The organism is Pseudoalteromonas sp. H71 (assembly GCF_001468485.1).
Lineage (GTDB): Bacteria > Pseudomonadota > Gammaproteobacteria > Enterobacterales > Alteromonadaceae > Pseudoalteromonas.
The window spans coordinates 1-57,671 of the sequence record NZ_LODI01000012.1 but is presented as its reverse complement, the minus strand read 5'-3'; the positions used below and the strand labels follow the sequence as shown (position 1 = coordinate 57,671).

Sequence of the window (57,671 nt, the reverse complement as noted above, 5' to 3'; positions counted from 1 at the left end):
CCAAATATTATTTTTATCATCTCTAAAAATATCAGCAAACCAAATACTTTGATCTAACTGGCTAGGCTCTACCCATTGCCATTGACTCGCTTTATCTCTAAACAATAAACGCCCGTATGTAGAAATCCATAAGCCGCCATCGCTGTCACTCATAAATTTGTATACTGCAGAATTGTTCGCATTAGGTAATGGGAAAGGCCTTAGCTCATCGTCTAAATCTAAAAAATAAGCGCCAAGCTCTGAGGCTAAATATAAATTACCATTTAAAAAAGCAAGATCATGAACAATAGTTTGAGCTAAACGCTCGGGCAAAGAAATTTTTGCAGTCAGCTCTAAACGCAGCTTAGCAAAATCAGAGGAGTTTTTAGTTAAGCGTAATAAGTGACGATCATTAACAAGCCAAATGCCTTCCGGCGAAAGTGCCATTTGGCTTACTGAGCCGACTATTTGAGTTATAACGGTTGCATTTGCAGTAGACAAAGTCCCACTGTATTGACCACGTAAATTAACTTGGCCACGGTCAACATAATATAACCCATTGGCGGCAATCCACGTGCCCCCTTTAGAATCTTCTAAAATATCTCTAACAGGGCCTTTAATATTAAATGCTTGTGCTGAAAAAGTAGCTGGGTTTATTACAACTAACCCACTTTTGGTACCCACCCACAGCAATCCGTTCGAATCGATTAAAAGCTTATTAATGCCATTACTCGGTAAAAAAGAACTATTTTGGGTGTTGTAGTTTGTGAACGTATTACCATCGAAGCGGCTTAACCCAAACTGCGTTCCAAGCCATATGTAGCCTTGCTGATCTTGCACTACGCTTTTTAGCGATTGCGATGGCAAACCATCTTTAATATTCCATTGTTTAACGACATAATCCGTAATCGAAGCCCCACTTGGCATTGCACACAATATAAGTACACACACCAGTAAAAATCGCATCATACGCTGCCACCTAGTTAAACTAATAAAATATAAACATTAAAACGGTAGTAAACCTGCTTTTATTAATGCTTGCAAACAAATCAATGAAAAAATACCCGCTAGCACGTCATCTGCCATAATACCAAAACCACCATGCACGCGCTTATCAAGCATTCGAATCGGGCCCGGTTTTGCTATATCAAAAAAGCGGAACAGTAAAAAGCCAACTAATAAAGTTTGCCAATTCAATGCTGCACCTATCATGGTGATGTAGTAGCCAGCGACTTCATCCCATACAATAGCGGGATGATCATGCACACCCAAATCGTCGGCTGTTTTACCACATGCCCATATACCAAACACACTGATCACAACAGCAAACACTATTTGCAACCATATTGGATAATGCATGGTTATAAATATAAATGGCAACGCAGCAAACGTACCAAATGTGCCTGGTGCTTTAGGGGCAAGACCAGTACCAAACCCTAAACCAAAAAACTGGTGCGGGCGTTTTAAATTAAATAATCGGTTTTTATTCAAACCTGCTCCTTTGTAAAATGCTCAAAGCCATACTGCTCAAAGCTAAACATTTCACCATTGTGTAAAAGCTCAATCTTACCGTCTCCACTTTTTATCTGCCCAATGCAGGTAATATCAACACCATACTGGTTTAACTTTAAATCAAGCATACCTTTGTTGTTATCTGGAACAGTAAAAATTAATTCGTAGTCATCGCCGTAACCCAAAATAAACGGTAATTGCTTATTAAAATCTAGGCTTGCTTTCATTGCCTCTGAGGTAGGGATACTTTCAATATTTATTTCTGCATTAACTTGCGACATTTCAAGAATATGTGTTAAATCAGCAAGTAAGCCATCTGATACATCAATCGCAGATGTTGCAAGCCCTCTAAGCACTTGCCCAGCAGCCACTCGCGGTGTTGGGTAATCAAAACGCTTATTCAGGTACTCTAAATGTGTTGGGGTTATATTAAAGTCTTGCTTACGGGATTCAATAGCAAGCCCAGCATCCCCTAAAGGACCTGTAACATAAATCCAATCACCTACCTTTGCACCACTTCTTCGTAACGCCTTACCTTCAGGCACGGTACCTTTTGCACAAATAGTAATGGTAAGTGGTCCCTGCGTGGTATCACCCCCAATAATTTGTACATTAAAGTATTCTGCAATTTCATGCATGCCTTCAGTAAACTCTGCAATCCACTGTGAATCTATAGTTGGTAATGTTAATGCAACAGATACCCACGTAGGCTCAGCCCCCATTGCGGCTAAATCACTGAGGTTTACAGCGAGTGCCCTGTGCCCTAAAGCGCGAGGAGAAATATCTTCAAAAAAGTGCACGCCTTCTACTAACGTATCAGTTGTGACTGCAAGTTGGCAGTTTTGTGGAACAGTGACAAGCGCGCAATCATCACCTATGCCTAGGTTAACATCACGACGAGAAATACCGCGACCTTTAAAGTAGCGGTTAATTAATTCAAATTCCTTCATACACAAAAAAGCCGACCTATGCCGGCTCTCCTTTTAACGGTTATATAAAGTAATCTTCTGATTATTTAACCAGAGAAAGTACTACTACTTGCGTAAATGCTTTACCGCTTTATCAAGTACACCGTTTACAAATTTATGGCTGTCTTCTGCGCCAAATATTTTGGCCAGCTCAATACCTTCGTTGATAGCAACTTTATAAGGTACATCTTCACGAAACTTAAGTTCGTAGCTGCTTAAACGTAAAATTGCTCGCTCAACCATATCTAAGTCATCAAACGGACGTGTTAAATGAGGTGATACTGCTTCATCAAGTTGCTTATAATTAACAGCCACACCTGAGGCTAAATCTTTAAAGTATTCAACATCAATTTTAGTAACGTCGTTCTCGATCAACATTTGTTGTTCGATATCGGCAATTGCATTGCCGCTTAACTGCCAAGAATAAACGGCTTGAAGTGCTAAGATACGTGCTTTACGCCTTGCTGCTGGTTTCACAAAAATTCCTTAAACTTAAATTTTATCTAACACATTAACCATTTCAAGCGCACCTAAAGCAGCTTCGCCGCCTTTATTACCCATTTTGGTGCCTGCACGCTCAATAGCTTGCTCGATGCTTTCAGTAGTTAATACGCCAAATGCAACCGGTATATCATACTCTAGTGATACTTGCGCAAGACCTTTGTTTGATTCGCCAGCAACTAGGTCAAAGTGTGGTGTACCACCTCTGATCACTACGCCTAAAGCGATGATTGCATCATACTCTTTTTTTGCCGCAACGCGTTTTGCCGCTAAAGGTAATTCAACTGCACCCGGTACATAAATAACAGTAATATCGTCATCAGATACACCACCAGTACGTTTTAGCTCATCAACGGCGCCTTCAAGCAGGCTACTACCAATAAAGTCATTAAAACGAGAGATGACAATGGCAAATTTTTTGCCCGGAGCGTACTTATTACCTTCAATAATTTTCATTCGATAACCCTAAAAATAAGTTCAAGCGGTTGCGATTGCGCAAAAATTGCTGCGCATCATACCATAATAATAATGAAATAGCCTAGTTTAAGCGTTTGCCTATTATGGCTCAATGTAATCAACAACTTCTAAGTGAAACCCCGAAAGTGCATGGTATTTTTTTGGTCTGCTCATTAAGCGCATTTGCTCTATACCTAAGTCTGCAAGAATTTGTGAGCCTACACCAACGGTACGAGATGTTCCTTGAAATTTACGCGGTGTAACATTTTCACCCGCGTCTGCAGCTGCAAATGCTTTTACTGTTGCTTCAAGCTCTTCAGTACTTTCCTGCTTACCCAAAATAACGAGCACACCCTCGTTTTTAGCAATGTATGCCATTGCATCAGATAAGCCCCAGCTTCTATCCGCACTTCGATCAGAAAGTAAGATATCGTTAAACGTACTTTGCAAATGCACACGTACCAACGTTGGTTCTTGCGCTTTAATTTCACCTTTGAGTAGTACGTAATGTAACTGACCGTCGATCGTATCTTTATAAGTTACTAAATCAAACTCACCATGCTCTGTCGGTAACTTACACTTAGCTACTTTTTCAATTGTGGTTTCGTTTAAATTACGGTATTCAATTAAATCAGCAATAGTGCCTATTTTTATATCGTGCTCTTTGGCAAAAATTTCTAAATCAGGGCGACGCGCCATAGTGCCATCTGCATTTAAAATTTCAACAATAACAGAAGACGCTTCAAGGCCCGCTAATCGCGCTAAATCACACCCTGCTTCTGTATGACCTGCGCGTGTTAACACCCCGCCTGGCTGCGCCATAATTGGGAAAATATGACCCGGCTGTACTATATCGCCAGGGACAGCACCTTTAGCAATTGCAGCTTGTACTGTGCGTGCCCTATCTGCTGCAGATATACCTGTAGTTACGCCTTTTGACGCTTCTATCGACATTGTAAAGTTAGTTGAAAACGCAGCACCGTTATTTTTAACCATTAGAGGCAAATCAAGTTGTTCACAACGCTCTTGTGTCATCGTTAAACAAATTAAACCGCGGCCATGAGTGGCCATAAAATTAATTGCCTCTGCACTGATATGCTCGGCAGCAATAATTAAATCACCTTCATTCTCTCTGTCTTCGTCGTCCATTAAAATGACCATTTTACCGGCTTTAATGTCGTCTATAATTTCTTGTGCGCTGTGTAAATTCATAAATTCGCTCGTGTAAGTTGTCAGTTTCGTTATTTAATAAAGCCCGCTTTTGCGAGTAAGCTCATTGATATGTCTGCGCCGGTTGGCTGCTCAGCGCCTTTAATAAGACGCTCTAAATAACGTGCAATTTGATCGACCTCTAAATTAACTTGGGTGCCGACTTTAAAGTCGGCAATCGTTGTTTGACCACTGGTGTGCGGCACAATTGTTAATTTAAATTTATTACCCTCTACAGCGTTAACTGTCAGGCTTATACCATCAATACATACCGATCCTTTGTAAGGTATGTATTTCATTAAACTTTCATCGGTTGTAAGCCAATATTCAGTCGCTCTCGCATTTGGTGTAATTGCAGCAATGGTTGCAATACCATCAACATGACCAGACACTAAATGCCCACCTAAACGCGAAACCGGTTGCATGGCTTTTTCAAGGTTAACCGTTTGCCCTATTGAATAATGCGCAAAACCAGTTAAATGAATTGTTTCGTTAGATAAATCAGCACTAAAGCCATCAATATGTTTATCAACTACGGTTAAACATACACCATTTGTTGCAATACTATCGCCCAGCTTCACGTCACTCATATCAAGGTCGGCGCTTTGAATGCGAATGGCTAAGTCGCCTTGTTTTTTTTGTAATAAAGCAATTTTGCCTGTGGCTTCTATTATCCCAGTAAACATAGCGCTACTCTTCTTTGTTAAGTGATTTTAGTGAGTGCTTTTTTAACGCATTGATACGCAAATCGTCACCAACACGCACACACTCATTAAAGGATAAATCGATAGTATCTTGCATACTCGTCAATTCAGGGAAGTTTACTAAACTTTTAGCATCATAGCCCATCAGTTTTGGTGCGATATAAAAAACATACTCGTCAATTAAATCAAGCTCGGTCATTTTCCCCGCAAGGGTTGCCCCAGCCTCAAGCCATATATTATTAAATTGATGCTTAGCGAGTGTTTGTAATACATCGGTTAAATCAACCTTACCCTGTTGCTCACGCACCGCTATGTGCTTAACAAAATGCGGCCACAGAGTCGATTTATCAACCTCGGTGGTAAAAATTATTACTGGGTGCGCTATTTTAAATAGCGCAAGGTTGGGTGTTAACCTATTTTGCGAGTCTATTATAACACGCACTGGCTGGCGAAGCGGTAAGTTGGTCGGTAATGAATACGGTAATTCGCTTTGCCGAACATTGAGTTTTGCATCATCAACAAGAACCGTATCGGCCCCCGTTAAAATGGCACAGCTTTGAGCGCGGTATAGCTGCACATCTTTTCGTGCAGCAGGACCTGTGATCCACTTACTTTTTCCATTTTTTAGCGCTGTTTTACCGTCTATACTGGCTGCTAATTTGCAGGTTACGTAAGGAAGCCCTTGCTCCATTCGCTTAAAAAAACCAAGATTTAATGCGCGAGCCTGTTGTTCAAGCAATCCATAAGCGACTTCTATTCCAGCATCGCTCAGTATTTTAAGGCCTTTGCCTGCCACTTCTGGGTTGGTATCAACCATGGCAGCAATCACCTTTTTAATACCCGCAGCCTTGAGCCCTTCTGCACAGGGCGGCGTGCGCCCATAATGACTACAAGGTTCAAGTGTTACATAGGCGGTTGCACCCTTTGCTTTTTCACCGGCCACAGCAAGGGCATTTACCTCGGCATGCCCTTGCCCTGCTAATTGATGAAACCCTTCACCAATTATTTGATTATCTTTTACAAGTACACAGCCAACATTAGGATTAGGCGTTGTGGTAAATCGTCCTTTTTTAGCAAGCTCAATAGCACGCGCCATATATAGTTTATCATGCTCAGTAAATACGACTTGGCTGCTCACAATTATTCCCCTAAACGGGCAATTTCTTCGCCAAACTCGCGTATATCTTCGAACGAGCGATACACAGACGCAAACCTTACATAAGCTACTTTATCAAGTTTTTTAAGCGCCTCCATAATACATTCTCCCACCAAATGGCTCGAAATTTCTCGCTCACCCGTTGCACGTAATTGTGATTTAATTATATTTACCACTTCATCAACTTGCTCTGTGCTAACAGGGCGCTTTTCAAGTGCACGATTTAAGCCATTAAGTAACTTATCTTCATTAAAGGGTTCTCGGCTTCCGTCTTGTTTAACAACACGGGGCATAACCAGCTCAGCCCCTTCAAACGTCGTAAAACGTTCGTGGCAATCGTTACATTCTCGACGACGGCGAACTTGATGACCACCGCCAACAAGGCGCGAATCTATAACTTTGGTGTCTTTTGCTGTACAAAATGGGCAATGCATAAATCAAGGTATCCGTTTTAAAAACAAAAAAGCCGCTAAAAAGCGGCTTTTATAATAACATGTTTACTTATGTGATCTAAATTACCGTTTTACTTTGTTAAGCGTAAACAGGTAGTTTTGCACAAATAGCTTTCACTTTTTCTTTTACTTGTGCTTGTACAGATTCATCAGCAATATTGTCTAGTACATCACAGATCCAGCCAGCAAGCTCTTTAGATTCTGCCTCTTTAAAACCACGACGTGTGATTGCAGGAGAACCAATACGCAAGCCAGAGGTTACAAAAGGAGAACGCGGATCATTAGGTACTGAGTTTTTGTTAACCGTAATATTCGCATTGCCAAGCGCTGCATCAGCATCTTTACCAGTGATATCTTTATCGATTAAATCAAGTAAAAATAGGTGATTGTCTGTTTTACCAGAAACAACTTTATAGCCGCGCTCTTGTAGCACGCTAACCATTGCTTGCGCATTTTTAACAACTTGTGTTTGGTATTCTTTAAATTCTGGTTGAAGAGCTTCTTTAAATGCCACTGCTTTTGCAGCAATAACGTGACATAAAGGACCACCTTGGCCACCAGGGAATACTGCACTGTTAAGCTTTTTGTAGATTGCTTCGTCGCCACATGCAGAAATAATTAAACCACCACGAGGGCCCGCTAATGTTTTATGCGTTGTTGTAGTAACAACATGTGCATATGGTACAGGGCTTGGGTAAACACCCGCCGCAATTAAACCTGCAACATGCGCCATATCAACAAATAAATAAGCATCTACTTTGTCTGCAATTTCACGGAACTTAGCCCAATCAACAATGCCTGAATAAGCAGAAAAACCTGCAATAATCATTTTTGGTTTGTGCTCTAGTGCTAACGCTTCAACTTGTGCGTAATCAATTTCACCCGTTTCTTCATTTAGGCCGTACTGAATTGCATTGTACGTTTTACCTGAAAAGTTAACGTGTGAACCATGAGTTAGATGGCCACCATGCGCTAGGCTCATGCCTAAAACAGTGTCTAGCGGGCTTAATAATGCTTGAAAAACAGCTGCGTTTGCTTGCGAGCCAGCATGCGGCTGAACGTTTGCGTAATCAGTACCAAATAATTCGTTTGCACGGTCAATCGCTAATTGCTCGACCACGTCTACATGCTCACAGCCACCGTAGTAACGCTTGCCAGGATAACCTTCCGCATATTTGTTAGTAAGTTGAGAACCCTGTGCTTCAAGTACGCGTGGGCTACAGTAGTTTTCAGATGCAATTAACTCAATGTGCTCTTCTTGACGTGATGTTTCTTTACTCATCGCGTCAAATAACTCTGGATCAAAGTCCGAAATATTCATGCTACGTTCTAACATTGGGGGCTCCTGGGCAACGTGTATGGTATTTTTTAGAGGCTATATTGTACGCTTAAAACCGCGCTTTGCCTACGTTCTTAAGTTGAGGATATTTAATCAGGGATTGAAACTATTTCACAGTCCTTTTAAGATGATATTTTTAAATAACTTACATAACTATTTTAAATGTTTTTCATTTATTACATTTAATTAGTTAATTGACAACGCTGTTTCACGGTTTAAAACATACAAAAAAAGCGGCCTAAGCCGCTTTAACTTTTGCTTTTTATTTAACCTAACTTAGCCAGTATTTCTGTGCGTAACGCGTCATAATCGGCGTTTATATCGCTTGCTAGGCATGGTTTAGCCAATGCGTCACTTAGTGGTTTTGGCATATTAAGCTCGATATTTAATATATCTTCCACGCTTTCTTTAAATTTAGCCGGATGTGCAGTTGCTAAAAAGATACCCGCAGCACCTGGTGCTCGGTTATTAACTAAACCTTGGTATGCAATTGCTGTATGTGGCTCTGCAACATACCCTGTTTGATGAATATTTTTCATCACTGTTTGAGTGTTTTGTTCGTCAACACTAATTGAATAAAAGTTGTCGTAACTAAACCAGTTATTATCCAACATAGTTTGCACTCGTGGCCAGTTGTTAGGCTTACTTACGTCCATCGCATTTGAAAGCGATTCAAGCGTTGTATTTGGTGCCCAGTTTTTGTCTAGCATAAAACGTGGAACTGTATCATTCTGGTTAGTAGTTGCACTTAGCTTTCCTACTGGTAACCCTATTACAGCACCAATCATGGCGGCGCATACATTACCAAAGTTACCACTTGGTACAGAAATATGTGCTGTTGCACGCTTTTCTTTTGGCAGTTGCGCAATTGCTTCAAAGTAATAACACACTTGCGCTACTAATCGACTTATGTTGATTGAGTTAGCAGAATTAAGGCCAAGTGTTGATTTTACCTCGTCATCTAAAAACGATTTTTTAACAAGCTCTTGGCAATCATCGAAACTACCATCAACTGCGTAACAATGAATATTACCGCCTAAAGTAGTGAATAGCTTTTGTTGAGCCAGCGAAATTTTGCCTTTAGGATAAAGAATAACCACATCGATATTTGGCTTATTATAAAATGCATGCGCTACTGCTGCACCTGTATCACCTGATGTTGCGGTTAAAATTGTAACCTTCTCGCCTTGGTTAAACTGCGCTAAACATTCAGCCATAAAGCGCCCACCAAAATCTTTAAAGGCAAGCGTAGGGCCATGAAACAGCTCCAAACAATAGATATTTTCCTCTACCTCGACTAACTTAACTGGAAAGTTGAACGCATTTTTAACCATGGCGGCAACGGTGTCACTTGGCAACTCATCACCAATTAAATGCGATAATATTTTGCCGCTACGCGTAACAAAATCCATATCAAGCAGTGCATCAACATCAGTCAATGGCGCTAAAGATTCAGGAAAAAATACACCTTGGTTACGCCCGAGTCCTGTTTTTACTGCTTCAACAAACGACACTTTTTGTGAGTTATCTTTTAAATTATGTAATTGCATGACTTCTTTTCCTATAAAACATTTAATTGACGCGTGCCGTCGTTATCTAACTTACAAATATGGCAAAAGCCTTGCTCATTTATATAATTATCTTTTAGCCATTTGGCGCATTGCTCAGCCGCTTCCAGTGTTTTACATACAGTAAATAACGTAGGGCCTGCACCTGAAATACTCACTATTTCAGCACCCAGTGCGGGTAAACTTGCTTTGGCCTCACTAAAGCCAGTAATAAGTGGCGCTCGATATGGCTCTGCTATTTCATCTTTCATAATGCTTAATGCATCGTCAAAACGTGCTGTTAGTAACAAGCTACTAAAGGCCGATAAACGCTGCGCAAACTCAATGCTTGCATGCATACTAAGCTCTTTAGGTAATACAGAGCGCGCTTTTGCCGTATTAAGCGAAAAGCCTGGAAACGCCGCGACATAATACCAATTTTCATCAACCGGAAGTTCTATCGATTTATTAGGAATTAAATCGCCAGTTAGCTGCAAGCCGCCTAAATAACATGGTGTGATGTTGTCGTAATGGCGCCCGCCACTTACAACGGCTTCAAAATCTGCCATCAACTCAATTAACTCAACTTGGTTCAACTGTGTTTTTGCAAATTTATCAAGCGCTGCAAATGTAGCAACAACCGAACAAGCACTTGATCCTAACCCTGAGCCAATTGGCAGGTTTTTTTTAAGTTCAAGCTTTACTGAAGGCATATCTGGAGCAACGTGCGCTCTGAAATGCACTAAGCACTGATATGCTAAATTCTCTTTCGCATCAATCGGTAATTTATGAGCATACTCGCCAGAACAGACAAACTCATCATTAGTCGCGGCACTTACAACCGCTACGTCACCCAATAAACTGCCATCAATTGGCGAAAGCGCGGCACCCAATGCATCAAATCCAACTGCAAAATTACCAATAGACGCAGGTGCATATACTTCAATCATTTTTCACTCCTAGCGCGATAAGGTTTTTAAAACATCTGCAAATACACCTGCAGCAGTTACTTCAGAACCCGCACCGTAACCACGAATAACAAATGGGCGTGGTTGGTAGTATTGGCTTAAAATAGCCAGTGCATTTTCACCATCACGAATAACATTAAGCGCATGTGATGAATCTACTGCTTCAATACCTACTTTACAGTGCCCTTCTTTAATTGTTCCAACGTAACGCAATACTTTTCCTTCACTTGCTGCCTGCTCTATACGGGTATTAAAGTCAGCATCTAAGCTTGGCAGTTTTGCCATAAACTCATCAATACTGTCTCCTTCGGCAAATCCTTGTGGTAATACCGACTCAACTTCAATATCGCTTAGCTCTAGTTTCATACCTGCTTCTCGCGCAATAATGAGAAGTTTACGCGCAACATCCGTTCCTGATAAATCGTCTCGAGGGTCTGGCTCTGTGAAACCACTTTCTTTTGCTTTTATGGTTGCCTCTGACAATGACAAACCATCTTGAAGTGCACCAAACATGTAAGATAACGAACCAGATAAAATACCGCTAAATTCAAGTAGCTCATCACCCGCGCCAAATAACGACTGTAAATTGTCGATGACTGGGAGCCCCGCACCTACGTTGGTTTCATATAAAAATTTGCGATTGTTTTTTTGCGTTGCTGCTATTAAATCTTGATAGTAAGTGTACGAGCTAGTTGTTGCTTTTTTGTTGGCTGCGACAACATGAAAACCGGCATTTAAAAAGTCAACATATTGCGCCGCCAGTGCATCAGACGATGTGCAATCAACCAGCACAGGATTAACTAAGTGGTTTTGCTTAACAAATTGCTCAACGAGTTTTAAGTCAAACGCCTGCTCTGATGCAGCTAATTTTTGTTGCCAATCACTAAACGCAATCCCTTCACTATCAAGGTGTAGCTGACGCGAGTTTGCAACGCCATACAAGTTAAGCTTTATATTGCGCTTTTCAAGCCATGCTTGTTGGCGCTCTAATTGAGATATAAGCTCTTGCCCTACTAAACCACACCCAAGTAAAAACACATCGATTGATGGCACATGTGTGAAAAAGTTCTCATGGCATATTTTTACTGCGTCGTTACATAACTCTCCATCAATTACAGCTGAGATAGCGCTTTCGGTAGAATCTTGTGCAATTGCCACTATATTTACTTGTGCTTGGCAAAGCGATGCAAAAAACTTAGCCGCTAAACCGCGGTGCGCGCGCATGTTATCGCCTACAAGCGTTACTATGGCTAAATTACGCTGTACTTGTACAGGTTCAATCAAACCTGCTTGTGATTCAAGCTCAAACGCAGTTTGTAATGCTGTTAATGCAAGGGTTAAATCGCTTTCATGTACACAAAAGCTAATGCTAAATTCACACGACGATTGTGTGATTAACACAATCGACACGTTGTCATGAGCCAGCGCATTGAATACTTTTGAGGCCATGCCCACTTTGCCTTTCATGCCTGGGCCCGAGACCGTTAGCATAGCAAGATCTTGCAGACTTGAAATTGCTTTTACCGGTTCTTCTGACGAATAATCATTACCGATTAGTGACCCTTGCGCGTCAGGGTTGTGCGTATTTTTTATTTCACAAGGAACGCCGGCTTTAGCGCACGGCAAAATAGTTTTTGGATGAAGAACTTTGGCACCAAAGTAAGAAAGCTCCATTGCTTCTTTGTAAGACAAAAAATCGACTTTAGTGGCTTTTTTGATATAACGAGGGTCTGCACTGTAAACACCATCAACATCAGTCCAAATTTGGCAAACATCTGCCTCTAAACAAGCCGCAGCGATGGCTGCAGAGTAATCAGAGCCATTTCGGCCAAGGGTAGTCAGCTCGCCTTTATCATTGCTTGCTGTAAAACCTGGCATAATATAAATCGTGGCTGGGCTTTCTTTTAACACAGCTTGGAAACGCGCTTTGCTTGTTACTAAATCAACCTCTGCATCTATGTAGCCACCTGTTGATGCAACACAGCTAGTCGCTTCTAAATACACTGCTTGATATGAGCTTAATAATCGCTGCATAAGCGATACACTAACACGCTCGCCAAAACTAATAATATAAGCGCGCACCTGTTCAGGGCAGCACTTAATTAATGACACACCATTAAGCTTATTTTTTAGCGCGTCAAAATCTGGCCAACTTTCAATTGCGCCATACTTTTTTTCTACGGCTGATTTCAACTCATCACAACGTCCAGTTAACGCCTCCCATAAAGGGCCAAAGTCATGGCCTTGCTCTGCAGCACTTGCCAGTGAAACCAATGAATCAGTCATCCCACCGGGCGCAGATAAGACTAATAGCATTTCATCTTTTAATTGTGCTTTAACTAATTGAGCTACCTGCTCAAGACAAGCAAAGTCGGCAAGTGATGACCCACCAAATTTTAAAACGCGCATTGTTTATGTTCCTCATTCCATAAAACGAAAAAAGGCCTGTGTTCTAAGTGAACACAGGCCTTTAAATTTGTTGCACCGACCTATGCCACTATCCAGAAAGAATGGTGGTTGTAATAATAATGGTCAGTACGCGATTAAATGTTTTCATGGAGTAAGACTGCACTAACAAAGGCTATGCTGTCAAGCGCAAATTAAAAGATAAAACAGCCTTTTTTAACATAAAAAAACCTAGTGAATGCCAAATTTATGCAAAATACCATTCATTCGTGTTTTATCTATTGGTTTGTTTATAAAATCGATAGCGCCTAATTTAGCCACTCGCAACTTCATTTTCTCTTGTATATCAGCAGAAATAACAAGTACAAAACACTCAATCTTGTTTGTTTTTATGTATTCAAGAACGCCAACGCCGTCAACTTCAGGCATGGTTAAATCTAGGCATAACAAATCAAAACGGTTCGTTTTTAGTAGTTCAATCGCTTGTGCGCCATTTGTAGCTTGCTGAATATCGGCATTTATACACTGTTGCAAACATCTGATTACTTGTTTTCGTGCAACTGTTGAGTCATCACACACTAAAATAGAAAAATTCATATTATAAAACTACTAAATAAGCATAATTAATGTCGTTAAGGACAACGGTCGGTAGCAAGGTCGTATTTTTGTACAATGGTACCTATATTTACTACAAAATACCTGTGCTTTTTGTCCACATTTTGTAACAATCTATTATTGAATAAACTTAACAAGCTAAAAGGGATAGTTTACTATTGCGAAAATGCATAAAAAACAAACAACAATTAGTTTATCAATAATATACAAACACTCCGATATAGGTAGTGTGTAATAAACAAAAACAAAAATCAGCCTTTATTTGTCATAAAATAAATCATTTATTATTTGTTTTTAAGCATTTATTGACTAGATTTTAAATAGTAGTGCAAATACTTAATTAAAGTTCAAGGAATTATTGATACCCCATGCTACAAAAAAGCCTTTCTAAAAGATTACTGACCAGTGTGTTATCGGTCTATTTTTTGCTTACCTTTGTAGTGACATGCGGGCAGGTACTTGCCGAGTACATAAATACTAAAGATTACATTAAAGATGAACTTGCCACTTTGCAAAAAACTTTTAGCCGCAGTTTAACACGAGCAATTTGGGAGCTTAATACAAAGCAAACAATAACGACCGCAGAGGGCCTGCTAGCTATTCCTATGATTGAGGGAATTATTGTGCGTGATGATAGTGGCGAGGTTATTTCACAACTTGGCCGCTCTTTAGATATCCATAAGCTCTACAGCCAGCAACTTGTTCAAGAAGAAGCCATGTTGGAAGACTCAAAATCAGGGTTATTTGGCTATACCTTCCCACTCATTTTTGAATTTTCAGGACGGGCTACGCAAGTAGGTGATGTAACGTTATTCTCCAGCAGAGAAGTGGTACTGAGTAGAATAATGGTATCAATCTACTTTTTGATTGGTAATGCCATGATTAAAACAACATTTTTAATTATTTTATTCTTAATGGCGTTTAGAAAATTACTCACCGACCCACTTTATCAACTCACCGAACAAATCGAAAACCTACAACTCGATGAGCTAGAAGGGCAACACATCGAAATTGAGACCGAAGAGCACAATGAACTTAAAGTAATGGAGCAATCTTTTAATAACCTAATCGATAAGGTTGTTCAGTACAGAAAAGAGCTCGAGCGAACTCAAAGCAAATTAATTGTGAGCAACGAAAAATTAGACCAACATAATATTCAGCTAGAGCAAGATGTTGCCCGTAAAACGTCTAACTTAAGTCAAGCAATGATGGAATTACAACAGCAAAAATATGAATTAGAAAAACAAAAAATAGTCCTTACCGATGAAATAGACTTGCGCCGAAGCACCGAGCAAGAGTTGCTCACAAAACAAACAGAATCGCAACGTTACATTGACGAGCTAAAACTTGCTCAAGAACGACTTGTTGGTACAGAAAAAATGGCCGCTTTAGGAGGGTTAGTTGCGGGGATCACTCACGACATAAATACCCCCATCGGCATTGGTGTAACCGCGGTATCATTTTTAGAAGAGCGCTTAAATAAGCTTGAAAGTGCCTATGTTGAAAAAACACTTTCCCCTAAAGCATTAGAAGAATTCATTAACGAAGCTAAGCAAAGCACAAGCTTGCTTACAACAAATTTAGATAGAGCCTCAGACCTCATTGCAAGTTTTAAGCAAATTGCTGTAGACCAAGCCAGTGAGGCTGTGCGTACCATAAACTTTAAAGATTATGTAAATGAAGTAATACGCTCGCTTCACCCTAAATTGAAAAAAACATCGCACACTATCAATCTGCAATGCCCCGATGACCTAGTATTAAATTTACCAGCCGGCGCCATAAGCCAAATATTTACCAATCTCATAGTTAATTCACTTATTCATGGTTTTGAAGGTAAAACCAATGGTGTAATGGATATCACTATTACCAGTGACGAAAACAACTTAACCATAGACTACAAAGACAATGGTAATGGAGTACAACCAGATCAACTTGAAAAACTGTTTAACCCGTTTTTCACCACCAAACGCGATGAAGGTGGAAGTGGTTTGGGCACTCATATAATGTTTAATTTAGTTAAGCAAACTTTAAGCGGCTCAATTGAGGCAACAAGTGAACCTGGTGAAGGGTTGCATTACTTTATACAGTTTCCTAAAAATATGGCTAAACCACTTTCTATATTCAATTAAAGTTAATTTAAATAGTCGTTAATCAGTCATTTCGAGGAACGACTTTTATTGCTATGATTGAGCAAATTTTTCAGATGGATTATCTCCCCTATGTGGTTTAGTAACCTTATTTGTTACCGCTTTAAACAAGATGTTTCGTACACACAAGAAGACTTTGATAAAGCACTAGAACAAGACCTATTTCGCCCTTGTACAGGCCAAGAGCTCTCTACCTTTGGCTGGACTAAAGCATTTGGAAAGCATAGCGAAGCTCTTTCTCACTTCTCTCAAAAAAGTATATTAGTATGTGCTAAACGCGAAGAAAAAGTCTTACCGGCTTCTGTAATAAACGAATTAGTTGCCGAAAAAGTTGACCAAATCGAAGCTGAAGAAAATCGTCCAGTTAAAAAGAAAGAAAAAGACGAATTAAAAGAAAATATTCTTCATACCTTACTTCCTCAAGCATTTAAAAAGTCGAGCCTACAGTTTGCATTTATTGACCAAGAAAATGGGTGGGTTGTAGTAAATAGTGCAAGCTTTAATAAAGCTGAAGAGCTTTTAGCACTATTACGCAAATCATTAGGTACACTCCCTGTCGTGCCTGCATTTGCAAATTATGACCTTGATGTATTTTTAACTGATTGGCTAACTAACTTTACCACACCAGAAGGCTTTGCAATTGGCTCTGACGCTGAACTTGAAGAAGCTGATGACAGTGGCGCGCAAGTTAAATTAAAAGGCCATGATCTGTCGTGTGATGAAGTTAAATCACACCTTGAAAGTGGTAAGCGCGTTACTAAACTAGCCCTCGATTGGCAAGAGCGTGTTAAATTCATGTTGCAAAATGATGGTTCAATCAAACGTTTGAGTTATTCAGATACATTAAAAGAAGAAAACGCTGACATACCTAAAGAAGATATGGCAGTAAAACTTGATGCCGATTTTATTTTAGCATCTGAAGAAATTAAACAATTGCTAGAAGAGCTAACCCAAGGTTTAGGCGATGCTGACGATTTAGTTACCCCCTAAGCACGCGTTAAATAGCAATAAAAAAGCACGATATTTAATCGTGCTTTTTTATTGCGCTAAATTTAAGGCTTAATTAGCTAAACATGTCTTTTACGTCTACAAGCATTTCATTGTATTCATCGCTTGAGAACAACTGCATAGATGAAATAACACCTTTATCAATATAAGTTTGTAGAGCTGCTGATTTATCAGATACCTGTAAAGTCCCCTCTAAAATAGCCCCAATTCGAATAAAATCTACATAACTTATTTGTTCTGGTTTATAGCTTGGGTCAGCCCAACTTAATGCCACATTTGAAAACTCAACAGGGAATTCCCACGCATCCATGATTGATGACCCAATTTTGCCACTTAGCTTTTGAATAGCATGTGCTAAAAAGCTAGGATTTGCAAACACCTCAGGGTGGCGCTCAGCTTCAGTTAATATAGGTAATACACCAATGTTGTAAACTAAAGCCGCTAACGTAATTGAATCGCGATTTAACGACGTACGTTTATTATTTTGTAAGTAAAACTCCATTAACGTAATTGAATGACTCGCCACCGTTAATGTTTTTTGCCACGCTTTACCCATATAGCCTTTAATAAGATCGTTGTTAGAAACAAATAATTGTTCCATAGCCATTGCTGTCGCTATGTTTTTAATTTGACGCAACCCAATGCGGGTAACTGCTTGATGTAAGGTAGATACCTTAACCGCACGTCCCATAATTGCACTATTAGCTACTTTAATCATACGAGCAGATAACGAAGGATCTTGTGAAATAACCTCCGACATTTGCATTAAATTAACTTCAGGGTTGTCTGCAGCTTGGCGAACTTTAACCGCAACTTCAGGTAATGTAGGTAATACAAGTGTATCGTTATTTATTCTATCAACTAATATTGTTAATAATGCATTCTCTGTAGACATAAAGCAGTCATCCTTTTAGTTGTAATAGTACTACACGCTACAACAGTTAATTTTTATAATAATGAACTTACAATCAGTATTGCCTAACTTACCGTTAAAGTTAAGGAAATTATATAATTTTATTTTGCTCTCTTATTTTCAACAACACAATTACCATACACCGCCTAATACTTGCTATTTACTGTTTAGGTTTGCTTTAATGCTGTCACAATATAGTAGCGTGCCGCCAATGAGCCCCAAAACAAGCGTCTACCCATTATTAAATTAACTTTTAAATAGGCAAAATAATGATCTTAAATAAAATTAGCCAAGCCATTTTACTCTCTGGTGTTGTTTTTCTGAGTGCATGTTCAGAACAACCGTCATCATCTTCAGAGACCACATCGCAAACACCCGTAAAAGTAATGGGGCCTGAGCTTATTAATGTTGATAAACAACGCTTAGACATATACACCGACTTTAGCTTACAAAGCGATTTATCACACTTAAGTGACAATCAAAAGGCAATGGTTGCTATTCTGATAGACGCATCAAAAATAATGGATGCCTTATTTTGGAAACAAGCATTTGGTGAAGATAAAGATGCCTTTTTAGCAAAACTAACTGATCAACAAATTCGCAAATTTGCCGATATAAACTACGGCCCGTGGGACCGTTTAAATGGCGATGAAACGTTTCTTTCAGGCTATAAAGAAAAGCCATTGGGTGCACAGTTTTACCCTGCTGATATAACTAAAGAAGAGCTTAATAACACGGACGTAGAAGATAAAACAGGCCTCTACTCAATTATTAAACGCGACGAACAAGGTAAGCTTTACAGCGTGCCTTACTCAAAAGAGTACGCAACAGAACTGGCAAAAGCAGCTGACCTACTTCGCCAAGCCAGCAAACTTGCCGACAATAAAGAATTTGCAAATTACTTAAATCTCCGTGCTGACGCGCTTCAAAAAGATGACTTTCAGGTATCTGACTTTGCATGGATGGACATGAAAAATAACCCAATCGATGTGGTTATTGGGCCAATTGAAACCTACGAAGACCAATTATTTGGTTATCGTACTGCCTATGAATCTTATGTATTAATTAAAGATTTAAAATGGAGCGAGCGTCTTGCCAAGTTTGCAGCCTTTTTACCTGAGCTTCAAAAAGGTTTACCTGTTGATGACAAATATAAACATGAAGTCCCCGGATCAGATGCAGACTTAAACGCGTATGACGTTGTTTATTATGCTGGTCATTCAAATGCCGGCAGCAAAACCATTGCAATCAACTTACCAAACGATGAGCAAGTTCAGTTAGAAAAAGGCACGCGCCGCCTACAACTTAAAAATGCCATGCGCGCTAAATTTGATAAAATATTAGTGCCTATTTCAGAGCAGTTAATTGTGCCTGAGCAACGAAAGCACATTACCTTTGATGCTTTTTTTGCTAACACCATGTTTCATGAAGTAGCGCATGGTTTAGGTATTAAAAATACGATCACAGGTAAAGGAACGGTTCGCCAATCATTACAAGAGCACGCAAGCGCACTTGAAGAAGGTAAAGCCGACATTTTAGGTTTATACATGGTTGAGCAGTTATTAAATAAAGGCGAGATCAGCGAAGGAACTATTGAAGATTACTACATTACCTTTATGGCCGGCATTTTCCGCTCAGTGCGTTTTGGTGCGTCAAGTGCACACGGGAAAGCGAATATGATTCGCTTTAACTTTTTTGCACAAGAAGGCGCATTTTCTAAAAATGAAGAAGGCTTGTACCGCGTCAACATGGAAAAGATGAGTATTGCTATGGCTAAGCTTTCTCGTCTAATTTTAACTTTGCAAGGTGACGGCGATTACCAAAAAGTCGACCAGCTGATTGCAACCCATGGTGATATTAAAGAGTCACTCACCAAAGATTTAGAAAAACTAAGCCAAGCTAACATTCCAGTAGATGTCACATTTAAGCAAGGTAAAGACGTACTTGGTCTTAACTAAAACTAAAAAGGCGTTACAATTAACTGTGTAACGCCTTTAGTTTTATTTGCTTATAACATCTCGCACTTTAGATTCCAGGCTCTTCATTCCCCAGCGCCTTCCTTTTTCAAGCGCCTCTTCAATACTTAACCCGTCTTCATGGGCTGAAATAGCAACTAAAGCCCCAACTCGATTACTACTAGCACAATGAACCAAAACCGGCTCACCGTTTAGTTTTTTAAGTAAATTTGCTAAGTTGCGTGCATTCGCGACTGTAATATCTTGGGCACCAGAAATAGGCAATGCGTGATAATCCATACCAAGCGTTTGAACAAACTCACCTTCATCCCAATCTTGTTCATTTGTCCCACGTAAATTTATAACGTGCTTCACATCTGCTTTAGATAATTGCTTTAATTGCTCTTTGCTGGGCTGTGCAGCCGAATACACAAGGTTGCTATGAACAGCAAAGTTCTTAATATCAGCTTTTTTTACAACCTCGGTATTATTTACCTGCTCAGTAGCAGCAACATAACCGCCCGATAACGCAATAACAAATAAGCTCGTAGTCAGGGTTTTAAGTAATTTCATTTTAATCCTCACTTGTGTAAATGTTTTCGCTTTTAAAAACGTGCTTTTATTTTTTCTATTTGTTCTTCAGTGTAAGGGACTGCCGCAAACTTACCCCATATTGGCGCAGGCCACGCCTTATCAGTTTTAAATCGTGCAATATGATGAATGTGTAATTGCGGCACCATATTCCCTAAAGCGGCGACGTTTAATTTATCTGGGTTAAAAACCTCAATAAGTAACTTACTCAGTTTTGCAGACTCTTTTAAATACACCACTTGATCGTCTTCAGATAAGTCGATTATTTCTTTTAAACCAGCTTGCCTTGGTACTAATACAAACCAAGGATACAGGCTATCGTTTAATAAAAGCACCTTGCAAAGAGGCCAATCGGCTAACTCGATACAATCTCGTTGAAGTTCAACAGCCAGTTCAAATTGACTCTCAGTCATTGTGTTTATCCTTGTTAATCTTTAATAATTGCTACTTTATAGCATTTAGTTGCAGTTGCACACGCTTGGCTTTACCATTCAAAATAATATTTATACTGAGCTAAGGTAACCTTGTGCTAAAAAAAATAAAACACCTCTCACTTGCTGTACCACTTATTGTTGGTGCTATCAGTGTTCAAGCAAAACCTTTATCGCTAGAACGGATTTTTGATGACCCAAGCCTGTCAGGTAAATCTCCCGTTCAACTTAAATTTTCGCCAGATGGAAGTCGTGTAACCTATTTACAAGGTAAAACTGACGACTACAACCGTTACGATTTGTGGGAATATAACCTAGACGATAACACTAATCGCGTATTAGTCGATTCAGCCGAATTATTTTCTGGCCCTGAAAACCTATCTGATGAAGAAAAAGCACGCCGTGAACGCCAACGTATTTTTGGCAAAGGCATCCTAGAGTACACATGGTCAACCGATGGCAAAGCGCTTTTGTTTCCGCTTAATGGTGATCTGTATTACTACGACTTAGCCTCAGCTAAAAGTAAAAAGCTGACCAACACAGAAGCATTTGAAACCGACGCACGCTTTTCGCCAAAAGGTAACTACGTATCGTTTATACGAGAGCAAAATCTATATGCGTTAGAACTTCATTCAGGTAAAGAAATTCAATTAAGCCAAGATGGCGGCGGCGTTATTAAAAATGGCATGGCTGAGTTTGTAGCGCAAGAAGAAATGAGCCGCATGACAGGTTACTGGTGGTCTGGTGATGAAACTAAAATCGCTTACACCCGTGTTGATGAATCCCCTGTTAAAGAAGCTATTCGTAACGAAATATATGCCGACGAAGTAAAATTATTTAATCAGCGCTACCCTTTTACCGGTACCGACAACGTAAAAATTCAGTTAGGTGTCGTTAAATTAAACGATCAAAAAGTTGATTGGATTGACTTAGGTAAAAATCAAGACATATACATTGCCCGTGCTAAATGGTTAAAAGACAGCAAAACGCTTTCTTACCAATGGCAAAACCGCTCACAGCAAACTTTAGAACTACGTTTTTATGACTCGGAGTCTAAAAAGCAAAAAGTAGCCCTAACCGAAAACAGCGATACATGGATCAACCTGCATTTTGACCTCGTTTTTTTAAAAGACAAAAAACACTTTGTGTGGGCGTCTGAGCGTGATGGATTTAAGCACCTGTACCTTTACCGCACAAATGGACAGTTAGTTCGTCAAATTACATCGGGTGACTGGGCTGTTGATAGCTTAAAAGGCGTTGATGAGAAAAAAGGCATAGTGTACTTTGCAGGCAGAAAAGATACACCACTTGAAAGCCATTTATACAGCGCGCCTTTATTTAAAAAAGGCGACTCTAAACGAATCACTGAAAAAGGCCAGTACCACAACGTCGTACTTGCAAAAGATAGTAAAACGTTCATCGATACAAGTTCTTCAGTGAACAAACCAAACTCAGCGGCACTGCGCAAAGTTAACGGCGAATTTATTACATGGCTTGAAGAAAACAAGCTAGATAACAACCATCCACTTACTCCTTACCTTAGTAATTTAGCTAAACCTGAATACGGGACAATTAAAGCTGAAGATGGTCAAATAATGCATTACCGCCTATTCAAACCAACTAATATGAGCGCGGGTAAGAAACACCCTGTCATTGTAAATGTATACGGCGGTCCACATGCTCAGCGCGTTACAAATAGCTGGCGTAGCAAAAATTTATACTTTCAATATATGGCGCAACAAGGTTATGTGATTTTTCAACTTGATAACCGTGGTTCGTACAACCGTGGTAAAAAGTTTGAAGACGCTATATACAAAAACCTAGGTGACGTTGAAGTAGCAGACCAAATTAAAGGGGTCGAATTTTTACGTACACTTGACTACGTAGATGCTAAGCGCATTGGCATATATGGCCATAGTTACGGTGGTTACATGGCATTAATGACCATGTTTAAAGCTGGTGACTACTTTAATGCCGGTGTGTCAGGTGCGCCAGTAACAGATTGGGCATTATATGACACCCATTACACCGAGCGTTATTTGGGTCACCCTGATACGAATGCAAAAGGGTATGAAGCCAGCGCAGTATTTCCATACACCGATGGCCTTAAAGGGCCACTGATGATTTACCACGGTATGGCAGACGACAATGTATTATTTACCCATGCAACTAAACTATTCAAACAACTGCAAGACAGTGAAAAGCAGTTTGAAATGATGACCTACCCAGGTTCAAAGCATAGTTTACGCGGTAAACAGGTTCAAACTCATTTACATCAAACTATTACGAATTTCTTTAACCGTCATTTTGATGTTAAATAACAAACAGTAACTTACTTATGAAGGCTGATTTTTAATCAGCCTTTTTTATTTAAAGCCAATCTTAAACTCAGCCTTTGTTCAATGGTTCCTATAAAGATCGAAATTAACCCTCAAAAGATAAACATCCCCTAGATTAAATGCATATTTTTACTAAACTTATTTGATGCACTTTTTTGTGCAAATAAATAAAGGATACGCACATGCTTAATCTTCGACGTTTTAGTATTTTTCAGCGTTTTGCTATGTTGGTTGGCATTGTTATTTTTGGCTTAATTGTGTTGAGTGTTTCTAGCTTAAATAACCAATATAAAGCCCTTAAATACGAACAATACCTAAAAACACAAAATGTAGTGGAAACCGCTTATAGTATTATTGAACACTTTTACACACTCGAACAAAACAATACACTCACACAGCAGCAGGCACAAACGCAGGCAATAAGTGCAATACGTGCCCTTCGCTACGATAAAACTAATTATTTTTGGATAAACAACTACCAACCAGAAATGGTAATGCACCCAATAAAACCTGCCCTTGAGGGTAAAGATTTAACAAACAATAAAGACCCAGACGGTAAAGCGTTGTTTGTTGAAATGGTAAACATTACTAAAAAAGACGGCGAAGGCTTTATCCCTTACAAATGGCCAAAACCCGGCGAAGAGCAACCCGTTGATAAAATCGCCTTTGTAAAAGGGTTTAACCAATGGCAATGGATAATTGGCTCAGGTGTTTACTTAGACACCATTGATGCGGCCTTTTCCTCTCAACGTAATCTTATTATTTTAAATGCTGTGGTGATGATTGTAGCTGTTATTGCATTTAGCTACTTTATAGGGCGAAGTGTGTTACTACCGACGCGACTTGCTGCCAATATGATGAAAGATATTTCGCAGGGTGAAGGCGACTTAACACGTACTTTAAATGAAGAAGGTAACGATGAAATTTCGAAGCTATCGCATTCATTTAATTTATTTGTTTCTAAAATGCGTGAATCTTTGGAACACGTATCAAAAAGTGCAAACGATGTTAACGAACACGCCCACACCGTTGACGATTCAACAAAAACTAGCCAATCATTCATAGAGCTACAAAACGACAGCTCGACACAAGTTGCAGCGGCAATGGAGCAAATGACCCACCAAATACATGATGTGAGTAGCAACGCAGAAGCCGCAGAGCAAGCAGCTAACGATGCAGCACAAAATGCATCAACGGGTAAACATGTCGTCGCAGAAACAATAACCGCCATAGAAACACTTTCAGCAAACATTGAAACAGTAAGCCGTGTAACTGAAGATTTAGCGAATGAAAGCCAAAACATAGGCTCTGTACTTGATGTAATTAGAAGTATTTCGGAGCAAACAAACCTACTCGCACTGAATGCTGCAATTGAAGCCGCACGAGCGGGTGAACATGGCCGGGGGTTTGCAGTAGTTGCTGACGAAGTGCGCACACTTGCCAGTAGAACGGGGCAAAGCACGGATGAAATTCAATCAATGATCAGTAAGCTACAAGAAGGTACCCGTGCGGCTGTAGACGCAGTAAAAGCTAGCCAAACACTTTCTGTATCAACTGTTGAACAGGCGTCCTCTGCTAATAACTCACTTAATGAAATAGAACGACTCGTTTCTATTATCACTGAAATGAACAGCCAAATTGCACGTGCAACAGAGCAGCAAACTCAAGCTGCAGATGAGGTAAACTTACGCATAAACGATTTATCTCAATCAACTGAACAGTCGTTAGATAACACCAAGCAACTTAACAGCGCAAGTGACAAGCTCAAGCAAAGTAGTACAGAGCTTTCATCTATTGTTAATCGGTTTAAATTACATTGAGTATAAAAAAAGCCCTGTTAAACAGGGCTTTTTAATCTAAGCAGTTAACTACTTATAAGCAGTAACAGGCAAATAAACTAGCAACAGAAGCCGCTGTTGGTTTGCCATGTTGCCAATCACCGCCTTCAACACCGCTACCAGCAATATCCATATGCACGTATGGCAATGGCTGTGCAGCGTCAGTTCCGTGTTTATCAAGTCCACCAACAACAGCTAAAAACGCCATAGGGAACTGGTGACCACGTGCAGTAACCGCAGAAGCGGCGTTATTACTTGAAAGTACATCATCTGCTAGGGTACGTGGCTTAATAAAATCGTAATCTTCACGGCGCGAGCGCGATACTTCAGCACCATCTGCCCATAAATCACCACAATCAGCAATTTGGCGAGACACTTTAGCAAGCCGTGCTGGGCCATTTTCTACATAGGCACCATAAGGTCCCATAGCTCGTGCAGCATGACCTGTAAGCGTTGCCACGGTAAACAGTGTAGGATTAACTTCTGTTTTAGCTAAATCTTTCATTTCGCTTAATAGGTCACCCATTGCCAAACGCCCTTCTGCATCAGTATTACCAATGCGTACGCGCACACCTTCACGGCTGGTAATTATCTCATCAGGTACAAAACAATCAGACCCAATTGAATTACGCACTACCGCTAAGTAAGCAATAACCTTTACACCTTTTGGTTGATAATCAGCAACGGCCTTCATAAAGCCTGCAACCGACGCTGCCCCCCCCTTATCACGACTCATACCAGCCATGTAACCACCCACTTTTAAATCAGCACCGCCGGTATCGTAAACAAGGCCTTTACCAACAAACATAAGTGTACGGGTCACTTCGCCCTCAGGTACATACTCAAGTTTTACAACGCGTGGGTGGTGGCGTTCAACCGCATAAGATGCACGCGCAACAGTACTCAACATGGGGTAGTTTTTGTCAATGTCAGCAATATTGTCAATAACATCAACAGCTATATTTGTGCCTTTAAATAAATCAACACAATAATCTGCAAAGCGAGGGGGCGCCATACGCTCAGGCTCAGTACCACATAAATCACGAGCAGCATACTGGCCAGCCGCAATCGCATTAACGGCTTTAACAGTTTGCGAGCTCGCATTAATTAACCCAATAGTGGCTATCGGTTCAATGCCCTCGCCATGGTGCTCACGTGCTTCTAATGGCTGCCAAAGCGCTTGGCACATACCTAAAAATGCAACTTCTAGCGCATGCTGATAACGGCTATCACCTGACAAGCTAGGTAAAAATAAGGCTGGGTTTACACTACCTGATAACTTAGCTTCATTAATTGCAAGTTTAGCTGCATCAAAATAACGACGCACATCGTCGTAATCTCTATTTAATGGTCCTGTTGGTGCTAAAATCACGCGCTTATTGTCAATAACAAGTAAGGTTACTTCCTTGCCAATACGCGCATCAATTTTTGACTGAGCTAAAACTGCATCGCGTAGCGAATTATTAGGTAATTGAGAAAAGTCATCACTTATGATGATCAGTGCGTCATGTGATGCACATTCAAGGCTAGCGCTTGTTACTTGGGCTAACACGGCTTTAGGGTATGCCATAAATACAGGTCCTGTTAAAAACATAGACCTTTATTATCGTCGATTTGTATATTGAAGACCAGTAAGATGCGATAAGCGTTTAATTTATCTAAAACGCTTGTTAAAAATTTTACGCATTAATCCAAAATGCTCAATTGTAAGTTACGCTCTGGCTGGCTTTTAATACCGACGCCAATGCCTAATAACCTAACAGGCTGCTGCAACCCTCGTTGGTACGCCTTAGTAAGTAACTGTACAAAAATTTCGGTATTTAATTGGTGATAAGCCTGATCGGCTGACGTAACCACAAAATTAGCAAATTTCACTTTTACACTCAGTTTGTTGATACGACTTTGTAATTGTTGCTTATCAAGCCTACGCGTTAATTCATCAATTAAGCTAGGGATCTGATNCAAACATTCTTGGAGGCTGGTTTTATTGTATTCGTAGGTGTGTTCAACACTTAGCGACTTACGTATCCGCTCGGTTGAAACGCTACCAATGTATTCTCCCGCACATTTTTGATAAAGCGATACACCAAAATTACCCACATGCTGCTGCATCCAGTTCACCCCTTTTTCACGCACATCCCTTCCAGTATAAAGCCCTTTAAGATTTAACCTCTCTAATGTCACTTTCCCCACACCGGGAATTTTCCCTAGCGGCAGCTGTTCCAAAAATTGGTCAACCTCATTAGGTAGTACAACAAATTGGCCATTTGGCTTATTTTCGTCACTGGCTATTTTAGCAATAAATTTAACGGGGGCCACACCCGCAGAAGCTGTTAATCCTGTAGCGTTATATATGTCAGCCCTTATTTGCTGAGCAATAAGTGTAGCACTGCCTTTACAGGCTTGGCTGTCAGTAACATCAAGGTAAGCTTCGTCAAGAGAAAGTGGTTCTACAAAGTGGGTATAGCGACTAAACACTTCGCGTATTTGGCTCGATATTTCTTTATAAACAGCCATACGTCCGGGCACAATAACCAAATCAGGACATAATTGCTTTGCATGGTAATTAGACATCGCAGAGCGCACGCCAAACTCTCTGGCTATATAGTTGGCAGTAGATAACACGCCGCGCCGACTGTTGCCGCCAATAGCAAGCGGTACATTTGCAAGCTTTGGGTTGTCTCGCATTTCTACCGCCGCATAAAAGCAGTCCATATCTATGTGTATAAACTTTTTCATCACCACAATAAAGACTGTTTATTTATACAGTTATTATCATGTAATCACTATTGATAATCAAGCTTAGTGGCAATTAAAAAAGACGTTTATTGTTTTCTTGCTCTTTCATGCTTCGTAACCAAAGCAAAACTTCAAAAAAGAACCCTGCCAAAATAAGAATAATAGCACCAGAGGCGTTACCCATTGCATAACAGGTAAACGACGCTATAAAAACTAAACTAGCTAATAACCAATTAATTATATTTTGCATGTGTGTGCTCCTGTGTGTGTGTTTTAACTGTATACCAAAATCAATTGGTTACAAAGTTTTTTAAAACCACCTAATTATAAATTCCCTTGAGCTCGCTAGTTCATATTGATAACCTAAGTGCTTTAAAGTTAAGAGCTATAAGTACATGCAAAGGTTCAAAGATAATCACCCAATTCATACCGACATCACTGTAGCATGGGCCGACATGGACGCCCTTCAGCACGTTAACAACGTGGTATACCTGCGTTATTTTGAAATAGCCCGAATAGACTTTTTAAATAAACTAAACTTATTCGACACCATTAAACCCGGTGGTATTGGCCCTGTAATAAGTGAAAATACGGTTCGCTATAAACGCCCGGTTACCTTTCCAGACACCCTGACTGTTGGCGTGACTATTTCAGATATTAAAACCGACCGATTTGTTATGAATTACAGTATATTTAGTCACGCACAAAATGCCATAACCACTACAGGCACATCAAAAGTAGTCATGTTTGATTTTAAAACGGGTGCAAAAGCGCCTATTACAGAGCCACTTTTATCAGCCTTAGTTAAATACGCCCAAGACGAGTAATAAGGAATTTTTATGCAATACAGTCCACTTGGTAGCAGCGGTGTTGATGTTTCAAGAGTCTGCTTAGGCAGTATGACCTGGGGCGTTCAAAATACCCAACGCGATGCAGACGAGCAAATAGCCTATGCATTAGATCGAGGCGTAAACTTTATTGATACAGCTGAAATGTACGCTGTTCCTCCTTCACCCGAAACCTACGGTAAAACAGAACATATTATTGGCGACTGGCTTTCTCGTAATCAACAAAAACGTAGCGACATAGTACTGGCAACAAAAATAGCAGGTAATGGCCTATCGTGGGTACGAGGTGGTGGCGATATAACGCGCCAAGCAGTTATAGAGGCGGTTGATAATTCCCTCAAGCGCTTGCAAACCGATTATATTGATTTGTACCAACTGCATTGGCCTAATCGTTCAACGCCACATTTTGCAAGGCAGTGGCCAGGAGTACTTAAATTTAGTGATGTAGATACGCACGCTCACCAAGCTGGCATGCTTGATATTTTAGAAGGCCTTAACGATTGTGTTAAAGCGGGTAAAATCAAACATTGCGGGCTTTCTGACGATACGCCTTGGGGGATAAGCCAATTTGTAAGCTTAGCCAAAGAGCATAACTTGCCACGCATGGTGTCTATTCAAAATGAATTTAGCTTAGCCCATGCTAAAGACTGGCCCTATTTAATTGAGCAATGTGTACACGAAGATATTGCCTATTTACCTTGGTCACCCCTCGCGGCTGGTTTATTAACAGGTAAATACCTTAATGGTGCTCGTCCTGAAGGTTCTCGATGGAGCTTTGCACAGCGAAACGGAATATTTAGAGATACGCCCAATGCTCAGCAAGCAACTAAGCAATATGCCGAGCTCGCATATGCAAACAACATAACGCCTGCACAACTTGCTCTTGCGTGGTGTAATCAGGTTGATGGAGTAACGTCTTCTATCATTGGCGCTACAACTATGGCGCAGTTAAAAGAAGACATAGACGCATTTAGCATTACTTTAGATGACGAAACCTTAGCAGGAATAGGAACTATTTTTAAAAACTTCCCTATGCCTTATTAGCTTAAGTTTGTACCTTAAAATTAATATTAAAGCAGGTAAATCACTACCTGCTTTTTTTTAAAACTAATAAAAATGAATGTTTATTATTGTTAATTATTACCTATACTAAAAGTATTACTTTTTAAAAAAAGTCTGTGCAATGGCAAAACGCGTATTATTAATTAGTTTGTTACTTATATCGTTTACAGCGCTTGGCACTGCTAAGAAAGTAGAGCCCATTAAAGAAATAATTTGGCTACAAAGCTACACCCCTCCGTTTCACATAACTAAAAGCGATAAAGCGCCACAGGGTGGCCTTTGCGATAACCTGACAGAGCAACTAATTAACACTATCACTGATGTAAAGCATACACGGCTTGTTGTTCCACAGCAGCGTATTAATAAGTATTTAAATGAAGGTAAAAATGTATGCTTTCCATGTGTTATTTATAAAAAGAATAATAATCACATACTCAAACTATCAAACCCAACAACGGTTTACCCACCATTTTCCGTATTAACAACTAAAGAATTAGCCCCTAAATTGACCAAAAAATATGGCTCACCAATCAATTTAATTAATTTATTAGCCGATCAACACTACATTTACGGCCAAGCTGCTGCGCGTAAATTTTCAAATAAAATAAACACAATTATTAGCAATACAAAAAGCAATAATAGCTCGTCACTTAGTTGGAGTAGTGAAAATGAAAGCCAGGCTGTCATTGCGCGCTTAAGTCATGGTTTTATAGATTACTCTATTGATTACCCATTTATGGCAGACTACTTTAATAAACAAGAAAGGTTTAATAACATAGTTAGTCTCCCTTTGGCTGGAAACGAAACTGACTTTATACGAGGTGCTGTGGGCTGTGCTGTAAAAGCAGAAAATAACTTTGCATCTCAAGCTATAAAAAAAATTAATGACGTATTAAAGGCGACCATTTTACAATCACCTGAATATATTAAAAGCCAGCATATTTTTTTAAACTCTAATTTTGCTGACTTTAATAAACATTATCAACAGCAGGTTATTAACTTTGAACAACCTTCCATTGCTGCTCCAACAAACACTGCTCATTAGCGAATAAAGCAACGGTAAAGGTACTGTTTGCAACAACCTCACCAACTCCTGAAGGTGTGCCAGTCATCACTACGTCACCATCATCTAAGTGCATAAACTCGCTAATCTCTTGTAAAATTGCATCGGGTTTATGCAACATAAAATGAGTATCGCCTTGTTGCGTAACAACACCATTAATTTTTAGCTCAAATGTAAATTGTTGAGTGCTATCACTTAGCGCAATAAAATCACTAAAAATAACAGAGCCATCAAATGCCTTTGCGCGCTCCCAAGGTAACCCTTTATTTTTTAATTTGCTTTGTACGGTACGCTTTGTTAAATCTAGGCCTAATCCTATACCTACAAACTTTTTATTTTTTACTACAAAGCATAATTCTGTCTCGTAGTGTAAAACATCATCATTATGAAGCGCTTTTAAAGAGTGAGTAATGGCACTATTAGGTTTGTTAAATAACACCATTTCATCGGGAGTTTCGTTATTTAACTCTGCAATGTGGGCTGTGTAATTTCGACCCACACACACCACTTTTGAAGGCGTTAATCTTTCAGAGTCTAGTGTTATAAACTGCATATAATTTAAACCTTATGCTTTAACTTATAAGTGTTTCTAATAAGCCTAAATTTATAGGTTTTAATAAAACACGATCAATATTTAAATCCTTTATCTCTGTAGGATCAGGTTCCGCACCACTTACAATAACTAGGCGAAGTTCAGGATAACGTTCATTAACCTGCTCACCTAAGTCAATTCCGCTGCCATCGGGTAAATGCATATCTAACAATACTTTATCAAATTGCTGATCGTGGTTTAGTATTTGCAAACACTGCGCACAGCTTGACGCTATAACCGTCTCTACTCCTAAGCTTTCTAAAAGCAACTGGGTTATTTGTGCAGCATCGTCATCATCTTCTACCAATAAAAAGCGCTGCCTTTTTTCACTTAGCGCTTTAACTTGAATATCTTTTGCCTGAGGAGCATTTTCCGGCGACACTAAATAATCTTGAAGACATTGATATAGCGAACTGCTATCTACTGGTTTGGGTATCACATCGTTGAAACCAAGCGCGGCAAGCTCTTCGTGTATGCCTTTCATTGTGGCAGCCGTAAGCGCAATTATTGGCCCTTTGTAGCCCATTTTTCTAAGCTCGATGGTTGCTTCTTTACCACCCATTACAGGCATATGAATGTCAATAAAAATGATATCGTAAGGTGCCTTGTAGGCGTCGGCTATGCGTACTTTCTCAAGAGCTTGTTGGCCATGCTCTGCGTAGTCTACTCGCGCGCCGCAGCTACTGATCATGTGCCCAACGAGCATACGTAAGTCGCGTAAATCATCAACAACCAATACACGTCCATGCACTTTACTCGGCGTTAATTTACTTTGTAACTGCGGGACACTGCTAAAGTTAAGCACTTGCCGTTCAACATCACTAATGTCACCAGGGTACACCGAAATAGTAAAGGTAGAACCTTTGCCTATTTCTGAATGCAAACTTATACTACCTTGCATACGAGATAATAGCTCTGCACAGATTGCCAAGCCTAGCCCCGCACCGCCGACTGAGCGCGATTCAACATCCGCTATTTGTTCAAACGGTTTAAAAATCAGCTGTTGTTTTTCAGGGGCAATACCCATGCCTGAGTCTTTAATGCTAAAAAAGAGCATTTCTTTGTTATCAACATGCTGCGTCCATGCCTTAACAACTATTTCGCCTTTATCGGTAAACTTAACCGCGTTATTAATTAAATTTATTAATATTTGACGAACACGCGTCGCATCAAGGCGAGTAACAAGCGGGAGTGCTTGGTCGGATTCAAAGCGTAAAGTTAAGCCTTTATCAAGCACCGACACTCGCATTAACGTATATACATCAGCAAGCATGCTATCAAGGTTTACTTCACTGAGGGTAAGCTCTAGCTTATCTGCGGCTATTTTTGATAAGTCTAATACATCATTAAGAAGGCTAAGTAAGTGCTTACCATTTCGATAAATAACCCCTAGCTCGTTTTCAGCTTGCTGACTAAAGTCGCTTTGCATCAACAATTCTGTGTAACCTAAAATAGACGAAAGCGGTGTACGTAACTCATGACTTAGGTGTGCTAAAAAACGGTCTTTTGAACGGTTTTCAGCTTCCGCTTTTAATCGCTCTACCCGTTCTCCTTCAACATCTTTTCGGGCAAGGGCGTAACGAATTGCACGAGCAAAACGGCTTGAGCTCATTTCTCCTTTAATCAAATAATCAACGGCCCCGGCATCAAGTGCAGCAGAGTCTAACTCATCATCCGATTGCCCAGTAAGCATAATAATAGGCCCGCTAAAGCCATTTGCTGTCGCCTCTTTTAAAACATCAAGCCCATTAGATGCACCCAAGCGGTAATCAAGCAAACAAATGTCGTGCTCGTTTTTACTGAGCGTTTCAATTGCTTGCTCAGGAGAACTTACCCATTGAACGTTAAACGTATGTGAGTCTAATTGTTCCAAATAGTCGCAGGTGAGTATGTAATCATCTTCATCGTCTTCTACAAGCAGCAATTGAGTCACTTTATCTAACATACAATCTCCATTAATCGTTAAAAGTACTTGGTAGCTCTACAAATTCAACCCAGTATTTGCCTAGTGTTTTCATTAAATCAACTAAGCCGTCAAAGGTAACTGGCTTGGTAATGTATGAAGCCGCACCTAAGTTGTACCCTTTAACCATATCTTCTTCTTGTTTCGATGTAGTTAAAATAACAACTGGAATCCCTTTTAAATTTGGGTTTGCTTTAATCGCTTCTAACGCCTCACGGCCATCCATTCTTGGCATGTTTAAATCAAGCAAAATAAGTCCAGGGCGAGGAGAGACCTCTTTATCAGCAAACTTGCCCTTTCGCTCTAAATACTCAAGAAGCTCAACACCATCTTCAACAAAGTGAAGCTCATTGAGCACTCGACTTTCCGCGAGTGCATCTTGCGTTAATAAGCGATCATCTTCGTCGTCATCTGCCATTAAAATAGTAATTGGTTTAACTTTTGTGTAGGGCATTTAAGCCTCTCCTTGCAAAGTGAAAAGCGCAGCTTCCACAGGTAATTTTATAATGAAGGTTGCCCCTTCACCGTCTTTACTTTTAGCCGTAATAGTACCGCCATGGCGTTCTACAATTCGTCTGCACACAGAAAGGCCAATACCCGTTCCTTTATACTGTGAACGACCATGTAAGCGCTGAAATGGTACAAATATTTTGTCGGCATAGTCTTGAGAAAACCCTATACCATTATCTTTTATAGTAATAACTTGAAAGCTTAATTCTGCATTGTGATCTTCATTAAAAATAGCTTCGTGTTCGTAGCTAATTTTTATATGCGGGCTCGCATCTGGGCGTCTAAATTTAACCGCATTGGACAGTAAATTTAAAAAAAGCTGCTGCATTTGGCTTTTATCTGCCTGAATAACCGGTAGTTCGGCCACTTCAATTTGCGCATCTGACTCTTTTATTGCAATTTCCAAATCGCTAAGAATATCGTCTACTACTTCATTTAAGTTGGTATCATCAAAGTCCTTACCTCGTGTAGTAACACGCGAAAACTCTAACAAGTCGTTAATTAAGTTCGACATTCGCTGTGCGGCATTTTTCATACGTCCAATATAATCTAAGCCTTTTTCACCTAAATCATCTTTAAACATGGTTTCTAATCGGTCACTAAATGCCTGAATTTTACGAAGTGGCTCTTGCAAATCATGGCTTGCCACAAAGGCAAATTCCTCCAGCTCTCGGTTACTTCGGCTTAACTCGTCTGAATACAAAGTGAGCTCTTGTGTGCGCTCAGATACCTTACTAGCCAATGTTTCGTTTTGCTTTTCAAGATCAAACCGATATTGAGCCGCATTTCTCAGGTTCATACGCGTCATTACAAACATACCAATAATCAGTATTGCGCTAGTAATCGCGGTAATTGCAAACGTAATTTTAGCTTCGTTTTTAATTTGAGCGAGTTTAGAGAAATGGCTTACCTTAAACAGTAATTCACGGTCTTGAATATCATTAACACGTTCACGAATTTGCTTATAAAGCTCTCGGCCTTTGTGGGTGTTTAAAATAGCGAGTGCACGGCGCTCTTTATCATCAAGCGCTAAATTAACGGTGTTTTTTAGCTCTTCAATTTTACTTTCTGTCAATATAAGCAGCTGAGCTATCCGCTCTGATTGGCCATCAATTTCTGAGTGCAGAGACTTAACATGATCGGTTTGCGCTTCAAGCTGCCCAACTGCATCGTAGTAAGGTGTGAGGTAATCATCTTCCTCTGTCAGCAAGTAACCACGCTGCCCAGACTCTGCCTGTACAATAGATAAGTGCAATTGCTCTATTGCCGAACTTAGCATGTTGGTGTTATCTAAGCTTTTTTGTGTTTGAGTTAACCCTTGAATGGTATTTAATGCTAAAAATGCATTACCCACAATAATAGATAACACCACAACTATAAAAGCCGCCCACGTAACGTTTGCTTTACCTTGTTGTTTTTGCATGCTTATTTTACTTTCCTGTTTGCGTATAAAACACGCATTAATTATTGAGAATCAACAATTTGCTGTAAGCTTTCACTGCATTGCTGGCAATTAACAATAATTTTATTAAGTGCCTCAAGTGCTTTTTCTTTTGGCATATCGTTTTCAAGTACCAACTTAATTAACTCTGCATTCATCGAAATGCGATTTAAAGGGGCTCTTGCGTCATGAACTAATTTATTAAGCGGCTCCGGTTGATTGCTCTGTGTCATGTTATCTCTCAACTTATTTATACTCGCCAATACCACCATAGGCATTCAGACGGTTGTAAAGTGTTTTAGTACTAATGCCCAGCATTTGTGCAGCAAGTGTTTTATTTCCTTGTACCTTATCGAGTGTTGCATGAATAAGCTCTTTTTCAACTTCTTCTATGGTTTGCCCAGCCGATACCGCGTTGTCAGTGGCTTGATTGTTCACGCGAGAGAATGGCGACTCAAGATTATCTGGTAATGTCACTTCGCCTGATTTAGGGTCACTCATGATAAAAGCACGGTGTATTGCATGGCGGATTTCACGCACATTGCCAGGCCACTCATAACTTTGTAGCTCTTTAAGCTGTGCAGCAGTCCAACTAAATGCGGTGCCATTTTCATCGTTTAACTGATCTAAAAATGCTTTGGCCAACAGTGGTATATCGTCTTTTCGGTCTCTAAGTGGCGGTATGTCAATAGGAAACACTGCTAACCTAAAGTAAATATCTTCACGAATAACGTTATTTTGTGCTAAATCTTCTAACGAACGGTTGGTTGCAGAAATAACTCGGCAATTGGTTGGGATTTCTTTATTGCCACCAACACGGGTTACTTTTTTGGTTTCGAGAACGCGCAATAAATTAGGCTGCATATCAATTGGCATTTCGGTTACTTCATCTAAAAACAAAGTACCGTCGTTTGATTGCTCAAACACCCCTTCTTTACGCGCAATTGCACCTGTAAATGCGCCTTTCTCATGGCCAAACAACTCACTGCCAATCAGCTCTTTTGAAAGTGCGCCACAGTTACTAGCCACTAACGGGCCTTCGCATTGGCTCGCATTATGTATTGCTTGAGCCACTACCTCTTTACCTGCGCCACTTTCGCCCATCAGCATGACATTAGCGTTTGTTTTAGCCACGCGCTCAATCATGTTGTAAAGTTTTTGCATTGGCTCTGACTCACCAATTAAGCTGCCAAAATGACGCGTAATACCACTGGTTTTTGCCTTTTTAACGGCTACTTTTTTAGGGCCATTTAAAACAAGCTCTAAATCTTCCCGTTGTAGTGGTTTAAGAAGGTGGCCAATATTAGGCTCGCACATATCGGCTAATATTCCCTTCACTGAAGGGTGGCCCGATATAAGTGTAATTTTTGGAGACTGGCCAATTATTTTTAAATGATCAAGCAAGTGGAGTCCGCTTCCATCAGGTAACATAAAATCAAGTAGCACGTGATCAAAGGTATTATTTTCAAACCACTGGTGTGCTTCTTTTAAACTGGTTGCGGTGCTTATATTATGGCCGAGGAATTCGACTATGTGGCAAACAACGTCACTAAATTCAACGTCATCATCTACTAAAAGTATGTTTAACATGATAAATCCCTGTTCTTTTTTTTTATTCTACGCACCCTAAGAACTAATTTAAAGGTGTGTATTGAGCTAATCTTTTAAAACCTAAATGATTTGTTGTTTCATAATATCAGCCTTCTATTTACGTAAGCTGAAAAAAAACGATCACAATAAAAATAATTTTTATTGGCAACTAATACTTATACCACTGATATACTCACTTTTTAATAGAAGGAGATGAAATGCAGCAATTAAAAACCCTAATCCACTCAGGTATTAATATAAACCAAGGCACTCATTTCACACGCATCACAGCGCGTGCCATAGTAATAAAAGATAATAAAATACTGCTTATGTACACCAATCGTTATGACGATTACAGCCTACCGGGCGGAGGTGTAGATGAAGGTGAAAGTATTGAAAAAGGCTTAATTCGCGAGCTAAATGAAGAAACCGGTGCGCAAAATATCACGGTAATTAAAGACTTTGGTCTCTACGAAGAATACCGCCCTTGGTATAAAGATGACTTTGATATTATTCATATAAAATCGTATTGCTATGTGTGTAACATTGCCGATAAGTTTGGAAAAGCAAAATTAGAACACTACGAACAGCAAAATGGCATGACTGCCAAGTGGGTAGATATAAACGATGCAATTGCACACAACGAGCGCACATTAGCAAATAGTGAAAAACAAGGCCTATCTATTTTACGTGAAACGTACCTGCTCAAACAAATTGCACAAACACTTTTCTAACGCTATTTAACTCCTTTATAAGTTTGTAAATTTTGCACTGACCAGTATTTTTTACCTTCCCTAATTTAAAAAAGCTATAAAAAAAAATAAAACAACAATTTAAAAACAAAATAGCCATTATTAATCAAAAGGTTAACCTTAGATTATTTATTAGATTATATTGGCCTTTGTTTTGCACCTACTTGCTTACATAAATTGTAAGGAGATAGGAATGAGCAATACAGTTAAAACGATTAATCCGGCAACTGAGCAAACCATCGATACCTACACGCTACTTTCTCAACATGAGGCTGAGCAAGTAATCGAAAAATCTCACGAAACATATTTAAAATGGCGTTTGACGTCGTTTGAAGAACGTGCAAAACATTTAAATGCCCTAGCAACACTTTTTGAAGAACAAAAAGAAGCCATTGCTAAATTAATGACCGAAGAAATGGGTAAAGTGTACGAGCAAGGTTTTCAAGAAGTTGAGTTGTGCGCGGGCATTTGCCGTTATACCGCTGAAAACGGCCCACAGGTGCTTGCAGATGAAGAGCGCGACATGGACGGAGGCCGCGCAATTATTAGTTACCAACCAACAGGCGTATTGTTAGGTATTCAACCTTGGAACTTTCCGCTTTATCAAGTTATACGTTACAGCGCGGCTAACATTATGGCCGGTAATACCACCGTTTTAAAACATGCGGGTAACGTATTTGGCATGGCTGAAAAAATTGAAGCCTTATTTAAACAAGCTGGTTTTCCTGAATACTGTTTTAGTAATTTATTAATTGATGGCAAAACGGCAAGCAGCCTAATTGCACACAAATCAATTAGTGGCGTGACCTTCACTGGTAGTGATGCAACGGGTAAAAAAGTAGCTGAAGAAGCCGGTAAACATGTCAAAAAATCAGTACTAGAACTTGGCAGTAACGACGCTTACTTAGTGTTAGACGATGCTGATTTAGAACTAGCCGTTAAAACCTGCGTAATGGGCCGAATTATTAACAACGGCGAAACCTGTGTTTCTGCAAAACGCTTTGTAGTGGTTGAATCACTTTATGATGACTTTAAAGCACAAATTAAAGAACAGTTTGAAGCGTTAAAAATGGGCGACCCAATGGCCGATGATACAGACCTTGGCCCAATGGCACGTGAAGACTTACGCGACGGTATTCATGACCAAGTCATGCAATCGGTTAAAGCAGGTGCAAATATTGTAACGGGTGGTGAAATTCCATCGCAAACGGGTTACTACTACCCGCCCACAATTGTTGATAACTTATCGCCGGGTATGCCTGCATACGACGACGAATTATTTGGCCCTGTCGCTTCACTTATTAAAGCAAAAGACAACGACGATGCCATGCGTATCGCCAACGACTCTCGCTATGGTTTAGGCGGTGGTATTTTTTCTAAAGATGAGAAAAAAGCTATCGAAATGGCTAAAAAGCACTTTGATACCGGTATGATCAACATTAACGGCTATGGTTTAGCGCAGCCAAACCTACCGTTTGGCGGTGTTAAAGAAAGCGGCTACGGCCGAGAGCATGGTGGCTTTGGGATGCGCGAATTTGTGAATATTAAATGTATTATGGTTAATAGCTAATTTAGCTACACACGTGAAATACACGTATTAAAAAAGTATTAATACGTATTTTAAAAATATTATTGAGCCTAAAGGTGAGCAATCACTTTTAGGCTTTTTTATGGGAGAATCTTCATGGTTTTATGCACGAATAGATCCATCCTACAAGTGTATTTAAAGCCATAAACACAGTGAGAAAAATTAAAATAAATCTTAATTTTGACATTAAAAACAGATACTTAGCTTACACTTCAGAAAGCCAGGCTTGGCAGGTAAGAGTGATGAGCAAACGGTCAGCAAACTCGTTTGTGGACAAAAACGAGTTAGAGCCGAAGGACGGCTCTGTAAAATGTATAGTGATAACAACACCCTGCTAAGCCGCAGAAACGTAGTTGATTGTTTGATAGCTGCCAGTACAATTAAGTATTTAGGAGCCTCATCACATAATTGCATTCCCCAGCCTTTATTTCTATGTAGAGCTAAATAAACTAATCAGTGTTTAAGGCTAAAGAGAATGTGATTTTTCTGTCACTAACTTCTGCACTTAATTGCGCATCAATTGCTTTACTAAGCGTTTTAGCGATTGATAACCCCAATCCAAAGTTATCATTCGATGTTCTTGAAGTGTCTTTTTGCCATAAAGGGTCAAATAATTGGTCTATATCATTATCACTCAAAGGTTCAATAAGGGAGTTAGTAACTGACAAAAATAAAAGTTTTTCTTTTGAAATCATTGTCGAAACTAAAATTTTTGAATTTAGTGGGCTGTATTGTTTAGCGTTGTTAACTAAATTGGTAATAATTGATTCGAGGGCAAACAAGTTGCTTATAATTGCTGGTGCACTCTCATTCAACTCCAAATTTACACGCGATAAATCAGTGTTTTCTAAGACTCTGGTAATAACTTGATTTAAATCACAAGCATCTTGTTTTATTAGCTTACCATCACTGTATTTATGTAATAGCAATAAGTTCGAAACGATATTTTTAAGCCGTAAACTTATTTTCAACGCTTCTGGCTTAAAATCCTCATTGAGTTCTATCTCATTTGGAAACCTTATAGCAACTTCAGCCATATTAATCAATTCGGCAATGGGCGTTTTTATTTCATGGGCAATATCGGATGTAAGTCGCTTTTCCCTTAGGTAAAGTTGTCTATTCTCTTTAATAAAGGCGTTTAAACTTTCAACAATAGGCAAGAGTTCTTGAACTGGCTCTTGTATAAATATCTGTGAACCTTCACTGGTAATACTTAACTGACTAATATCTTGGTTGAGTTTAATTAATGGCGCAAGTGATGTATCTATCGCCTTCCTGACAAATAATCGAATAAATACAATAACTGCAATTGTGGTCACTATAAAAATAACGTCAATCAACCAAAGTACAAAATCAACTTCCTCAGAAGACGCTGCATAAGCTAAAGTCAGTGGCTCATCATTTGTTTTTTTATGTGTATCTTCTGATGTATTGTCTTTTCCTTTTGGTATAAAACGACTATAAAACACTCGACCATCTCGGCCATCAGGTAATTGTAAAAGGCGTATTTTTGATTCGCCAATCTCCAAGTCTTCAAATGGTAAGTTTTTAACCTCAAATAAATCTAAACTTTTGGAGCGAGTGAAAGTGCCTTCTTTGCTCCATATTTGAAAGTACTCAGGCTCTATTTCCCCTGCAAACTCAGGCATAAACTCACTAGAAAAGTTAAACGAAAAACCTTCATTAGTTTTATGTACTAAGGTCATTAACATACCTGCTTTTGATTGCAGGCTGCGATCAAACTCATTATCTATCCAACTATCAACAGCAATGTCGGTTGCCAACAAAATGCATAAAACAAAGCTAGTTATAGTTACCGAGAGTGTAACAACTAATTTACTGCGAATAGATTTCATTATTGTCCTTGTACAATATAACCAAAACCACGTTTGGTTTGAATTGGCAGCTCCCCTCCTGCAACTCTTACTTTTTTGCGAGCAGATGATAAATGGGCTTCAATCGAGTTCTTTGATATCAAATCATATTGCCCTGCAAGGTAGGTACTTAGCTTTTCTGCACTAAACACTTTATTTTGATTGCTAAATAAACATTCGACGATTTTGTACTCATTGGGTGTTAAGTCAATAACATTGTCAGCAACTTTTAGCAGTTTTAACTGTAAATTCAGTGCTAAATTATCAATGGTTATGATATCACTCATCATCTTCAATCCTCCACGGCGCATTAAATTTAGCAGTCGAGCATGGAGCTCATCAAATGAAAAGGGTTTAGTCAGATAATCATCCGCTCCTGTTAAAAGCCCTAAAACACGGTCTTCAGGTTCTTGCTTAGCTGACAAAATTAAGACTTTAGAATCAAGCTGTTTGGTTCTTATGGTTTGCAATAAAGTAATACCATCGATACTCGGTAACATAATATCAAGTATTATAAGCTCATACCCACCTGTCATCGCCATACTCAGCCCTTGTGCACCATCACCGGTGTCATCAACCGCAAAGCCTAGATTTGCTAAGCCAATTCGTAAACTACGCCTTAGTGACGCTGAATCTTCAATTATTAATAACTTCATGTGTTACTCATTCACCTGAAATGCAACTTCATCATTAGGTTACGCCATATAGCTTAAGTTTTACTTAAGACTTGCTTAAGTTTCCATAGTTTAGCCAATATTAAGTTTAGACTCAGGATTTCTTAAGTTTCGGTTTTTAGTATTGCTGCAATTATTAAGATCGAGCACAACTATGACAGCAAATACTTCCGTTTTAAAACCCTTGTTGCGTTTTACTATTATATTGATATCAATCTTTATAACTTCCCGCATTGCTTTATTGTTTTGGCAACATTCAAGATTAAATGATGGTGATATTTGGCCGATCATATCAGGAGCAATCAGAATAGACTTAAGTAGCATTGGATACTTAGCAACTATTGGGGTTTTTATACTGATACTGAATGTAGTTGCACGCCATAAAACAGAGCTTTTCCAGCGTATTTTTACACTTTACGGTAGCAGCGTTGTAACTGTAGTTGTTATTGTTGAAGCATCAACACCTGCATTCATCAATCAATATGATGTAAGGCCTAACCGATTATATATTGAATACCTTGATTACCCACAAGAAGTCTTCTCAATGTTAGTGCATGGCCATCTTTTTGCAATGCTAAGTACATTGCTTTTGGCCTCGTTAACAAGCGTTTATAGCTATCGCCTTTTATGCAGGGCATTCACACAACCACAGTCACTGAAAAAAGCATCCAATTTACCCATTCTAATGGCTGCTTTAATAATCTGCTTATTTGCTGCTAGAGGTACATTGAGCCACCGGCCGCTTAATCCTGCATTAGTCTATTTTTCTCAAGATTCACTAGTAAACTCACTTGTTCTTAACTCCACTTACAGTGTTGCGTTTGCGCTGAAAAACATGGGTAACGAAAAAAGTGCCAGTAATTTGTATGGCACAATGCCTCGTCAACAAATTATAGATACGGTCAAAAAGGCTTCTTATCGGAAATATTCCAACCTTGGCGCACAACAAGCCTTTTGTGTCTGGTGTTAAAAAAAACTTAGTTATAATACTTGAGGAAAGTTTAGGTGCCCGATTTGTTGGGGAACTTGGTGGGTTAGATATTACGCCTGAACTTGATGAGCTTTATCAACAAGGGTGGGGATTTGACAACCTTTATGCTACGGGCACGCGATCCGTAAGAGGTATTGAAGCAATTACCACAGGTTTTACACCATCACCATCTCGCTCGGTAGTTAAACTATCTAAATCGCAGCATAACTTTTTTTCACTAGCGGATGTATTGAGTCAAGAAGGTTACAAAACACAGTTTATCTACGGCGGTGAAAGCCATTTTGACAATATGAAAAGCTTTTTTCTAGGAAACGGGTTTAACGATATTGTTGACATCAACCATATTGAAAATCCCCAGTTTATCTCCTCTTGGGGGGTAAGTGATGAGGACTTATTCAATCAAGCAGATAAAGAACTGACTAAATTAAGTAATTCGACAGAGCCATTTTTTAGTCTTGTATTTACTTCTAGTAATCACGATCCGTTTGATATACCACAAGGCAAAGTATCGCTACCCAAAGGGCATAACCCTGAAAACTATAAGCGTGATCTTGCAATTAAGTATGCCGATTACGCACTAGGGAAATTTATAAATAAAGCAAAAACACGGTCGTACTGGGAAAACACCGTATTTTTGGTTGTGGCAGACCATGATGTGCGTGTTTTTGGCTCTGAACCTGTCCCTTTGAAGTCTTTTCATATACCCGCTGTTATTTTAAACAGCGATATGAAAAGTAAACGCGATCCAAGACTCGTTAGTCAAATTGATCTACCTGTTACATTGTTGTCACTTTTAGGAATTGACCAAGCAACCCCTATGCTGGGCTTTGATCTAACTAAAAGTTACCCAGTTGAACGTGCAATGATGCAGTACTACGACAATTTTGCATACCTAGAAAATGATCGCGCTGTCATCCTAATGCCAAATCAACAAACCAGCTATTGGCGCTATAACAAACAAACCAAAATACAAGAAAAAAATGAACAGCAAAACGCAGATCAAACGTTAGCTGAAAAGGCACTCGCTCATGTGTTATTTAGCAACTTAGCTTACACCGAGCAGCTTTATCGTTTAGCTAATAAAAATAGCGATAAGGAATAATTATGAAAATTGCTTTTAAAAGATTTTGTATTTCGTCTTGGCAAGTAAGTTACAGCCAATTTGTTTGCTTAGTTTCAATGTATATCGTTATCGCATTTAATGGCTTGTTTTTATACAATACTTTTATGGCTGCAACACAGTCAGGGCATATAAATTGGCTTTTTATCGCGTCGGTCCCTTTATTGCTATTCTCATTGACTGTTTTAGTTTTAAGTTGGTTGTCCTTAATTACTTTTGTTAAACCTATACTTCTATTTAGTGTTTTAGTTTGCTCATTGTTGTTTTATTCAACACTTAATTATGGCGTTATTTTTGACAAGAGCATGTTACAAAATATTGTTGAAACAAATTCAGGTGAAGCATTTTCATACTTAAACTTTCAGCTTGTGTTATTTATTTTTTTATTGGGAGTTGTACCTACTTACTTATTTTCCAAGTTCACAATTATTGGGAGTTTTAGAGCACGTTTAAAAAGTTTTACGAAGCTAAATCTATCAGCTTTGCTCTGTTGTGCCTTAATCGCTGTACCCTTTTATAAAGAGTACGCTTCTGTTGGCCGCAACAACCGACAGCTAACAAGTTATATCACCCCGTTTTCATTCTATACAGCGGGTTATAAATACCTGAGGGATAATTACTTTTATCCACCATTACCTTTCAAGGTACTCGATAAATTGCCCAGTTTAAAAAATAAAACGAGCACTTCGCTAACTGTAATGGTTGTCGGGGAAACAGCTCGGGCGGCTAACTTTTCACTACAAGGCTATAGTAGAGCAACGAATGCTTATACTCCCAAGTTAGGCGTAAAGTATTTTAGTGATGTTTCATCATGTGGAACGGCGACGGCTATTTCAGTCCCCTGTATGTTTTCACGACTGAACCGCAAAGAATATGATCCTCGGCTTGCTAGTAGTCAAGAGAATGCTCTAGACATTATTCAGCGTAGTGGTGTTGAAGTAACATGGATTGATAATAACAGCAGCTGTAAAGGAGTGTGTGCTCGCATCAAATCAGACAACATTGAGCCGAATAAAGAACATCCGTTATGTGATGGTCATTACTGTTTTGATGAAATATTAGTTACGAAACTAGCAGACAAAATAGCGACTAGTAACGCTAAACATAAATTGGTTGTTCTGCATATGATAGGTTCACATGGACCAACTTATTATCGTCGTTACCCTGAACACGAAAGTTTGTTTAAACCTGATTGCTCAAGAAGCGATATTCAGAACTGTAGTACAACTGAACTAACAAACACATATGATAATACTATCGCATACACAGACAAGGTGTTGAGCCAGTTGATAAAAGTATTACAAACAAGTAACGAAACGAAGAAGTCACTCCTATATGTGTCAGATCACGGTGAGTCACTTGGTGAGAAAGGTTTATACCTTCACGGTTTTCCATATGCATTAGCACCAAGCGAGCAAACCCATATTCCAATGATTTTTTGGAGTAATAAGCTCGCTAACTCTGAATTTAATCATTGTATTGAGTTACAACGGTCAAAAGCATTTTCACACGACAATATTTTTGACACTTTACTTGGCTTAACTCAAGTAAGCAGCAGTCAATACCAACCTGAATACGATATTTTTAACGCCTGTAAGGCCCTAAGTCTATAAAGAGAGTTTCCAATGCAATTTGATAGTGCAAATAAGCCGTCAGGTATTAATCGAGTAGTTTTAGCTTTTAAAAATTCACAGCGTGCATTTAAATGGCTTGCTAAAAATGAAGCCGCTTTTAAACAAGAGCTTTTTTTACTCGCTTTATCGCTAACTATTATTTCGANTTGGCAGATAGGTATTTACGAAAAGGTCATGCTACTAATCTCTGTTTTATTTGTGATATTCGCAGAGGTTGTTAATACAGCAATAGAAGCAACAATAGACAGAGTTGGCTTAGAGATTCATCCATTGTCAGGTCTCGCTAAAGATTTAGGCTCCGCAGCAGTATTAATTGCGCTATTGATATGTTCATTCGTCTGGATTTCTGTATTTATAAGCTATATTGGTTATTTTTAAAATTTATCCAATCTCAATGATCGCTTATCGCTCAATTGCGACCGTCGCCTAAACTCGTTTTAGGGCAGAAACGAGTTAAACCTGGAAGGCAACTCCACGCCCTGAGCCACTCGACAACATAAAATATTGATTATAACTGGCAAGGTATTTTACTGTGTCGGATGGCGCTTCGCTTGTCCGACCTACACTAGCTGATGAAGTATCATGAATCAAACCTGAGCGTTCAAGTTAAAACGTATTCAACTAACAGCTAAAAACTAATAGCTAACAGCTAGCTCTTCTCAAACTTTGGCACCTTTCGCTTATCGGCTTTGCTCATAGTCAGTTCTGCTACTTCCTCTTGCTTTAACTTGTCGGGTTTGTCCTCTAATGACTGCTGATTGGCATTTTCATAAGAAAGCTCAGTAAGCAGCGCAAAGTGGTCTGAGCCATATTTTGCGAGGCGCTTAATACGTTTTACTTTGAACCCTTGGCTATGAAATAGATGATCGAGCGGCCAGCGCATAAAAAAGTAACCAGCATGGAATGTGTTATAAAAACCGCGACCTTTACGGGGATCTAAAAAGCCACTTATTTGCATAAATAAACGTGTGCTGCGCGACCAAGCTACATCATTTAAATCGCCCGCTACAATGGTTGGGCGAGTTGGATTTTTTACTGCTTTGGCAACCATGATTAATTCGCTATCACGCGGACGCGATGAATCTTCTTCAGTTGGGCTAGGTGGTGCGGGGTGAATAAAGTGCCCCTGCATTTTTAGGCCTTCGTCGTTTTCAAATAAAATATGAATTGAAGGAATATCATCTTCAATGAGCTCACATATTTGGGCATCGAGTAATTTAAATTTGCTGTATAAATGCATGCCATAGCGGTTGTCTTTCGGGCATTCTATATAGTAAGGGTAATCTTTTTTAAGCACCGATAACTTTTCTTCCCACCAGCTATCGCTTTCAAGGGTAATGAGTAAATCAGGTTTATGCTGGTTTACCAACGTTATTAGTTGCTCGCTATTGTGATTCGACATAAGGACATTTGCCGACATTATTCTTATGCTGTGCTGGCTATTTTTACTTGCGCTTTGTACTTCTTTTTTTGCAAGCCAAGTATAAGGAAAAATCCACTTCCCTTGTAATATCATAATAATTAAGGCTACGATCGTAATAAAAGCATAGTGTGTATTACTGTTTAACCATAATAAAAATAACGCGCTAACAAATATAAAACTAGCAATATAAAACACCTGTAAGCGGACAAAGTCGCAACTTCTAACCAAGTAGTGTTGGCTGTATGACATAGGTAGTAAAGTTACCAGTAAAAAAAAGCCAGTAGTTACAGCCAACAATGTAAGCATTACTTAAATCCCTTTAAATTAATTTAGCGACTCAAAATTGATAAGATTTCTCGTGTGTCGTGTACTAAGTGAATAATTTTACGGTCGATTTCAATACTTACAGTACCATTATTTTTCGAACGTTCAACAACTCTACCACGTTTGTATATATCAACTTCTAAAATGTCACCGGTATAGTAACGCTTACTTTTACCAGGTGGGGTCCACCCTGCACGAAGTAGCTGCTTTTTCTCTTTTTTAGAAAGAGAGTTATGATCATGATGCTTGTGTTTTTTATGGCCAACCTTTTTACCTTGGTGCTGACCATAATTATTTTTGTTTGGTTTAGCCTGTGCACCAACTGATGCCAGCGCAAGTGTGATGAGTGCGGTATAAATAACTGCTTTCATGGATATCTCCAGTGCTAATAGTCATCTAAGACTAACAAGCTAGGATGAACATCAAATGAAATAGCCCTTAAATTTAAACTTACGGTGTTAACGGTGTTTATACTGAGTTTTACAGTGGCTGCGCATAATAGCGGGATCGCGTAACTTTAAGTGCTTAGTTTTACGCCCTGCGTGGCGCTTACGCCACACTTTAAAGCTTCCCTTAGAAATATGATCTCGCATAAAAACGACAAGCTGAGGGTATTTTAATCCGTATAATTGTTCAATGGCTTCGAAGGGCGTTCTGTCTTCCCATGCCATTTCTATGATGCGTGATTGCTGCTCTGCGTCAAACATAATGCCTTCCAAAAATGTTTATATACGCGTTAATAATACGCATAGATCATCAATTTCATGAGTCACTTTAAAATTAAAAAATAGGTTATATACTTAAAAGAAAATGGATTTGATAGTTATGCGCTTTATTTTATTAATCTTCGCTTTAACGGCGTCATCGTTAGCCTTTGCCGAACCAGGTAAAACATTGCGCTGCGTTACAACTCACTACCCGCCTTATACTATTTTCGACGAGCAAAAAAACACATTTACAGGCTCAGACATTGATCTGATAAATTACTTAAAGCAAAGCTTAGGTTTAAACATTAAAGTAATACACTTACCCTGGGCACGTGTAAAAAAAGAAATGATCCTAAACTATTACGACTGTTATTTTTCCTTGGCGACAAATACACTGCGCGAAAAACATTTAGAGTTTACTCAGCACCCTACACATGTCACCAAATTTGGACTATTTGCTTTAGATAAAAATTCGCTAAATAACGAAGACTTTTCTCACACTAGAGTAGCTATGCTCCGAGGCGTTGCTTTACCTAATGAAATAGCTGATAAATACAAAATATTGCCTAAAAATATAATACATTCACTTTCAACATCAGATTCATTTAAATTATTAGAAAAAAAACGCGTTGATTATGTAATCACCAATTATCAGGCTGGTCTTTGGTTTGCTAAAAATAATACAGACATTTATGCTCGCCAGTTTGATGAATCTAGCTTGCCTGTTTATATTGCATTTAAACAAGGTGTCGTTGACATAAACATAATTAATGAGCAAATTAAACGCTTTAATGACCGCTAATTGGTTAGCGTTAGTATGTGCTTTAACGCAACAAGTTTAAATGCATACAAAAACCACATATCATCAGCCTAAGCTATTTTTACAACGTTTTAGGTATGTATGAAATATTATTGTTTGCCGCTCATTTTGCCGTTTAGCCAACCTGTTTTTGCTGATCAGAAAAACACAGACCCAATTGAAGTTATTACCACTACAGCATCAAGGGTAGAAGCACTTTCTGCCCCCCTTCCATTGTCGATCTCTACATTAACCGAGGCGCAACTCAATAGTATTGCACCTACTCATATTGAAGAAGCCCTACAACGCGTTGCTGGCGCTAATATACAACGCGGCAATGGCCAAGAATATTTACCTGCGCTTCGCTCCCAGGTTTTATCAGGTGCCGGCGCATGTGGTGGTGTGTTAACTTTAGAAGATGGTATTGCCCTTCGGGCTGCGGGCTTTTGTAATATAAACGAGCTATTTGAAGCGCATAGCGAAATGGCAAAGCGTATTGAAGTATTAAAAGGCCCGGGCTCTGCGCTTTATGGCTCTAACGCTGTGCATGGTGTTATTAACGTAATAACGCCCGATACCACCCAGGGTGGCGGTTTATTAGGCCTAGATTATGGCTCATACGGTTACGCACGCGTTAAATTACGCGCAGGAAAAAACTATGGCAACAGTGGTATTGGCATAAACGCTAGCATTACTGACGACACAGGGTATCGTGATGATGAAAGTGTTAAGCAGCAAAAAGTAAACATTCGTCATCGTTTAGAGCGTGATAACGTATTGCTTACGTCGGGTATCACATACACACATTTAGATCAGCAAACGGCTGGTTTTATTACAGGGTTCGAAAGCTATAAAAATGAAGATATAGCACAGCAAAACTTTGACCCTGAGGCATTTAGAAAGGCAACCTCCTTGCGCGCATGGAGTAATGCAACATGGCAATTAGCCAATAACGATGTGCTTTCTACCACTGTGTATATGCGCGATCAAAACATGGACTTTTTTAAGCACTTTTTGCCGGGCACGCCGCTTGAAAAAAACAGTCAAACAGGTATTGGAATTCAATCGCTTTATCAGCACCCTATAAATAATAACGTAACTATAAACTTAGGCTTAGATGGCGAATATACTCAAGCCTCATTTTTACAAAGTCAAAATGAGGCAACGCAAGGATCGGCATTTTTAGTGGCTACCGTGCCACAAGGTAAGCATTATGATTACGATGTTAATGCGACCCTCTATGCACCATTTGCATCACTAGATTGGCAATTAAATAAATGGCTGATAACCGCAGGGGTGCGTTACGAACACATGCAGTACGACTACACAAACAATATGCTTGCGGGCAGAACAAAAGAAGACGGCAGCGAATGTGGGTTTGGTGGCTGTAGGTACAGCCGCCCTGCCAGCACTGAAAATAGCTTTAGCAATGCCTCGCCTAAGCTTGGAATAAGCTACCAGTACAACACTAATAACACGCTTTACGCTAACTTTTCTCGTGGTTACCGAGCACCACAAGCTGCAGAGTTGTACCAACTACAACGTATGCAAACCACGACTGATTTAAATGAAGAAGTAGCCAACAACGCCGAATTTGGTTTAAAAGGAATATACAGTAAATTTAGTTACGGCTTATCTATCTATGCCATGAGCAAGCACAATACTATTTACCGCGATAGCGACTTTTTTACTGTAAATGATGGCAGCTCTCGCCATAGAGGGGTTGAACTTGAGCTTGATTATCAATTAACAAATAATGTGTCGGTTAACTTTGCAGGCACACATGCCAAACACAGTTACACAAATGATCAGATAATTAATGGCTTAAACATAAATGGCAACGACATAGATACGGCGCCTCGCAACATCGCAAACCTCGATGTTACTTGGCAAGCGCTTAGTAATGCACGGTTTGTATTACAGTGGCATCATGTTGGAAACTATTACACAGACCCCGAAAACTTAAATAAATACGAAGGCCACTCAGTTTTAAGTTTTAGAGCCCAATGGCAAGTAACTAAAAATGTTGAGGTTTTGGCTCGCATTATTAACCTAACCGACGAAGCCTATGCTGAGCGAGCTGATTACACCAGTTTTACTGGCGATAGATACTTCCCGGGTAAACCACGCAATGCAATGTTATCGGCATCGTATACTTGGTAAATAAAGCTTATTTAAACAAAGCGACTTATATACGCTGTAAGTCGTTTTGTTTTTTTATTACAAGCATACGTTTAATCAAGCATTTACAGGACTAATTTTGTGGAGTGCTATCAAATGCATCAACATGATGTAAATCATCAAGCCAAGGCAGTGCTGACTTCGTCCAAATTTGTATTGAAGGTTTAAATAAATCACGTTGAGCAATCGCCCCTATGCGTAGCCCATATATGCGATCGATAGGTGACTCATTTGTTGCATAAAGTGATGTGCCGCAATTGGCACAAAAACCTTGCGCTCGCTTATTGCCACTTTGCGCTGTTTTTACATACTCTTTAGGTTGCCCTTTTGTAAAATTAACCGAATTAAGCTCTGCAATTACAACGGCTCTAAATGGGCCACTCGACATGCGTTGGCAATCACTACAGTGGCACACTACTACATTATTATTTTGTGACGTGGCCTCGTAAGTTATATCGCCACAAAAACAGCTTCCTGTAATTTTCATATAGTAACCCTCTAACTTAGTTCTATAAAACCTTCACATATATTTACGTACTGTACTTAAAGTACATTGAGTTAGCTTATGACTTTCACTAACTCAATTCTTAGGAGTCTACTTTTTACTTTCTAAGTAATCGACCGCTAACTGGCTCAATGCTTTAGTGCCTACTTTAAATGATGACTCATCAGCATAAAAATAAGGTGAGTGATTACTTGGTACCGTTTTTAAATCTTGGCTATTTGGCGTACCACCTAAAAATACAAATACACTGGGGATTTCTAATGCATAAAACGAAAAGTCTTCTGCACCAGTAATTTTATCCATTTCCACTACGTTACTTTTACCCGCCGCTTTTGCAAGGGTTGGTAGCATCTGTGCAGTAAGGGCCGGGTTATTAACCGTTACCGGGTAGCCTTCGTGAATATGTACATCGGCTGTTGCTCCCGACGACTTAGCAATATGTGTAGCCGTTGTTTTTATTTTTTCAAAAATCTGTGCTCTATTATTCATGTCAAAATTGCGAATAGTACCTACCATTTCAACTTTTTCAGGAATTATATTGTTACGCACCCCACCTGCTATTTTGCCAAACGAGACTATTGCTGGCTCTTTGGTTATGTTTACTTGGCGGCTCACAATATGATTAACGCCCGTTACTATTTGTGCAGCTGCTGCAATAGGATCTACACCCGTCCAAGGAGCTGATCCATGCGCTTGTCGGCCATTAACCGTTATTTCAAACCTATCAGAACTTGCCATAGCTGGGCCGCTTCGATAACCAATTTTTCCCGTATGTAGGCTCGATGTTATGTGAAGACCAAATGCCACGTCGGGTTTATATTTAGTAAATATCCCCTCTTTTAGCATTAACTCTGCACCACCTTCTTCACCTATGGGTGCGCCTTCTTCTGCAGGCTGAAACACAAACATAATATTACCGTGAAGCTCGCTTTTCATATCAGCCAATACTTGTGCTGCCCCCATCAACATGGCGACATGCGTGTCATGCCCGCAGGCATGCATAACCCCCACATCTACACCGCGGTAGTTTGTTGTTTTTGTTGATTTAAAGGGTACATCTGTTTTTTCGGTTACAGGCAGTGCATCCATATCAGCACGTAACATTACTGTAGGCCCCGGTTTTGCGCCTTTTAAAATACCCACTACGCCGGTGTAAGCAATGTTGGTTTGTACTTGCATACCCAACGACTTCAAATGTTTAGCCACAATACCTGCGGTACGCGTTTCGCGGTTACCCAACTCTGGGTTTTGGTGAAAGTCGCGTCGCCATTCTATTACTTGCTGCTCTACATTTTCAACGTGCTGATCAAGGTTTGCCTTTGCGTTAAATGCACCAAACGCAGCAAGACCCAATGCCACTGAAAGTAGTGATTTTTTCATCCTATTTTCCTTTATTATTTTAATGAAACCCAACAACCGATTTAGTGTTATCGAGGAATGCTGTTGAGTTATAGCCTACACCATTTTAAATACACTATCCTTAAACCGCACAGACGACATAGATTTACTCTGCGATACTAAAATTGAATTTAAATGTTAAATGTAATTAAAACAAAAAAACCAATCGCGCATACAATTGGTTTTAATAATCAAACTCAGGCTTTTTGTATTAACTAGCTTGAGGGTCGTAAGCATTTGCATTTTTTATGCTGTTAAAATCGTTAAACCGTACATTGTGCTGGCGCATTACGTCGAGGATTTTTTTGCTCAGCATTTGGCGCAGGTAAAAAGGTTGGTTTGGTACAAAGTGATGAATAGTGTGCGTTTTACCAAAATTGAAGCAAAAAAGGTGAAAAGGCATAAACAAACGGCTTGTAATTACGTGTGTTTGCTCAAGCATATTATTTACGCCGCCATAATAGTGCATGCTTGAGGTAACAAAGTTAAGCGAGCTTGAGCGCACTATATTTGGCACAATTAACACAATCATCATAAATTCAAACACATTTAAAACCTTTAACGCTAGAGCCGGGGTGCTTGCTTCAATGGGTACAAAAAAGTTAACTGTATGGAATATAATTACACTATACAAAATAATAAAGTATGTAGTTGTTACTGGAAAGCCCGCATTAAACACGCTTAAAAAACTAAATCCTTTAATTTCTTTACTAAAACGTTTGGTATTAATAACTAAACCGAGTAAACCGTCCACAATAACAAGCGCACGCATAAATGGATTTTTAATGCCATTACCCACTAGGCGCTCTTCGAGATCTTGCTCCGTACCTGATGTTTTATGATGATGTAAATGCATTTTGCGGCGATACCATGGGCTAATGGTGTTTGGCCTCATTAACCAAACCGTTAACATCATAAAATTGTGAATTAAAGGCTGATTACTAAAATACTGTTTATGAATGAGGTCATGCTCAAGTTCGTGAGAAATCGAAGCCGCCATAGCTGCCAAAATAATACAAGCCCATGCAGGTATAATGGCAAGGTAATACAAAACCCCAACACCAATTAAAGCACTCAACGAGAGCAATAATATAACAAGCCCAATGGTATTTTGATGAGCAAGCAAAGGGTATTTTTGGCGAAGTACTGCCTCTTCGGCTTTTATAGCTTTAACAATTGCTTGAATATTTCGTTTGGCACTTAGCTGAGTCATATGAACGTTCTTAAAACCGTGTTGTAAACATGATACTTAATTACATTATACGCTAAAACATTTTAGTTGGATTTCATTGTATTTAAGCAAAAAATCAATTTTTAAATGTTAAGCCTAATTTCCTATCTAAAAGGGTTAAATATTTAATATATAAAATGGTAAGCACTTCAAAAAAGCGTTAATTAAACGTAACAAATGTGGATTTACCTGCATTTACCCTATAATCTATATTATAAATAACATAGTTGTACGGGAAAGCCTTTAAATTATGAACACTTTTCAATCTATTTATAAAGAAGGCAAATGGCAAACGTCGCTACCTAAAAAATCTGATGCTGCATTAGTATTTGCTTTTGGTGACAGACATGCCATGGCAACATCACACATGTTGTCTCAATTAAAATCATCTTTCCCTGAGGCTGAAATTGTAGGGTGCTCTACCAGCGGAGAAATTCAAGGTAGTGAAATACACGACGAAAGTATAGCGCTGACCGCCGTCCACTTTGAGAAAAGTCATGTTGTTGCCAAGTCAGATAACATTAGTAACTATGCCGACTCAAGCTCTTTGGGCACCGCACTTGTAAATCAATTAGATCATAATGGCTTACGTTATGTGTTTGTTGTTTCTGATGGACAGCTTATAAATGGCAGCGAGCTCATTGAGAGTATTACTGGCGCATTACCTAAAAACGTACTTGTAACTGGTGGCTTAGCGGGTGATCAGGCTCGCTTTAAAGAAACCATAGTATGGCACAATGATAACGTTACTAAAGGCCTAGTTGTTCTTGTCGGGTTTTATGGCGAAAAGTTAAATATTAGCCATGGCACCATGGGCGGGTGGAAACCATTTGGCCCTATACGCGAAATCACCAAATCAACTAAAAATACCCTTTATGAAATAGACCACAGTCCTTCACTGGAATTGTACAAAACGATGCTAGGTGAATACGCTGACGGGCTGCCAAGCTCTGCTTTATTATTCCCGCTATCTATGCAAGAAGTTGGTGAAGAACAATCCGTAGTCAGAACCATTTTAAGTATTGATGAAGATAAAAAAAGCATGACCTTTGCAGGTAATCTTCCTGAAGGGGCTAAATGCCAACTAATGCGCGCAAACTACGAAAATCTAATTGATGGAGCACAACAAGCGGGTGAAGCCGCCATACACATGATGGGCAGTAACCAGCCTACTCTTGCGCTTTTAGTGAGCTGTGTTGGTCGACGAATGATACTTGACCAATTAATTGAAGAAGAACTTGAAACAATCGCAGACTTACTTCCCGAGAACTGCACTAGAACCGGTTTTTACTCTTACGGCGAGTTATCGCCTCATGTTCCTTTTGGCCCGTGTCATTTACATAATCAAACCATGACACTCACCTTGCTAACTGAAGACTAAGAGGTTTACAAGTTGCATAAACTGCTAGCACGCCAGTTAAAACGGAGTAAGGTTGATGAAAGCTTCGTTCAAGAGTATACCGATATTATATCGCGGGTATCTGATGCTTACGAACTGAATGAGCGCGAAATTAATATTTTAGAGCGGTCATTGTTTATTACGTCCAATGAATTAAATGAACGCAATGATTTACTTAAAAACCAGCTTAATGAGCTTTCAGATACACAGCAACAATTAGAACATTCAATTAGTGTGCTTAATGCAACATTTGACGCTATAGGCGAACAAGTTACTGTCCTAGACCTAAAAGGTAACGTTGTGAGCGCCAATATAATGGCCAGAGAGTTCTTCGAGCGCTTTAATTTAGACGCATATAATTACTTTAGCCAAATAGATAAAGTAATAAAAAAAGGCAACAAAAGCGCCGACATTATCGCGCAATTAAAAGCAGACTCAAAACAGGCATTGAGTGGCGAGTTTGAATCTATCGACGACAAACATTATAGTTACCGCTCACTCCCTCAGCTTAAGAATGGCCAACTTATTGGTCGTGTATTTTGTATTCGTGATATTAGCGTTGAAAAAGAACATGAAGAAATCATTCATTTTCAAGCCTACCATGACGCCCTAACTGGATTAGCAAACCGTCAATTATTTATGGACCGCCTTGAGCATTCATTAACGCTGGCAAGACGTGATGACTCGATGACCGCAGTGCTCTTTTTAGACTTAGACAACTTTAAGCGGGTTAACGACACTGAGGGGCATAAGGGCGGGGACGAACTACTAATTAAAATGGTAGAGCGTATTAACCACCGTTTAAGAGAGCAAGACACACTTGCACGAATAGGTGGAGATGAGTTTGTAATACTTGTTGAGCTTGTTAAGTCAAAAAATAATATTGAAAACCTTTGTGACGCATTGTTAGAAACAATAAGTAAAGAGTTTATTATAAATGGGCGACCTCAATATGTATCATCAAGCATTGGAATTGCACTATACCCAGAAGATGGTATCACGCCCGACTCCTTACTGAGTAACGCCGATATGGCGATGTATGATGCCAAAAATAATGGCAAAAATGCATACCGTTTTTATCACAGAAAACTAGAAGCGCATGCCCGTGAACAAATGGATATTGAGCGCGAACTTCGTAAAGCGATAAATAACCAAGAATTAAAAATATATCTTCAGCCTAAAATAGGTTTAGACTGCAATCAGATTTTAGGAGCAGAAGTTTTGATGCGCTGGTTTACGGCCAGCGGAGAGTCTGTACCGCCCGATTTATTTATTCCTATTGCTGAATCAACCGGGTTAATAAAAAAAATAGGTGAATTTGCTATTAGCTCGGCTATATCACTATTAGAGCAATGGCAAAAAGAGAACATAACGCCTTTAAAACTTGCGGTTAACTTATCAATTATTGAGTTTCAGGATGAGCACTTTATTGATTACATTATTGAAAGCATCTCGAATTCAACAATTAGTGGCAATCAATTAATTATTGAGTTGACTGAATCTATTTTTATGGAAAATAAAGAGAAGATGAGTAAAACCATGCATAAGCTAAAACACTATGGTGTTGCGTTTGCGCTGGATGACTTTGGTAAAGGTTACTCCTCTTTTAGTTATTTACAGTTGTTACCTATCGATTATTTAAAAATAGACAAATCGTTTTTACAAAATGTAATCACTGATGAACAAAGCGCTGCCATTGCCAAATGCATTATCGATATTGGTCATAATTTGGATTTAGCTATTATTGCAGAGGGAATAGAGGATCAAGAAACGCTCGATTACGTATCAAAGGCGCAGTGCGAAATGGCGCAAGGATTTTTTATGTACCGCCCTATGCCTTCTGATTCATTTACAAAACTAATACAAAAACAGCCCACGCAAAGCGATATGACCATTTAAAATTTAATGCATCATATTTTAAAATATCATCTTGAGTGCCGCTCGAGTTCGTTAGTGCAAATCCCACCATATAGTCTTAACTCGTCCTTGAAGCTATATCCATCGTTCATCCATGAACTCACTTCTAGTAACTGCGAAACTTCGTTTCGGTTTACTCTCACCCAGCGGCCGCACTTTAACTTATAGGGTAATCCCCCCATTTTTAATGGAGGCTATCTGTAGAATTTTCGTTGTTTAACTTTTCCAGTTTTTGTATGGGTGTTATGCCACCTATGCCCATGTTAGGGCGTTCATTATTATAAGTCCATAACCAATCGGTAGCTTTATCTT

General features: G+C 39.3%; 52 protein-coding genes and 2 pseudogenes (1 of these 54 running past the window's edge). 19 read left to right on the top strand and 35 right to left on the bottom strand.

What is annotated here, in order from left to right; all coding sequences use genetic code 11:
* The 14 genes from ATS71_RS07490 to ATS71_RS07425 all read right to left on the bottom strand — a co-directional run.
* A protein-coding gene (locus tag ATS71_RS07490) for a ligand-binding sensor domain-containing diguanylate cyclase (RefSeq protein ID WP_058404264.1) crosses the window boundary here: on the bottom strand, positions 1 to 948 show its start. The gene continues 2,139 nt to the left of window position 1, outside the view; the window shows 948 of its 3,087 coding nt (coding positions 1-948); it begins with the start codon at positions 946 to 948; its stop codon lies off the left edge, out of view.
* Positions 949 to 984: 36 nt separating this feature from the next.
* The gene (locus ATS71_RS07485; RefSeq protein ID WP_006794265.1) at positions 985 to 1,470 is read right to left on the bottom strand and encodes a phosphatidylglycerophosphatase A family protein; all 486 of its coding nucleotides are present in this window, start codon (positions 1,468 to 1,470) and stop codon (positions 985 to 987) included.
* Positions 1,467 to 2,441 (bottom strand): thiamine-phosphate kinase, encoded by a 975-nt coding sequence (thiL, locus tag ATS71_RS07480; RefSeq protein ID WP_058404263.1) that lies wholly within the window; start codon positions 2,439 to 2,441, stop codon positions 1,467 to 1,469. Before thiL ends, ATS71_RS07485 begins: the two co-directional genes overlap by 4 nt.
* 84 nt (positions 2,442 to 2,525) lie before the next feature.
* Positions 2,526 to 2,936 (bottom strand): transcription antitermination factor NusB, encoded by a 411-nt coding sequence (nusB, locus tag ATS71_RS07475; RefSeq protein ID WP_058404262.1) that lies wholly within the window; start codon positions 2,934 to 2,936, stop codon positions 2,526 to 2,528.
* 15 nt (positions 2,937 to 2,951) lie between these two features.
* Complete coding sequence (ribH, locus tag ATS71_RS07470) at positions 2,952 to 3,416, bottom strand: 6,7-dimethyl-8-ribityllumazine synthase (protein WP_006794268.1); 465 nt, start codon at positions 3,414 to 3,416, stop codon at positions 2,952 to 2,954.
* A gap of 102 nt (positions 3,417 to 3,518) precedes the next feature.
* The gene (gene ribBA, locus ATS71_RS07465) at positions 3,519 to 4,628 is read right to left on the bottom strand and encodes a bifunctional 3,4-dihydroxy-2-butanone-4-phosphate synthase/GTP cyclohydrolase II (protein ID WP_058404261.1); all 1,110 of its coding nucleotides are present in this window, start codon (positions 4,626 to 4,628) and stop codon (positions 3,519 to 3,521) included.
* 29 nt (positions 4,629 to 4,657) lie between these two features.
* The gene (locus tag ATS71_RS07460; protein ID WP_058404260.1) at positions 4,658 to 5,311 is read right to left on the bottom strand and encodes a riboflavin synthase; all 654 of its coding nucleotides are present in this window, start codon (positions 5,309 to 5,311) and stop codon (positions 4,658 to 4,660) included.
* A gap of 4 nt (positions 5,312 to 5,315) precedes the next feature.
* Complete coding sequence (ribD, locus tag ATS71_RS07455) at positions 5,316 to 6,467, bottom strand: bifunctional diaminohydroxyphosphoribosylaminopyrimidine deaminase/5-amino-6-(5-phosphoribosylamino)uracil reductase RibD (RefSeq protein WP_058404259.1); 1,152 nt, start codon at positions 6,465 to 6,467, stop codon at positions 5,316 to 5,318.
* Between the two features lie 2 nt (positions 6,468 to 6,469).
* Positions 6,470 to 6,919, bottom strand: a complete 450-nt coding sequence (nrdR, locus tag ATS71_RS07450) for a transcriptional regulator NrdR (RefSeq protein WP_006794272.1) — start codon at positions 6,917 to 6,919, stop codon at positions 6,470 to 6,472.
* Positions 6,920 to 7,016: 97 nt separating this feature from the next.
* Positions 7,017 to 8,273 (bottom strand): serine hydroxymethyltransferase, encoded by a 1,257-nt coding sequence (gene glyA / locus ATS71_RS07445; protein ID WP_058404258.1) that lies wholly within the window; start codon positions 8,271 to 8,273, stop codon positions 7,017 to 7,019.
* Between the two features lie 269 nt (positions 8,274 to 8,542).
* Positions 8,543 to 9,826, bottom strand: coding sequence for a threonine synthase (gene thrC, locus ATS71_RS07440; protein ID WP_058404257.1), 1,284 nt, complete (start codon positions 9,824 to 9,826; stop codon positions 8,543 to 8,545).
* 11 nt (positions 9,827 to 9,837) lie between these two features.
* Positions 9,838 to 10,773: a homoserine kinase gene (thrB, locus tag ATS71_RS07435; protein WP_058404256.1), complete on the bottom strand. Its 936-nt coding sequence runs from the start codon at positions 10,771 to 10,773 to the stop codon at positions 9,838 to 9,840.
* A 9-nt stretch (positions 10,774 to 10,782) separates the two neighbouring features.
* Positions 10,783 to 13,200 (bottom strand): bifunctional aspartate kinase/homoserine dehydrogenase I, encoded by a 2,418-nt coding sequence (thrA, locus tag ATS71_RS07430; protein ID WP_058404255.1) that lies wholly within the window; start codon positions 13,198 to 13,200, stop codon positions 10,783 to 10,785.
* Between the two features lie 228 nt (positions 13,201 to 13,428).
* Positions 13,429 to 13,794 carry a response regulator gene (locus tag ATS71_RS07425; RefSeq protein ID WP_058404254.1) on the bottom strand — a complete coding sequence of 122 codons (366 nt, stop codon included), beginning with the start codon at positions 13,792 to 13,794 and terminating at the stop codon, positions 13,429 to 13,431.
* Positions 13,795 to 14,180: 386 nt separating this feature from the next.
* Here ATS71_RS07425 and ATS71_RS07420 point away from each other — a divergent pair, with 386 nt between their 5' ends.
* A complete protein-coding gene (locus ATS71_RS07420) occupies positions 14,181 to 15,941 on the top strand; it encodes a sensor histidine kinase (RefSeq protein ID WP_058404253.1) in 1,761 nt (586 codons plus the stop codon).
* 90 nt (positions 15,942 to 16,031) lie between these two features.
* A complete protein-coding gene (gene rdgC, locus ATS71_RS07415) occupies positions 16,032 to 16,949 on the top strand; it encodes a recombination-associated protein RdgC (RefSeq protein WP_058404252.1) in 918 nt (305 codons plus the stop codon).
* 73 nt (positions 16,950 to 17,022) lie between these two features.
* On the opposite strand, the gene ATS71_RS07410 is transcribed toward rdgC, so the two are convergent.
* A complete protein-coding gene (locus ATS71_RS07410) occupies positions 17,023 to 17,862 on the bottom strand; it encodes an HDOD domain-containing protein (protein WP_058404251.1) in 840 nt (279 codons plus the stop codon).
* A 287-nt stretch (positions 17,863 to 18,149) separates the two neighbouring features.
* Here ATS71_RS07410 and ATS71_RS07405 point away from each other — a divergent pair, with 287 nt between their 5' ends.
* Entirely contained in the window at positions 18,150 to 19,838 is a 1,689-nt protein-coding gene (locus ATS71_RS07405) for a dipeptidyl-peptidase 3 family protein (protein ID WP_058404250.1), read from the top strand.
* A gap of 42 nt (positions 19,839 to 19,880) precedes the next feature.
* Here the strand turns inward: ATS71_RS07405 and ATS71_RS07400 are convergent, their stop codons facing one another.
* Both ATS71_RS07400 and ATS71_RS07395 read right to left on the bottom strand, forming a co-directional pair.
* On the bottom strand, positions 19,881 to 20,408 hold the full coding sequence (locus ATS71_RS07400) for a fused DSP-PTPase phosphatase/NAD kinase-like protein (RefSeq protein WP_058404249.1): 528 nt from the start codon (positions 20,406 to 20,408) through the stop codon (positions 19,881 to 19,883).
* A gap of 32 nt (positions 20,409 to 20,440) precedes the next feature.
* Positions 20,441 to 20,839, bottom strand: coding sequence for an HIT domain-containing protein (locus tag ATS71_RS07395; RefSeq protein WP_058404248.1), 399 nt, complete (start codon positions 20,837 to 20,839; stop codon positions 20,441 to 20,443).
* Positions 20,840 to 20,952: 113 nt separating this feature from the next.
* Between ATS71_RS07395 and ATS71_RS07390 the strand changes: the two genes are divergently transcribed.
* Both ATS71_RS07390 and ATS71_RS07385 read left to right on the top strand, forming a co-directional pair.
* The gene (locus tag ATS71_RS07390; RefSeq protein ID WP_058404247.1) at positions 20,953 to 23,178 is read left to right on the top strand and encodes a S9 family peptidase; all 2,226 of its coding nucleotides are present in this window, start codon (positions 20,953 to 20,955) and stop codon (positions 23,176 to 23,178) included.
* Between the two features lie 200 nt (positions 23,179 to 23,378).
* Positions 23,379 to 25,016, top strand: a complete 1,638-nt coding sequence (locus ATS71_RS07385; protein WP_058404246.1) for a methyl-accepting chemotaxis protein — start codon at positions 23,379 to 23,381, stop codon at positions 25,014 to 25,016.
* A gap of 52 nt (positions 25,017 to 25,068) precedes the next feature.
* On the opposite strand, the gene ATS71_RS07380 is transcribed toward ATS71_RS07385, so the two are convergent.
* The 4 genes and pseudogenes from ATS71_RS07380 to ATS71_RS18690 all read right to left on the bottom strand — a co-directional run bounded on the left by ATS71_RS07380 (position 25,069) and on the right by ATS71_RS18690 (position 28,023).
* The gene (locus ATS71_RS07380) at positions 25,069 to 26,604 is read right to left on the bottom strand and encodes a M17 family metallopeptidase (protein WP_058404272.1); all 1,536 of its coding nucleotides are present in this window, start codon (positions 26,602 to 26,604) and stop codon (positions 25,069 to 25,071) included.
* 116 nt (positions 26,605 to 26,720) lie between these two features.
* Positions 26,721 to 26,995 (bottom strand): annotated as a pseudogene (locus tag ATS71_RS18930) (DinB/UmuC family translesion DNA polymerase); the annotation flags it as partial.
* Between the two features lies 1 nt (position 26,996).
* On the bottom strand, positions 26,997 to 27,773 hold a 777-nt coding region (gene dinB / locus ATS71_RS07375), incomplete at its 3' end, for a DNA polymerase IV (RefSeq protein ID WP_235591439.1).
* 73 nt (positions 27,774 to 27,846) lie between these two features.
* The gene (locus tag ATS71_RS18690; RefSeq protein ID WP_171034614.1) at positions 27,847 to 28,023 is read right to left on the bottom strand and encodes a hypothetical protein; all 177 of its coding nucleotides are present in this window, start codon (positions 28,021 to 28,023) and stop codon (positions 27,847 to 27,849) included.
* 145 nt (positions 28,024 to 28,168) lie between these two features.
* Here ATS71_RS18690 and ATS71_RS07370 point away from each other — a divergent pair, with 145 nt between their 5' ends.
* The 3 genes from ATS71_RS07370 to ATS71_RS07360 all read left to right on the top strand — a co-directional run bounded on the left by ATS71_RS07370 (position 28,169) and on the right by ATS71_RS07360 (position 30,728).
* Positions 28,169 to 28,600 (top strand): acyl-CoA thioesterase, encoded by a 432-nt coding sequence (locus tag ATS71_RS07370; RefSeq protein ID WP_058404244.1) that lies wholly within the window; start codon positions 28,169 to 28,171, stop codon positions 28,598 to 28,600.
* Between the two features lie 12 nt (positions 28,601 to 28,612).
* The gene (locus tag ATS71_RS07365; protein WP_058404243.1) at positions 28,613 to 29,665 is read left to right on the top strand and encodes an aldo/keto reductase; all 1,053 of its coding nucleotides are present in this window, start codon (positions 28,613 to 28,615) and stop codon (positions 29,663 to 29,665) included.
* 139 nt (positions 29,666 to 29,804) lie between these two features.
* Positions 29,805 to 30,728 (top strand): hypothetical protein, encoded by a 924-nt coding sequence (locus tag ATS71_RS07360; protein WP_058404242.1) that lies wholly within the window; start codon positions 29,805 to 29,807, stop codon positions 30,726 to 30,728.
* On the opposite strand, the gene ATS71_RS07355 is transcribed toward ATS71_RS07360, so the two are convergent.
* Genes ATS71_RS07355 through ATS71_RS07330 form a run of 6 tightly spaced genes read right to left on the bottom strand, consistent with a single transcriptional unit; the run spans position 30,679 to position 36,842 of the window.
* Positions 30,679 to 31,299: a fumarylacetoacetate hydrolase family protein gene (locus ATS71_RS07355; RefSeq protein ID WP_058404241.1), complete on the bottom strand. Its 621-nt coding sequence runs from the start codon at positions 31,297 to 31,299 to the stop codon at positions 30,679 to 30,681. The genes ATS71_RS07360 and ATS71_RS07355 overlap by 50 nt on opposite strands.
* Positions 31,300 to 31,318: 19 nt before the next feature.
* Complete coding sequence (locus ATS71_RS07350; RefSeq protein ID WP_058404240.1) at positions 31,319 to 33,283, bottom strand: response regulator; 1,965 nt, start codon at positions 33,281 to 33,283, stop codon at positions 31,319 to 31,321.
* 10 nt (positions 33,284 to 33,293) lie between these two features.
* Positions 33,294 to 33,755, bottom strand: a complete 462-nt coding sequence (locus tag ATS71_RS07345; RefSeq protein WP_008126515.1) for a response regulator — start codon at positions 33,753 to 33,755, stop codon at positions 33,294 to 33,296.
* Entirely contained in the window at positions 33,756 to 35,240 is a 1,485-nt protein-coding gene (locus tag ATS71_RS07340) for a sensor histidine kinase (RefSeq protein WP_152995669.1), read from the bottom strand. It abuts the gene before it with no gap.
* A gap of 35 nt (positions 35,241 to 35,275) precedes the next feature.
* A complete protein-coding gene (locus ATS71_RS07335) occupies positions 35,276 to 35,485 on the bottom strand; it encodes a histidine kinase (protein ID WP_058404238.1) in 210 nt (69 codons plus the stop codon).
* A 13-nt stretch (positions 35,486 to 35,498) separates the two neighbouring features.
* Complete coding sequence (locus tag ATS71_RS07330) at positions 35,499 to 36,842, bottom strand: sigma-54-dependent transcriptional regulator (RefSeq protein ID WP_058404237.1); 1,344 nt, start codon at positions 36,840 to 36,842, stop codon at positions 35,499 to 35,501.
* Between the two features lie 218 nt (positions 36,843 to 37,060).
* On the opposite strand from ATS71_RS07330, the gene ATS71_RS07325 reads away from it, so the two are divergent.
* Both ATS71_RS07325 and ATS71_RS07320 read left to right on the top strand, forming a co-directional pair.
* On the top strand, positions 37,061 to 37,576 hold the full coding sequence (locus ATS71_RS07325) for an NUDIX hydrolase (RefSeq protein ID WP_058404236.1): 516 nt from the start codon (positions 37,061 to 37,063) through the stop codon (positions 37,574 to 37,576).
* Between the two features lie 211 nt (positions 37,577 to 37,787).
* Positions 37,788 to 39,164, top strand: coding sequence for an NAD-dependent succinate-semialdehyde dehydrogenase (locus ATS71_RS07320; RefSeq protein ID WP_058404235.1), 1,377 nt, complete (start codon positions 37,788 to 37,790; stop codon positions 39,162 to 39,164).
* A 467-nt stretch (positions 39,165 to 39,631) separates the two neighbouring features.
* Here the strand turns inward: ATS71_RS07320 and ATS71_RS07315 are convergent, their stop codons facing one another.
* Entirely contained in the window at positions 39,632 to 41,038 is a 1,407-nt protein-coding gene (locus ATS71_RS07315) for a sensor histidine kinase (protein ID WP_058404234.1), read from the bottom strand.
* Entirely contained in the window at positions 41,038 to 41,712 is a 675-nt protein-coding gene (locus tag ATS71_RS07310; RefSeq protein WP_058404233.1) for a response regulator transcription factor, read from the bottom strand. The genes ATS71_RS07315 and ATS71_RS07310 overlap by 1 nt, the downstream gene beginning before the upstream one ends.
* A gap of 172 nt (positions 41,713 to 41,884) precedes the next feature.
* Here ATS71_RS07310 and ATS71_RS19365 point away from each other — a divergent pair, with 172 nt between their 5' ends.
* The 5 genes and pseudogenes from ATS71_RS19365 to ATS71_RS18920 all read left to right on the top strand — a co-directional run.
* On the top strand, positions 41,885 to 42,700 hold the full coding sequence (locus ATS71_RS19365) for a hypothetical protein (protein ID WP_082653603.1): 816 nt from the start codon (positions 41,885 to 41,887) through the stop codon (positions 42,698 to 42,700).
* Entirely contained in the window at positions 42,687 to 43,823 is a 1,137-nt protein-coding gene (locus ATS71_RS19360) for an LTA synthase family protein (RefSeq protein WP_327078240.1), read from the top strand. The genes ATS71_RS19365 and ATS71_RS19360 overlap by 14 nt, the downstream gene beginning before the upstream one ends.
* 2 nt (positions 43,824 to 43,825) lie before the next feature.
* Positions 43,826 to 45,454 (top strand): phosphoethanolamine transferase, encoded by a 1,629-nt coding sequence (locus tag ATS71_RS07300; protein ID WP_058404232.1) that lies wholly within the window; start codon positions 43,826 to 43,828, stop codon positions 45,452 to 45,454.
* Between the two features lie 12 nt (positions 45,455 to 45,466).
* Positions 45,467 to 45,620 (top strand): annotated as a pseudogene (locus tag ATS71_RS18925) (diacylglycerol kinase); the annotation flags it as partial.
* Position 45,621: 1 nt separating this feature from the next.
* Positions 45,622 to 45,853: diacylglycerol kinase (locus ATS71_RS18920; RefSeq protein WP_235591438.1), on the top strand; the 232-nt coding region annotated here is incomplete at its 5' end.
* 271 nt (positions 45,854 to 46,124) lie between these two features.
* On the opposite strand, the gene ATS71_RS07290 is transcribed toward ATS71_RS18920, so the two are convergent.
* From ATS71_RS07290 to ATS71_RS07280, 3 genes are all read right to left on the bottom strand, one after another.
* Positions 46,125 to 47,204: an endonuclease/exonuclease/phosphatase family protein gene (locus ATS71_RS07290; RefSeq protein ID WP_058404230.1), complete on the bottom strand. Its 1,080-nt coding sequence runs from the start codon at positions 47,202 to 47,204 to the stop codon at positions 46,125 to 46,127.
* 23 nt (positions 47,205 to 47,227) lie between these two features.
* Positions 47,228 to 47,593 carry a hypothetical protein gene (locus ATS71_RS07285; RefSeq protein WP_058404229.1) on the bottom strand — a complete coding sequence of 122 codons (366 nt, stop codon included), beginning with the start codon at positions 47,591 to 47,593 and terminating at the stop codon, positions 47,228 to 47,230.
* A gap of 87 nt (positions 47,594 to 47,680) precedes the next feature.
* Positions 47,681 to 47,929 carry a TIGR03643 family protein gene (locus ATS71_RS07280; RefSeq protein WP_058404228.1) on the bottom strand — a complete coding sequence of 83 codons (249 nt, stop codon included), beginning with the start codon at positions 47,927 to 47,929 and terminating at the stop codon, positions 47,681 to 47,683.
* Positions 47,930 to 48,047: 118 nt separating this feature from the next.
* Between ATS71_RS07280 and ATS71_RS07275 the strand changes: the two genes are divergently transcribed.
* Together ATS71_RS07275 and ATS71_RS07270 are read left to right on the top strand one after the other, a co-directional pair.
* Positions 48,048 to 48,731 carry a substrate-binding periplasmic protein gene (locus ATS71_RS07275; protein WP_058404227.1) on the top strand — a complete coding sequence of 228 codons (684 nt, stop codon included), beginning with the start codon at positions 48,048 to 48,050 and terminating at the stop codon, positions 48,729 to 48,731.
* A gap of 99 nt (positions 48,732 to 48,830) precedes the next feature.
* Complete coding sequence (locus tag ATS71_RS07270; protein ID WP_058404226.1) at positions 48,831 to 50,891, top strand: TonB-dependent receptor; 2,061 nt, start codon at positions 48,831 to 48,833, stop codon at positions 50,889 to 50,891.
* Between the two features lie 91 nt (positions 50,892 to 50,982).
* Here ATS71_RS07270 and ATS71_RS07265 read toward each other — a convergent pair whose 3' ends face one another.
* The 3 genes from ATS71_RS07265 to ATS71_RS07255 form a co-directional block, all read right to left on the bottom strand.
* Entirely contained in the window at positions 50,983 to 51,396 is a 414-nt protein-coding gene (locus tag ATS71_RS07265; protein ID WP_058404225.1) for a GFA family protein, read from the bottom strand.
* A gap of 108 nt (positions 51,397 to 51,504) precedes the next feature.
* The gene (locus tag ATS71_RS07260; protein WP_058404224.1) at positions 51,505 to 52,794 is read right to left on the bottom strand and encodes a M20 family metallopeptidase; all 1,290 of its coding nucleotides are present in this window, start codon (positions 52,792 to 52,794) and stop codon (positions 51,505 to 51,507) included.
* 229 nt (positions 52,795 to 53,023) lie between these two features.
* On the bottom strand, positions 53,024 to 54,025 hold the full coding sequence (locus ATS71_RS07255) for a fatty acid desaturase (protein WP_058404223.1): 1,002 nt from the start codon (positions 54,023 to 54,025) through the stop codon (positions 53,024 to 53,026).
* A gap of 268 nt (positions 54,026 to 54,293) precedes the next feature.
* On the opposite strand from ATS71_RS07255, the gene ATS71_RS07250 reads away from it, so the two are divergent.
* Together ATS71_RS07250 and ATS71_RS07245 are read left to right on the top strand one after the other, a co-directional pair.
* Positions 54,294 to 55,424 carry an FIST signal transduction protein gene (locus ATS71_RS07250; protein WP_058404222.1) on the top strand — a complete coding sequence of 377 codons (1,131 nt, stop codon included), beginning with the start codon at positions 54,294 to 54,296 and terminating at the stop codon, positions 55,422 to 55,424.
* 12 nt (positions 55,425 to 55,436) lie between these two features.
* A complete protein-coding gene (locus ATS71_RS07245; protein WP_058404221.1) occupies positions 55,437 to 57,341 on the top strand; it encodes an EAL domain-containing protein in 1,905 nt (634 codons plus the stop codon).
* The last annotated feature ends 330 nt before the right edge of the window (positions 57,342 to 57,671 follow it).

Bases quoted from the DNA above. Each gene is read 5' to 3' on its own strand.
- ATS71_RS07385 (WP_058404246.1), top strand. From the start codon at position 23,379: ATGCTTAATCTTCGACGTTTTAGTATTTTTCAGCGTTTTGCTATGTTG.
- ATS71_RS07460 (WP_058404260.1), bottom strand. From the start codon at position 5,311: ATGTTTACTGGGATAATAGAAGCCACAGGCAAAATTGCTTTATTACAA.
- ATS71_RS07425 (WP_058404254.1), bottom strand. From the start codon at position 13,794: ATGAATTTTTCTATTTTAGTGTGTGATGACTCAACAGTTGCACGAAAA.
- ATS71_RS07360 (WP_058404242.1), top strand. From the start codon at position 29,805: ATGGCAAAACGCGTATTATTAATTAGTTTGTTACTTATATCGTTTACA.
- ribBA (WP_058404261.1), bottom strand. From the start codon at position 4,628: ATGAATTTACACAGCGCACAAGAAATTATAGACGACATTAAAGCCGGT.
- ATS71_RS07265 (WP_058404225.1), bottom strand. From the start codon at position 51,396: ATGAAAATTACAGGAAGCTGTTTTTGTGGCGATATAACTTACGAGGCC.
- thrB (WP_058404256.1), bottom strand. From the start codon at position 10,773: ATGATTGAAGTATATGCACCTGCGTCTATTGGTAATTTTGCAGTTGGA.
- ATS71_RS07345 (WP_008126515.1), bottom strand. From the start codon at position 33,755: ATGCCCTACACAAAAGTTAAACCAATTACTATTTTAATGGCAGATGAC.
- ATS71_RS07370 (WP_058404244.1), top strand. From the start codon at position 28,169: ATGCAAAGGTTCAAAGATAATCACCCAATTCATACCGACATCACTGTA.
- ATS71_RS07250 (WP_058404222.1), top strand. From the start codon at position 54,294: ATGAACACTTTTCAATCTATTTATAAAGAAGGCAAATGGCAAACGTCG.
- ATS71_RS07320 (WP_058404235.1), top strand. From the start codon at position 37,788: ATGAGCAATACAGTTAAAACGATTAATCCGGCAACTGAGCAAACCATC.
- thrC (WP_058404257.1), bottom strand. From the start codon at position 9,826: ATGCAATTACATAATTTAAAAGATAACTCACAAAAAGTGTCGTTTGTT.
- thrA (WP_058404255.1), bottom strand. From the start codon at position 13,200: ATGCGCGTTTTAAAATTTGGTGGGTCATCACTTGCCGACTTTGCTTGT.
- ATS71_RS07380 (WP_058404272.1), bottom strand. From the start codon at position 26,604: ATGGCATACCCTAAAGCCGTGTTAGCCCAAGTAACAAGCGCTAGCCTT.
- ATS71_RS18690 (WP_171034614.1), bottom strand. From the start codon at position 28,023: ATGCAAAATATAATTAATTGGTTATTAGCTAGTTTAGTTTTTATAGCG.
- ATS71_RS07275 (WP_058404227.1), top strand. From the start codon at position 48,048: ATGCGCTTTATTTTATTAATCTTCGCTTTAACGGCGTCATCGTTAGCC.
- nrdR (WP_006794272.1), bottom strand. From the start codon at position 6,919: ATGCATTGCCCATTTTGTACAGCAAAAGACACCAAAGTTATAGATTCG.
- ATS71_RS07260 (WP_058404224.1), bottom strand. From the start codon at position 52,794: ATGAAAAAATCACTACTTTCAGTGGCATTGGGTCTTGCTGCGTTTGGT.
- ATS71_RS07410 (WP_058404251.1), bottom strand. From the start codon at position 17,862: ATGTCTACAGAGAATGCATTATTAACAATATTAGTTGATAGAATAAAT.
- ATS71_RS07355 (WP_058404241.1), bottom strand. From the start codon at position 31,299: ATGCAGTTTATAACACTAGACTCTGAAAGATTAACGCCTTCAAAAGTG.
- ATS71_RS07420 (WP_058404253.1), top strand. From the start codon at position 14,181: ATGCTACAAAAAAGCCTTTCTAAAAGATTACTGACCAGTGTGTTATCG.
- ATS71_RS07405 (WP_058404250.1), top strand. From the start codon at position 18,150: ATGATCTTAAATAAAATTAGCCAAGCCATTTTACTCTCTGGTGTTGTT.
- ATS71_RS07350 (WP_058404240.1), bottom strand. From the start codon at position 33,283: ATGTTAGATAAAGTGACTCAATTGCTGCTTGTAGAAGACGATGAAGAT.
- ATS71_RS07300 (WP_058404232.1), top strand. From the start codon at position 43,826: ATGAAAATTGCTTTTAAAAGATTTTGTATTTCGTCTTGGCAAGTAAGT.
- ATS71_RS07325 (WP_058404236.1), top strand. From the start codon at position 37,061: ATGCAGCAATTAAAAACCCTAATCCACTCAGGTATTAATATAAACCAA.
- thiL (WP_058404263.1), bottom strand. From the start codon at position 2,441: ATGAAGGAATTTGAATTAATTAACCGCTACTTTAAAGGTCGCGGTATT.
- glyA (WP_058404258.1), bottom strand. From the start codon at position 8,273: ATGTTAGAACGTAGCATGAATATTTCGGACTTTGATCCAGAGTTATTT.
- ATS71_RS07365 (WP_058404243.1), top strand. From the start codon at position 28,613: ATGCAATACAGTCCACTTGGTAGCAGCGGTGTTGATGTTTCAAGAGTC.
- ATS71_RS07335 (WP_058404238.1), bottom strand. From the start codon at position 35,485: ATGACACAGAGCAATCAACCGGAGCCGCTTAATAAATTAGTTCATGAC.
- ATS71_RS07315 (WP_058404234.1), bottom strand. From the start codon at position 41,038: ATGAAATCTATTCGCAGTAAATTAGTTGTTACACTCTCGGTAACTATA.
- ATS71_RS07310 (WP_058404233.1), bottom strand. From the start codon at position 41,712: ATGAAGTTATTAATAATTGAAGATTCAGCGTCACTAAGGCGTAGTTTA.
- rdgC (WP_058404252.1), top strand. From the start codon at position 16,032: ATGTGGTTTAGTAACCTTATTTGTTACCGCTTTAAACAAGATGTTTCG.
- ATS71_RS07270 (WP_058404226.1), top strand. From the start codon at position 48,831: ATGAAATATTATTGTTTGCCGCTCATTTTGCCGTTTAGCCAACCTGTT.
- ATS71_RS07280 (WP_058404228.1), bottom strand. From the start codon at position 47,929: ATGTTTGACGCAGAGCAGCAATCACGCATCATAGAAATGGCATGGGAA.
- ATS71_RS07395 (WP_058404248.1), bottom strand. From the start codon at position 20,839: ATGACTGAGAGTCAATTTGAACTGGCTGTTGAACTTCAACGAGATTGT.
- ATS71_RS07255 (WP_058404223.1), bottom strand. From the start codon at position 54,025: ATGACTCAGCTAAGTGCCAAACGAAATATTCAAGCAATTGTTAAAGCT.
- ATS71_RS07400 (WP_058404249.1), bottom strand. From the start codon at position 20,408: ATGAAATTACTTAAAACCCTGACTACGAGCTTATTTGTTATTGCGTTA.
- ATS71_RS07285 (WP_058404229.1), bottom strand. From the start codon at position 47,593: ATGAAAGCAGTTATTTATACCGCACTCATCACACTTGCGCTGGCATCA.
- ATS71_RS07330 (WP_058404237.1), bottom strand. From the start codon at position 36,842: ATGTTAAACATACTTTTAGTAGATGATGACGTTGAATTTAGTGACGTT.
- ribH (WP_006794268.1), bottom strand. From the start codon at position 3,416: ATGAAAATTATTGAAGGTAATAAGTACGCTCCGGGCAAAAAATTTGCC.
- ATS71_RS07290 (WP_058404230.1), bottom strand. From the start codon at position 47,204: ATGCTTACATTGTTGGCTGTAACTACTGGCTTTTTTTTACTGGTAACT.
- ATS71_RS19365 (WP_082653603.1), top strand. From the start codon at position 41,885: ATGACAGCAAATACTTCCGTTTTAAAACCCTTGTTGCGTTTTACTATT.